The organism is Xanthomonas sp. NCPPB 1062, from assembly GCF_041481705.2.
GTDB classification, from domain to species: Bacteria; Pseudomonadota; Gammaproteobacteria; order Xanthomonadales; family Xanthomonadaceae; genus Xanthomonas; species Xanthomonas euvesicatoria.
On sequence record NZ_CM192987.1, the window covers coordinates 800,134 to 857,804 of the forward strand.

General features: G+C 65.4%; 50 protein-coding genes and 2 other RNA genes (2 of these 52 only partly in view). 37 read left to right on the forward strand and 15 right to left on the reverse strand.

The features are described 5' to 3' along the window. A protein-coding gene (locus ACCQ16_RS03430) for a carboxy terminal-processing peptidase (protein ID WP_008577900.1) crosses the window boundary here: on the forward strand, positions 1-132 show its 3' end. The gene continues 2,028 nt to the left of window position 1, outside the view; only the last 132 of its 2,160 coding nucleotides appear in the window; its start codon lies beyond the left edge, outside the window; its stop codon occupies positions 130-132. Positions 133-216: 84 nt separating this feature from the next. Here ACCQ16_RS03430 and ACCQ16_RS03435 read toward each other — a convergent pair whose 3' ends face one another. After that, positions 217-960: a sulfite exporter TauE/SafE family protein gene (locus ACCQ16_RS03435; protein ID WP_218489904.1), complete on the reverse strand. Its 744-nt coding sequence runs from the start codon at positions 958-960 to the stop codon at positions 217-219. Positions 961-1,047: 87 nt separating this feature from the next. Between ACCQ16_RS03435 and ACCQ16_RS03440 the strand changes: the two genes are divergently transcribed. Continuing rightward, on the forward strand, positions 1,048-1,953 hold the full coding sequence (locus ACCQ16_RS03440) for a LysR family transcriptional regulator (protein ID WP_008577903.1): 906 nt from the start codon (positions 1,048-1,050) through the stop codon (positions 1,951-1,953). Between the two features lie 90 nt (positions 1,954-2,043). Here ACCQ16_RS03440 and ACCQ16_RS03445 read toward each other — a convergent pair whose 3' ends face one another. Next, on the reverse strand, positions 2,044-2,907 hold the full coding sequence (locus ACCQ16_RS03445; RefSeq protein ID WP_071117866.1) for an endonuclease/exonuclease/phosphatase family protein: 864 nt from the start codon (positions 2,905-2,907) through the stop codon (positions 2,044-2,046). Between the two features lie 182 nt (positions 2,908-3,089). Here ACCQ16_RS03445 and ACCQ16_RS03450 point away from each other — a divergent pair, with 182 nt between their 5' ends. From ACCQ16_RS03450 to gnd, 8 genes are all read left to right on the forward strand, one after another. Next, positions 3,090-4,145 carry a bifunctional nicotinamide-nucleotide adenylyltransferase/Nudix hydroxylase gene (locus ACCQ16_RS03450; RefSeq protein ID WP_008577907.1) on the forward strand — a complete coding sequence of 352 codons (1,056 nt, stop codon included), beginning with the start codon at positions 3,090-3,092 and terminating at the stop codon, positions 4,143-4,145. Between the two features lie 122 nt (positions 4,146-4,267). After that, entirely contained in the window at positions 4,268-5,671 is a 1,404-nt protein-coding gene (locus ACCQ16_RS03455) for a nicotinate phosphoribosyltransferase (RefSeq protein ID WP_277573320.1), read from the forward strand. 22 nt (positions 5,672-5,693) lie between these two features. Beyond that, positions 5,694-6,794 carry a hypothetical protein gene (locus tag ACCQ16_RS03460; protein WP_031420997.1) on the forward strand — a complete coding sequence of 367 codons (1,101 nt, stop codon included), beginning with the start codon at positions 5,694-5,696 and terminating at the stop codon, positions 6,792-6,794. Continuing rightward, a complete protein-coding gene (locus ACCQ16_RS03465; RefSeq protein WP_277573321.1) occupies positions 6,787-7,851 on the forward strand; it encodes a DNA methyltransferase in 1,065 nt (354 codons plus the stop codon). Before ACCQ16_RS03460 ends, ACCQ16_RS03465 begins: the two co-directional genes overlap by 8 nt. A 74-nt stretch (positions 7,852-7,925) precedes the next feature. Next, the gene (locus ACCQ16_RS03470) at positions 7,926-8,684 is read left to right on the forward strand and encodes a DUF2242 domain-containing protein (RefSeq protein WP_372380208.1); all 759 of its coding nucleotides are present in this window, start codon (positions 7,926-7,928) and stop codon (positions 8,682-8,684) included. Between the two features lie 124 nt (positions 8,685-8,808). Further along, entirely contained in the window at positions 8,809-9,189 is a 381-nt protein-coding gene (locus ACCQ16_RS03475) for a glycine zipper 2TM domain-containing protein (protein ID WP_008572108.1), read from the forward strand. A gap of 163 nt (positions 9,190-9,352) precedes the next feature. After that, a complete protein-coding gene (locus tag ACCQ16_RS03480; RefSeq protein ID WP_372380344.1) occupies positions 9,353-10,696 on the forward strand; it encodes a hypothetical protein in 1,344 nt (447 codons plus the stop codon). A 20-nt stretch (positions 10,697-10,716) separates the two neighbouring features. Then, positions 10,717-11,658 (forward strand): phosphogluconate dehydrogenase (NAD(+)-dependent, decarboxylating), encoded by a 942-nt coding sequence (gene gnd, locus ACCQ16_RS03485; RefSeq protein WP_011346352.1) that lies wholly within the window; start codon positions 10,717-10,719, stop codon positions 11,656-11,658. A gap of 75 nt (positions 11,659-11,733) precedes the next feature. Here gnd and ACCQ16_RS03490 read toward each other — a convergent pair whose 3' ends face one another. Further along, entirely contained in the window at positions 11,734-12,789 is a 1,056-nt protein-coding gene (locus ACCQ16_RS03490; RefSeq protein WP_055026623.1) for an oxidoreductase, read from the reverse strand. A gap of 150 nt (positions 12,790-12,939) precedes the next feature. On the opposite strand from ACCQ16_RS03490, the gene ACCQ16_RS03495 reads away from it, so the two are divergent. From ACCQ16_RS03495 to folK, 5 genes are all read left to right on the forward strand, one after another. After that, entirely contained in the window at positions 12,940-13,311 is a 372-nt protein-coding gene (locus ACCQ16_RS03495; RefSeq protein ID WP_008572114.1) for a BON domain-containing protein, read from the forward strand. Positions 13,312-13,592: 281 nt separating this feature from the next. Next, a complete protein-coding gene (locus ACCQ16_RS03500; RefSeq protein WP_008572116.1) occupies positions 13,593-15,404 on the forward strand; it encodes a sensor histidine kinase in 1,812 nt (603 codons plus the stop codon). Further along, positions 15,401-15,841: a response regulator gene (locus tag ACCQ16_RS03505; protein WP_003482689.1), complete on the forward strand. Its 441-nt coding sequence runs from the start codon at positions 15,401-15,403 to the stop codon at positions 15,839-15,841. Before ACCQ16_RS03500 ends, ACCQ16_RS03505 begins: the two co-directional genes overlap by 4 nt. Before the next feature lie 3 nt (positions 15,842-15,844). Further along, the gene (locus ACCQ16_RS03510) at positions 15,845-17,347 is read left to right on the forward strand and encodes a response regulator (protein WP_031421007.1); all 1,503 of its coding nucleotides are present in this window, start codon (positions 15,845-15,847) and stop codon (positions 17,345-17,347) included. Positions 17,348-17,439: 92 nt separating this feature from the next. After that, positions 17,440-17,955 carry a 2-amino-4-hydroxy-6-hydroxymethyldihydropteridine diphosphokinase gene (gene folK / locus ACCQ16_RS03515; RefSeq protein WP_057682128.1) on the forward strand — a complete coding sequence of 172 codons (516 nt, stop codon included), beginning with the start codon at positions 17,440-17,442 and terminating at the stop codon, positions 17,953-17,955. A 169-nt stretch (positions 17,956-18,124) separates the two neighbouring features. Here folK and ACCQ16_RS03520 read toward each other — a convergent pair whose 3' ends face one another. Next, entirely contained in the window at positions 18,125-18,862 is a 738-nt protein-coding gene (locus tag ACCQ16_RS03520; protein WP_277573324.1) for a pteridine reductase, read from the reverse strand. Here ACCQ16_RS03520 and ACCQ16_RS03525 point away from each other — a divergent pair. Beyond that, entirely contained in the window at positions 18,861-20,114 is a 1,254-nt protein-coding gene (locus ACCQ16_RS03525) for a class I SAM-dependent methyltransferase (RefSeq protein WP_184420437.1), read from the forward strand. The genes ACCQ16_RS03520 and ACCQ16_RS03525 overlap by 2 nt on opposite strands. After that, the gene (locus ACCQ16_RS03530) at positions 20,102-20,521 is read left to right on the forward strand and encodes a VanZ family protein (protein WP_218488928.1); all 420 of its coding nucleotides are present in this window, start codon (positions 20,102-20,104) and stop codon (positions 20,519-20,521) included. The genes ACCQ16_RS03525 and ACCQ16_RS03530 overlap by 13 nt, the downstream gene beginning before the upstream one ends. A gap of 251 nt (positions 20,522-20,772) precedes the next feature. Here the strand turns inward: ACCQ16_RS03530 and ACCQ16_RS03535 are convergent, their stop codons facing one another. Together ACCQ16_RS03535 and ACCQ16_RS03540 are read right to left on the reverse strand one after the other, a co-directional pair. Then, on the reverse strand, positions 20,773-22,818 hold the full coding sequence (locus ACCQ16_RS03535; RefSeq protein WP_372380209.1) for a TonB-dependent receptor: 2,046 nt from the start codon (positions 22,816-22,818) through the stop codon (positions 20,773-20,775). Between the two features lie 277 nt (positions 22,819-23,095). Beyond that, positions 23,096-23,956 (reverse strand): 2OG-Fe(II) oxygenase, encoded by an 861-nt coding sequence (locus ACCQ16_RS03540; RefSeq protein WP_065627571.1) that lies wholly within the window; start codon positions 23,954-23,956, stop codon positions 23,096-23,098. 185 nt (positions 23,957-24,141) lie between these two features. Between ACCQ16_RS03540 and ACCQ16_RS03545 the strand changes: the two genes are divergently transcribed. The 20 genes from ACCQ16_RS03545 (at position 24,142) to ACCQ16_RS03640 (ending at position 48,537) form a co-directional block, all read left to right on the forward strand. Continuing rightward, a complete protein-coding gene (locus tag ACCQ16_RS03545; protein ID WP_011346363.1) occupies positions 24,142-25,614 on the forward strand; it encodes a beta-helix domain-containing protein in 1,473 nt (490 codons plus the stop codon). A 77-nt stretch (positions 25,615-25,691) separates the two neighbouring features. Beyond that, the gene (locus ACCQ16_RS03550) at positions 25,692-28,349 is read left to right on the forward strand and encodes a TonB-dependent receptor domain-containing protein (RefSeq protein ID WP_277573326.1); all 2,658 of its coding nucleotides are present in this window, start codon (positions 25,692-25,694) and stop codon (positions 28,347-28,349) included. 159 nt (positions 28,350-28,508) lie between these two features. Next, positions 28,509-29,327: a type II secretion system protein N gene (locus ACCQ16_RS03555; protein WP_008572136.1), complete on the forward strand. Its 819-nt coding sequence runs from the start codon at positions 28,509-28,511 to the stop codon at positions 29,325-29,327. Continuing rightward, on the forward strand, positions 29,324-31,402 hold the full coding sequence (gene gspD, locus ACCQ16_RS03560; RefSeq protein ID WP_122273290.1) for a type II secretion system secretin GspD: 2,079 nt from the start codon (positions 29,324-29,326) through the stop codon (positions 31,400-31,402). The genes ACCQ16_RS03555 and gspD overlap by 4 nt, the downstream gene beginning before the upstream one ends. A gap of 4 nt (positions 31,403-31,406) precedes the next feature. Continuing rightward, entirely contained in the window at positions 31,407-32,894 is a 1,488-nt protein-coding gene (gene gspE, locus ACCQ16_RS03565) for a type II secretion system ATPase GspE (protein ID WP_277573327.1), read from the forward strand. Then, complete coding sequence (gspF, locus tag ACCQ16_RS03570) at positions 32,881-34,083, forward strand: type II secretion system inner membrane protein GspF (RefSeq protein WP_277573328.1); 1,203 nt, start codon at positions 32,881-32,883, stop codon at positions 34,081-34,083. Before gspE ends, gspF begins: the two co-directional genes overlap by 14 nt. 28 nt (positions 34,084-34,111) lie before the next feature. After that, positions 34,112-34,576 carry a type II secretion system major pseudopilin GspG gene (gspG, locus tag ACCQ16_RS03575; protein WP_014089352.1) on the forward strand — a complete coding sequence of 155 codons (465 nt, stop codon included), beginning with the start codon at positions 34,112-34,114 and terminating at the stop codon, positions 34,574-34,576. A gap of 57 nt (positions 34,577-34,633) precedes the next feature. Further along, complete coding sequence (locus ACCQ16_RS03580) at positions 34,634-35,098, forward strand: GspH/FimT family pseudopilin (RefSeq protein WP_218504876.1); 465 nt, start codon at positions 34,634-34,636, stop codon at positions 35,096-35,098. Beyond that, a complete protein-coding gene (gene gspI, locus ACCQ16_RS03585) occupies positions 35,082-35,462 on the forward strand; it encodes a type II secretion system minor pseudopilin GspI (RefSeq protein ID WP_184420427.1) in 381 nt (126 codons plus the stop codon). Before ACCQ16_RS03580 ends, gspI begins: the two co-directional genes overlap by 17 nt. Further along, positions 35,459-36,061 (forward strand): type II secretion system minor pseudopilin GspJ, encoded by a 603-nt coding sequence (gspJ, locus tag ACCQ16_RS03590; RefSeq protein WP_277573329.1) that lies wholly within the window; start codon positions 35,459-35,461, stop codon positions 36,059-36,061. Before gspI ends, gspJ begins: the two co-directional genes overlap by 4 nt. After that, a complete protein-coding gene (gene gspK, locus ACCQ16_RS03595) occupies positions 36,061-37,050 on the forward strand; it encodes a type II secretion system minor pseudopilin GspK (protein WP_057682136.1) in 990 nt (329 codons plus the stop codon). The genes gspJ and gspK overlap by 1 nt, the downstream gene beginning before the upstream one ends. Further along, complete coding sequence (gspL, locus tag ACCQ16_RS03600) at positions 37,047-38,135, forward strand: type II secretion system protein GspL (protein ID WP_218489918.1); 1,089 nt, start codon at positions 37,047-37,049, stop codon at positions 38,133-38,135. The genes gspK and gspL overlap by 4 nt, the downstream gene beginning before the upstream one ends. Continuing rightward, complete coding sequence (locus ACCQ16_RS03605) at positions 38,132-38,608, forward strand: type II secretion system protein M (protein WP_071117851.1); 477 nt, start codon at positions 38,132-38,134, stop codon at positions 38,606-38,608. The genes gspL and ACCQ16_RS03605 overlap by 4 nt, the downstream gene beginning before the upstream one ends. A 5-nt stretch (positions 38,609-38,613) precedes the next feature. Further along, complete coding sequence (gene gspN / locus ACCQ16_RS03610) at positions 38,614-39,324, forward strand: type II secretion system protein N (protein WP_218490015.1); 711 nt, start codon at positions 38,614-38,616, stop codon at positions 39,322-39,324. Positions 39,325-39,721: 397 nt separating this feature from the next. Further along, entirely contained in the window at positions 39,722-40,444 is a 723-nt protein-coding gene (locus ACCQ16_RS03615; protein WP_008576739.1) for a GntR family transcriptional regulator, read from the forward strand. 43 nt (positions 40,445-40,487) lie between these two features. Continuing rightward, positions 40,488-41,765, forward strand: a complete 1,278-nt coding sequence (locus ACCQ16_RS03620) for a sugar MFS transporter (protein WP_008576740.1) — start codon at positions 40,488-40,490, stop codon at positions 41,763-41,765. Between the two features lie 40 nt (positions 41,766-41,805). Beyond that, positions 41,806-42,873 carry a LacI family DNA-binding transcriptional regulator gene (locus ACCQ16_RS03625; protein WP_003482633.1) on the forward strand — a complete coding sequence of 356 codons (1,068 nt, stop codon included), beginning with the start codon at positions 41,806-41,808 and terminating at the stop codon, positions 42,871-42,873. Positions 42,874-42,879: 6 nt separating this feature from the next. After that, entirely contained in the window at positions 42,880-43,908 is a 1,029-nt protein-coding gene (locus ACCQ16_RS03630; protein WP_014089359.1) for an SIS domain-containing protein, read from the forward strand. 2 nt (positions 43,909-43,910) lie between these two features. Then, complete coding sequence (nagA, locus tag ACCQ16_RS03635) at positions 43,911-45,065, forward strand: N-acetylglucosamine-6-phosphate deacetylase (RefSeq protein WP_011346379.1); 1,155 nt, start codon at positions 43,911-43,913, stop codon at positions 45,063-45,065. An 802-nt stretch (positions 45,066-45,867) separates the two neighbouring features. Next, positions 45,868-48,537: a TonB-dependent receptor gene (locus ACCQ16_RS03640; protein ID WP_277573330.1), complete on the forward strand. Its 2,670-nt coding sequence runs from the start codon at positions 45,868-45,870 to the stop codon at positions 48,535-48,537. A gap of 47 nt (positions 48,538-48,584) precedes the next feature. On the opposite strand, the gene ACCQ16_RS03645 is transcribed toward ACCQ16_RS03640, so the two are convergent. The 9 genes from ACCQ16_RS03645 to ACCQ16_RS03685 form a co-directional block, all read right to left on the reverse strand. Beyond that, positions 48,585-48,660: non-coding RNA, sX9 sRNA (locus ACCQ16_RS03645), on the reverse strand. Positions 48,661-48,856: 196 nt separating this feature from the next. Beyond that, positions 48,857-50,089, reverse strand: a complete 1,233-nt coding sequence (locus ACCQ16_RS03650) for a multifunctional CCA addition/repair protein (RefSeq protein ID WP_218501622.1) — start codon at positions 50,087-50,089, stop codon at positions 48,857-48,859. A gap of 157 nt (positions 50,090-50,246) precedes the next feature. Continuing rightward, a complete protein-coding gene (gene betA / locus ACCQ16_RS03655) occupies positions 50,247-51,917 on the reverse strand; it encodes a choline dehydrogenase (RefSeq protein ID WP_277573331.1) in 1,671 nt (556 codons plus the stop codon). A gap of 126 nt (positions 51,918-52,043) precedes the next feature. Continuing rightward, positions 52,044-53,516 (reverse strand): betaine-aldehyde dehydrogenase, encoded by a 1,473-nt coding sequence (gene betB, locus ACCQ16_RS03660; RefSeq protein ID WP_277573332.1) that lies wholly within the window; start codon positions 53,514-53,516, stop codon positions 52,044-52,046. 40 nt (positions 53,517-53,556) lie between these two features. After that, on the reverse strand, positions 53,557-55,536 hold the full coding sequence (gene betT, locus ACCQ16_RS03665) for a choline BCCT transporter BetT (RefSeq protein WP_029818650.1): 1,980 nt from the start codon (positions 55,534-55,536) through the stop codon (positions 53,557-53,559). Positions 55,537-55,679: 143 nt separating this feature from the next. Further along, positions 55,680-55,756, reverse strand: a non-coding RNA gene (locus tag ACCQ16_RS03670) — sX9 sRNA. A gap of 61 nt (positions 55,757-55,817) precedes the next feature. Beyond that, complete coding sequence (locus ACCQ16_RS03675) at positions 55,818-56,555, reverse strand: endonuclease/exonuclease/phosphatase family protein (RefSeq protein ID WP_014089365.1); 738 nt, start codon at positions 56,553-56,555, stop codon at positions 55,818-55,820. Positions 56,556-56,604: 49 nt separating this feature from the next. Continuing rightward, positions 56,605-57,420, reverse strand: a complete 816-nt coding sequence (locus ACCQ16_RS03680) for a thiol:disulfide interchange protein DsbA/DsbL (RefSeq protein WP_008576756.1) — start codon at positions 57,418-57,420, stop codon at positions 56,605-56,607. Positions 57,421-57,511: 91 nt separating this feature from the next. After that, positions 57,512-57,671, reverse strand: the end of a protein-coding gene (locus ACCQ16_RS03685; RefSeq protein ID WP_008576757.1) for a thiol:disulfide interchange protein DsbA/DsbL. 491 nt of this gene lie beyond the right edge of the window; only the last 160 of its 651 coding nucleotides appear in the window; the start codon falls outside the window, past its right edge; it ends in the stop codon at positions 57,512-57,514.

The following is a 57,671-nucleotide window of genomic DNA, read 5'->3' on the forward strand; positions in this document are numbered from 1 at the left end:
AAGCGTCCGGATCCGCTGCTGCATGAGTCGGCGGCCATCCTGGCCGATGCGCTGGGCTTGCTGTCGCAGGACAAGCCGTTGTCGGCGCAGGTGCTGCCGAAGTCGACCGCACCGGGACGTTGGGCAGACTGAGCCAGACTGCCGATTCAATGCATGGGCGCCACCGCTTGCCGGTGGCGTTTTCATTTGGACAGTAGTGTTGCCGCTGGCAGCGTCTTAGGCGATGGCCTGCCAGCAGGCCTGCAGGCCGAGCAGCAGCAAGGTGCCGAAAAATATCCGGCGGAATGCCTCGGCAGAGATGCGGCGTCGCAGCTTCGTACCGGCCCACACTCCCAGCGCGGTGGGCAGCAACGCCAGCAGCGATGGCAGGCCGGCCGAGAGCGGCACGCCACCGTGCCAGACCAGTGCGATGGCCAGCGCAAGCGTTGCCGTGCCGAAGCACGCGGCCAGTGCGCGGATCAACACCTCGCGTGGCAGGCCCAGTGCAGAGAGGTACGGCACCACCGGGAGGACCAGCACGCCGGTGGCGCCATTGAGCAGGCCACCGACCAGGCCGATCAGCGGGCTGCCCCAGCGCTCGTGACGTGGCGGCAGGGTCCATTGCCGGCGGGCAAGCCCCTGCAGGGCATAGGCAACCAGCAGGGCCCCAAGCGCGCCTCGCAGGTAACGCGGATGACCGCCAATCATCAACCCGGCGCTCAACCAGGTGCCCGCCACCACCATCACCAACACTGGCCACAGACGCCGCAACAGCTCGGTCGCGGCTGGCCCCCAGGCCTGCTGCAGATTCGTCACCAACGAAGGCAGCACCAGCAGCGCGGCGGCCTGGCTGGGCGGCAGCCACAGCCCCAGCAACCCCATTGCCACCGTTGGCAGCCCCATGCCGGCCACGCCTTTGACCGCGCCAGCGAGCAGGAATACCGCGGCAACCATGACCAGCTGCGAGACGTCTTCATTCATGGGGAGCAGCATCGGCGCGGTGGCGGTGCCCGGCAAGCTGTCTTTGTTTGAGGCAGACTTCGGCCACACCGAAGGCTGGAGGTGCAGATGCAGGTGGAATTCACCGACTTGCGGATCTTTGTTGCGGTGGCCGATACCGGCAGCATCACCGCCGGCGCCGACCGCGTGGCGCTGTCGCTGGCGGCCACCAGTGCGCGTATTCGCGCGCTGGAGCTGCAGGTCGGCGCGGCCCTGTTCGAGCGTGGCCGGCGGGGCGTGACGCTCACCGCCGCCGGCCAGGTCCTGCTGCGTCATGCACGGGTGCTGGCACGGCAGGAACAGGCGATGCGCAGCGAGCTTGGCGATTACGGGCTCGGTGGACAGGTCACCCTGCGGTTGGCCGCGAATACCGCCGCACTCTCCGAATGGCTGCCCGAGTGCGTCGCGGATTTTCTGCTGGCCCATCCGCGGGTGGACCTGACCCTGGCCGAATGGGGCAGCGAGGAGGCGGCCGATGCCGTGCGCGACGAACGTGCCGACCTGGCCGTGGTGGCCGGGCATGCCGACTTCACCGGCCTGCAACGGCGCCCGTTTCGGCAGGATCGCCTGGTAGTCGCGGTGGCCGCCGGCCATCGGCTTGCCGGCGCCGACAGCCTGCGCCTGGCCGATATCGCGCCGATGCAGTTGCTGGCGCTATCGGCCGACAACGCCTTGCAGCGCCACCTGCGGACGCACCTGGCCCGTGCCGGCGTGCAGCTGCGCATCCGCGCACGCGTGCCGGGCATCGAAACGCTGTGCCGCATGCTGGCACGCGGCGTGGGTGTGGCCATCGTGCCGCACGCGGCGCTGGCTTGCTCCAGTGTCAGGCAGCAGCTGGCGGCGGTACCGCTGGAGGAGACCTGGGCGCGGCGCGAGCTGTCCATCATCTGGCGCGACGCCCCCTCGGCCACCCTGCAGGCCTTGCTGGAATGGCTGCAGGCCAGCGCCGCGAACGCCGGCATTCACCCGGCTTGATCACCGCAGCGCTGCGTGCATCGGCTGGGACCGTGTCACCGCCGGCGCGCGCGCCGGCTGCCGGCCGCTGGCTCTTGCGCGCTCTTGTCCTCAGCGTGGCCAGTCGAACTCGGCCATCACCGGGTAATGGTCCGACGGCAGAATGCCGCCGGGACGATCGTCCAGGGTCGCGAAGCGGGTAGGACGCAATCCGCGATACAGGATCCAGTCGATGCGCCGAGTCGGGTGCGTGGTGAAGTCCTGGAAGGTGTTTTCCGGCCCGCTGCGCTTGCTGGCCTGTGCACGTGCATCGCGAAGTACCGCGGTCAGCGTGGGGTAGGTGATTTTGTCCGGATCGCTGTTGAAGTCGCCGGTCAGCACCACCGGGACAGTGGCGGGCAACTGCGCGATGCGCGACAGGATCAGGCGCGCGCTGCGCTCGCGGGCGGGCTCGTCCTCATCGCGATACGGAAAGTGCGTGTTGAACAGATAAAAGCGGCGTTTGTCGCTGCGTCGCTCGAACAGCGCCCAGGTGGCCATGCGTGGCAGCACATTGCCCCAGGTAATGCTGCCGGCGCGTTCGGGCGTGTCGGACAGCCAGAAGTTGCCCGACTCCACCACCTTCAGTACACGCGCGTCGTAGAACACGCCCATGTGCTCGTCGCTGTCATCGCCGCGCCGGCCCTGGCCGAACCAGCGGTAGTCGGGCAACTGTTCGGCCAGAAAGGCAGCCTGTTCGCTCACCAGTTCCTGCGTGCCGAACACGTCCGGATGCGTCTGTTTGATCAACGCGACCATGGCAGCGCGACGCACCTGCCAGCGTTTGTCGCCATCGGTATCGGCCGGCACGCGCACGTTGAACGACATGACCCGCAGTGGCGCGGCCGGCGTGACAGCCAGCGCGGGTAAGGCGATACACAACAGTGCACCGATTGCGAGAAGGCGGCGCAGCACCTGCGCGATGGAGCGTGGCATGCAGGGAAATTCCTTGAAGAACAAGAGCGCCGAGTCTAGCCAGAGATGATGACCGCTGCGTCACGGCGACGACCACCGATGCAGAGGCAAGTGGCCGCTTGACGCCATCGTGCATCGGCGTAGCATTTGCACTAGGCAGGCGGACAGACCGCCAGCCCACCACTCAACCGTGAGGGATTCTCATGGCAACACCGTACGATTATCTTGTGTTCATCGGGCGTTTCGAGCCCTTTCATAACGGCCACGCCGCCGTCGCCCGCCATGCGCTGGGCAAGGCGAAAAAGCTCATCGTGCTGATCGGCTCGGCCGACACGCCGCGCACCATTCGCAATCCTTGGACCGTCGCCGAACGTGCGGTGATGATCGAATCCGCGTTGCCGGACGAAACTGCGCGGCTGATCGTGCGCCCGCTACGCGACCATCTCTACAACGAAAGCCTGTGGATTGCCGAAGTGCAGCGGCAGGTTGCCGAAGCGGTGCAAGCCGATGGCGGCTCGCTGGATGCGAACATCGGCCTGATCGGCATGGACAAGGATGCCAGCAGTTATTACCTGCGTGAGTTTCCGCAGTGGCCGCTGGAAGATGTGCAACACACCGCAACGCTGTCTGCCACCGAATTGCGCCGCTACCTGTTCGAAGCTGGCGACATCGGTTTTCACGGCGGCCTGTTGATGCTGCGCGGCAATGTGCCGGCGCCCGTCTACGACATGCTGGAAGCGTTCCGGCGCAATTCCCCCAGCTACGCGCAGCTGGTGGCCGAATACCGCTTCATCGAGCAATACCGTGCTGCATGGAAAGACGCGCCATATCCGCCGACGTTCGTGACCACCGATGCGGTGGTGGTGCATTCGGGCCACGTGCTGCTGGTGCGGCGTCGCGCCGAACCGGGCAAGGGCTTGTGGGCATTGCCCGGCGGTTTCGTCGGCCAGGAGGAAGGACTGCTGGACTGCTGCCTGCGCGAGCTGCGCGAGGAAACCCGGCTCAAGCTGCCGGTGCCGGTGCTCAAGGGCTCGTTGCGTGGCAAGCAGGTCTTCGATCATCCCGAACGCAGTCAGCGCGGACGCACCATTACCCATGCGTTCCATTTCGAGTTTCCGGCCGGCGAGTTGCCTGCGGTGCGCGGCGGCGACGATGCCGACAAGGCGCGCTGGATTCCGATCGCCGAAGTGATGGCGATGGGCCCGCGCCTGTACGAAGACCACCTGCATATTCTTGAATTCTTCCTGGGCCGTGGCTGACGCGCGCAACGACGACGTGCTGCCGCGATACCACCAGGGCCGCACATGCCGTGACCGCTTGAACCGTGACCTCCCGCCGGCGGACAGACCGCCGGTTCATTCGACGCGAAGGAGCTTCCGTCATGCATTACCTCGATAACCTGCTGCTCAACACCGATAGCTACAAGGCCAGCCACTGGCTGCAATATCCGCCCGGCACCGACGCGTCGTTTTTCTATGTCGAATCACGCGGCGGACTTTACGAGCAGACCGTGTTCTTCGGCCTGCAGTCGATCCTGAAGGAAGCGATCAACCGGCCGGTGACGCACGCCGACATCGACGATGCAAAAGCGTTGCTGGCCGCGCATGGCGAGCCGTTCAACGAAGCCGGCTGGCGCGATATCGTCGACCGGCTTGGCGGTCAGTTGCCGATCCGCATCCGCGCGGTGCCCGAGGGCGCCGTGGTGCCAACGCACAACGTGTTGATGACCATCGAGTCCACCGACGCCAAGGCGTTCTGGGTGCCGTCGTATCTGGAAACCTTGTTGCTGCGCGTGTGGTACCCGGTGACGGTGGCCACGGTGAGCTGGCAGGTGAAGCAGATCGTGCGCGGCTACCTGGAGCGCACCAGCAACGATCCGGAAGGGCAGTTGCCTTTCAAGCTGCACGATTTTGGCGCGCGTGGCGTGTCCAGTCTTGGCTCGGCCGCGTTGGGCGGTGCCGCGCATCTGGTGAACTTTCTCGGCACCGACACCTTGTCGGCGTTGCTGCTGGCGCGTGCGCATTACCACACGCCGGTGGCCGGGTATTCGATTCCCGCTGCCGAGCACAGCACCATCACCAGCTGGGGCCGCGAGCGCGAGGTGGATGCGTATCGCAACATGCTGAGGCAGTTCGCGCGTCCGGGTTCGATCGTGGCGGTGGTGTCGGACAGCTACGACATCTACCGCGCCATTGCCGAGCATTGGGGTACCACCTTGCGCGAGGAAGTGATCGCCTCCGGCGCAACGGTGGTGATTCGTCCGGATTCGGGCGACCCGGTGGATGTGGTCGAGCAGTGCCTGCTGTTGCTGGACGAAGCGTTCGGCCATCAGGTCAATGGCAAGGGCTACAAGGTGCTCAACCATGTGCGGGTGATCCAGGGCGATGGCATCAATCCCACCTCGCTGCGCGCGATTTTGGAGCGCATCACCGCCGCCGGATACGCCGCCGACAATGTCGCCTTCGGTATGGGCGGTGCGTTGCTGCAGAAGGTGGACCGGGACACGCAGAAGTTTGCGTTGAAGTGCTCGGCGGTGCGCGTGGACGGGCAGTGGGTCGATGTCTACAAGGACCCGATCACCGACCAAGGCAAGCAGAGCAAGCGCGGCCGCCTGACCTTGCTGCGCAACCGCAACGATGGCAGCTACCGCAGCGCCTTGCTCGATGAGATGGACGCCTACCCCGACAGCGAAGACGCGCTGGTGACGGTGTGGGAAAACGGCGTGTCGCAACAGGAGTGGACGCTGGAGCAGGTGCGCGCGCGTGCCAACGCCGCACGTCGCTGACGCGCGGCGCGCAGGGTTCGCCATGCACGCTTCCATCGACGACATCTCCTTGTTGCCTGCTTCGGCGCTGTTGGCGCGCCTGCGCGCCGCAGCACCCCACCTGCAGCGGCGCGTGCCGCTGCAGGACGAGGCCAGCCGCTGGCATGCGCTGCGCATCGGCGCGCGCAGCTATCGCGCAGCGTTGCCGATCACCTTTACCCCGTATGCCTCGGTGCGGCCGTGTTCGGCGCGCTGCGGGTTCTGTTCGGAAAATCTGCGGCAGCACGGCGGCGGTCGTGCGGCAGCGACATTGCGACCCGGGCCTGCGTATTTCCAGCAGTTGAGCGCTGTCTTGCAGCTGCTGCGCGATGTGCCGTTGTCGTATTCGCTGTCCGGTCTGGAAATGACCGACGATGCAGCGTGGTTGCAGACCTTGCTGCAGACCCTGGCAACCACGCCCAACGGCCCGCGCGTCGAGCAGCGCGTGCTCTACAGCAATGGCGCCGGGCTGGCGCGTGCGCACGGTGCGCGCTTGATCGAGGCGCTGGTCGCGTTTGGGCTGTCGTGGGTCGAGCTGTCGCGTCACCATCGGTTGCAGGAGCGCAACGACGCGATCATGCGTTTCCGCCCCGACGAGCCGATCGCCGATGTGGCGACTTTTGTGCAGACGGCACGGCGGCTGGCAGCACGGCTGCCGCTGCGACTGGTCTGCATCGTGCAGCGCGGTGGCGTGGACAATGCCGACGCCATTGCGCAGTACATCGCGTGGGCACGCAGCTGCGGCGCCAGCCAGGTGATTTTTCGGGAATTGTCGCGGTTGGACGATGCCTATCGCAGCAACGGCACGCTGCGCTACATCGGCGAGCACCGCGTGGGCGTGGACACACTGCTGGAGGAGTGCATGCAGCAGCCCTGGTGGTCGCGCTGGCAACCCGATGGCCTGACCGAAGGCTATTACTTCTGGAATGTGCGGCTGCGCGATCAGACGGGCTTGCAGATGGTCTTCGAAAGCGCCGACTACGCCGCGATGCATGCGCGCCACGCGACCGGCGATCTGTACAAGCTGGTGTTCTTCGCCAACGGCCGTCTCTGTGCGGGCTGGGATCCGGATGCCGATGTGCTGTGGGAGCCCACCGATGGATGAGTTCGATCGGCGCAGCTGGTGGATGCCGGCCCCGGACGAGGCCGCTTGGGCGCTGCCCGACGATCTGCGCGCGGTCGACCCGCTGAGCGGGCGCGATTGTGGCTGGGTCAATCAGATGCGCCCGTTTGTGCGCCATTTCAGCCGGCCGGGCGAGCAGGTGTTCGACCCGTTCTGCGGCTTTGGCAGCACCTTGCTGGCGGCCGCGCTGGAAGGCCGCAACGCGCATGGCATGGAAATCGATGCGGCACGTGCGCAGTTGGCACGAACGCGTCTGGCGCGGCATGCGGTGGCGGCGCCGGTGGTGGTCGGCAGCCTGGCCGATATCGCGCCTGCGGCCCCGATCGACCTGTGTCTGACCAACGTGCCGTATTTCGGCTGCCACTGGCATGGCGACGTGCTGCCCGGGCAGCTTTATGCGAGCAGCGATTACGCCAGCTATCTGACCGGCATGCGCGCGGTCTTCCATGCGCTGCGCAAGCAGATGCGGCCGGACGGCGTGGGCGTGGCGATGGTGCAGAACGTGGTGGTCGGCGGCCGCGTGATTCCGCAGGCCTGGGATCTGGGCCGCATCCTGGCCAGCCTGTTCACCCTGCGCGAAGAGCGGGTGCTGTGCTATCGGCGTCCGGCCGCAACGCTGGCGCATGCCAAGACACAGAGCGATCGCAGCCACGAATACGCACTGATTTTTCAGCGTTGTCGTGCCCGGCTGGATCTGCAGCAGGCTGCGCAATTGCTGCAGGCGGTGCAGGCACAGGGCCTGCCGGTCGTGGTGCATGGCAGCTACGCGCGCTGGCTGGCGTCGCCGACCTCGGTGCCCGAAGGCCCGGCCGATCTGGACCTGATGCTGCGTGGCGAACAAGCGCTGTGGGACCGCCTCACCCTCTGGCTGCAGCAGCAGGGCTTCGCGTTGAGCCTGTGGGGCGAACCGTGCCGGGCGCCGGTGGCACTGGCGGTGGTGCGTGCGCACCACTACCTGCGTGCCGAGCGCATCGGCGCCGATGGCCGCCGCCTGCAGGTAGACCTGCAATTGCCAGTGGATGAACCGCCGTTGCCCTGACCCGGCAGCGCGACGCCGCGCGCACACGGGTTGCCGCTATGCTCTGTGCCGGTTTTGGATGCCGGAATCTCCCTATGTCTTGTTCTTCCCTGATCGCGCGCGGCGCACTGCTTGGCGCGCTGGCAACCCTGGCTGGCTGCGGCGGCAGCAAGGGCGACACGATGCTGATGCACGAGTCGTTCAATTCCGATGACACCTATTCGCGCAGCGTGGCGGCCAGTTCGCCGCAAGCCTGCGAGGCGGCGCGGCGTGTGCTGTTGAGTCAGGGCTACGCCGTCACGCGCGCAGATGCCGCCGCGGTGGAAGGCAGCAAGAACTTTCAGCTCAAGGAAGCAGACCAGAGCGAACAACTCAATCTGCGCATTTCCTGCGCCAGCCAGGACGGCGACAAGGCGCAGGTGTTCGTCAGTGCGTTGCAGGACCGTTACGCACTGAAAAAGAGCTCCACCTCGGCCAGCGTGGGCGTCGGCGTGCTGGGCTCGTTATCGTTGCCGGTCGGCAGCAGCGGCGATTCGCTGGTGCGCGTATCCAGCACCACGGTGCAGGATGCGGCTTTCTACAAGCGCTTTTTCGAACGCCTGAATTCGTATCTTCCCAAGGTCACCGAAGCGGCACCTGCTGCGGTGAGTGCACCGCCTGCGCCTGCAGCCACACCAGCGCCGGCAGCTGCGGCTCCGGCCGCGCCTGCCGCAACCACCACGACGTCGGCAGCTCCTGCTGCGGCTCCTACCACGGTTGCACAGCCTCCGGTTGCGCCATTGCCCGTCGAAGCGCAAGACCCCCCACCGGCACCGGCGAAGGTGCCGCAAACCGAGCCTGCCACGCAGCCGTGACGGCGCGGTTCACGCTCCGCTCCAAAGCCTGAATAGCGACTGCGCGCTTCACGTTGTGTTCTCGACCCAGCGGCCAGAGTGCGCCCATGCCTCGCCGAGCGAGCGAGAAACGTGGAGAACAACGATGAAAATGCGCACCTCCCTGCTGGGTATGTCCCTGATCGGCCTGATGGCGACGAGCACTTTCGCACAGGCTCAAAACTACGCGCATCAGCAGCGCTATACGGAAGCGGACGAAGGTCGCAGGTTCAATGACGGCACCCGCGTGCGCTGCCGCAATGTCGAAGTGCAAAAGAACTCGACCGACCCGAACCGCATCGGCGGTACGCTGGCCGGCGCTGCAATCGGTGGCCTGTTGGGCAACCAGGTTGGCGGCGGTAACGGCAAGAAGCTGGCGACCGTGGCAGGTGCCGTGGCGGGTGGCGCGGCAGGCCGCACCATTCAGGGCAATCGCCAGCAGGCCAACGGCAATCGCCAAGTTGAGCGCGTCTGCGAACGTCGCTGAAGTTCGGTGCGGCGATTGGTCTAAGTTGAGTCCTGCAAGCCCCGGCCATGCCGGGGCTTGCTACGTTTGAGGGTGGCGTCGTGCCGACGATTCATTGCGTATGCCATCGATGAGTGTTGTCCACGCGCATGGCAGTTCGTCATCGCGCGCACCATCGGCGCCGATGCCGCCGCGGTATGCGCGCCTGCGCCGGCTTGCTGCGCTGGCATGTGCAAGCGGTTTGCTGGCGGGGCAACTGCTGCAGGTCGCCGATGCTGCACCGAGCCAGACCGCACGTGCTGCCAGCGCAGCGTGCCTGGAAGCGCTGCTGCGACGGCTGGGCTGGACCATCCAACGCGCCGCAGTGAGCGAACCGGTACTAAAGCGTGGTGAACCGTGTACGCGCGGCACGCTTGCGCAGGCGCAGGCCTCCGGCGATCTGCACCTGACGCTTCCAGCCGATTGGAACACGCACCAGCGCGGCGCAGCGCTCACCGCTGTGCTGGACGATGCAGCCACGCACTGCGCCTACGCGTTCGAACTCGGTGCAGCCACCCGCCGCGCGGTCACGCAATTGCAGAACAACCCGCGCTACCGCTTCTCGGCGCTGCAGCTGGGTTGGGTCGGATTCGGCTGGCGTGGCGCAGCGGCGCAGGGCTGGAGCGGTTTTCGCAGTTTCGGTCGCGGATATCAGCCGCGCGGCAGCAATGCGCGGGCGCTGGATGCGTTCTACCGCGGCCAGGTGCGTTCCGAGTGCGGCGTGGGCCGACAAGTGGCTCAGCTCGCCACCCAGCGCGAATTGTTCGGCGATGCCGGGTTCGATGACGTATTTACGCCTGGCGAATTGTCGATCGGCACGTTCCTGACCTTGCACGACACCGACAGCATCCTGCTCGGTGCGCATGCCGGCGACTTCTTTGCCGACGGCAAGGCAGTGAAAACCTCACAGCTCGGGCGGCAGGCGTTCGTGGGCGCACCAGGCTTCATCGCGCATGTGTTCGATAAGTCCTATCTGGATGACATCCACAATCAGGCCGAGAATTTCGTGGTGGTGGATGTCAGCGATGCAGCCGCGCAGGCGCTGGCGCAGCACGGTGGCTTTGCCTACTACGACGCGCGCAACCGGCAGATCTGGGAGCTGGCCAAACAGTTGCGCGGGCCAGGCAAGCGCCGCTTCGAGCGCCTGCTTTACGAGCGTGATGCAGCCCTGCGCGCCACGCTCGACCCGCAGCAGCAGACCCAGCTGCAGCAGTTGCAGGCGCTGCTGGACGACCCGTTCTACCAAGGCTTTTGGGTTTATGTGCACCCCAAGGGCACCAAGCCGATGGGCTACCACGTGGCACGCCTGCTCGACCGTAACCCGCGCACGCCGTATGCCATCGACCTGACCTTGCACAATCTGCGCACCACCTTGTACTGGCGATGGATCGACTGGCAGCTGCAGCAGTGCAGCGCCGCCACCGTCGCGGAACAATCCATTGAGAATTCCGCCACGCCAGCGTACGCCGAGCGTGGCACCCTGCACTGATCAGGTCATGAGGAGCGATTATGGAACTGGGTATGGTGGGACTGGGCCGCATGGGCGCCAACATGGCCGAGCGCCTGGTCAATGGTGGGCATCGCGTGCATGGCTACGATCCGGGCGCGAACGCGCGCACCAGCGCGCAAGCCAAGGGCATCGTCACCGCCGATGCGCTGGCGGCGCTGGTGTCCGCATTGCCGAGCCCGCGCGTGGTGTGGCTGATGGTCCCGGCCGGCAAGATCGTCGATGACACGCTGGCGCAGCTGCTGCCCCTGCTGCAGGCCGGCGACATCGTCATCGATGGCGGCAATTCGTACTACAAGGATTCGCAGCGGCGCGCGGCGTTGCTGCAGGACAGTGGCATTGCATTTGTCGATTGCGGCACCAGCGGCGGCATCTGGGGTCTGCAGGAAGGCTACAGCTTGATGGTGGGTGGCGACGAAGCGGCGGTGACGGCCTTGCATCCGATCCTGGCAACGCTCGCGCCGGCGCCGGACAAGGGCTGGGGGCGGGTTGGCCCGAGCGGTGCAGGCCACTTCACCAAGATGGTCCACAACGGCATCGAATACGGAATGATGCAGGCCTATGCGGAAGGCTTCGCGCTGATGCAGCACAAGGCCGACTTTGCGCTGGATCTGCACCAGGTTGCCGAAATCTGGCGCGATGGCAGCGTGGTGCGTTCGTGGTTGCTGGACCTGACGGCCGATGCGTTGACGCATAACCCGACCATGGCCGGCATCGCGCCGTTCGTGGCCGATTCGGGCGAGGGCCGCTGGACGGTTGCCGAAGCGATCGATCTGGAAGTCTCGGCACCGGTCATCACGTTGTCGCTGATGGAACGACTGCGCTCGCGCGACAAGGATTCGTTTACCGACAAACTGCTCGCAGCGATGCGCAACCAATTCGGCGGCCACGCGGTGATGACCACCACCCCGGCAGCGCCGACCATCGGTAGCAAGGACGCGTAAGGACTTGGATGCAACCACGGTGCGCGCCGGGACTACGGCGCGCGCTGTTGGAAGTGCAAAACCGTTGCAGCGTGATCAGCCGCGCGCGGCATCCAGCCACTGCACTCGGCCGTCCGCAGCGCTGCGTTGCGCAAGGTCCACCAACCGCATCAGTTGCACCGCATCGCTGCTGCTGACCGGCGCTGTGCCGGTGCCTGCCAGCGCGTCGCGAAAGGCGGCGTAGTACTGCCGATAGTCGCCCGGCAGGTTGTCGGGCTGATGGGTGTGGACGCGGCCTTCGTCATCGACGCGGGTGAGCGTGCCCGGTAACGGGTCCACGCCCCAGCCGACCGTACCGGGGCGACGGCCGGCGCGCAGCTGGTCTTCCTGCGTATCCAGGCCGTGCTTGAGATAACTGCCGCGCGTGCCATGCACGGCGAAGCGCAGGCGGCCATCGGCCACCAGCGACCCCGCGTGCAGAATCACGCGCAGCCGAGGGTAGTGCAGGGTGACGTGGAAATAATCCACGCTGCGCGCCTGGTCGCGCTGACGTTGCAGATCCGCTCCAATGCCCTGCGGCATACCGAACAACTGCATTGCCTGATCGAGCAGATGCGGGCCCAGGTCGTACCACAGTCCGGCACCGGGGCTGTCGCTCTCGCGCCAACGGTCGCGCACCTGCGGGCGATAGCGGTCGAAGTGCGAATGAAATTCCACCACCTCGCCCAGCTGGCCTTCTTCGATCAGCCGGCGCACGGTGAGAAAGTCCGCATCCCAGCGGCGATTCTGGAACACGCTGATGATGCATCCCGCCGCATCGGCGGCATCGACCATCTGCTGCGCTTGCGCCGCATCCAATGCAAATGGCTTGTCCACCAGCACATGCTTGCCGGCGGCCAGGGCCTTCAGCGCGAAGGGTGCGTGGGTGTGGTTCGGGGTGGCCAGCACCACGGCATCCAGTGCCGGATCGGCCAGCGCACTGTCCAGATCGGCCACCACGGTGACGCCGGGAAAGTCGGCCTGTGGCTGTTGCGGCTTGGACGACACCACGCTGTGCAACTGCAGGCCGGGGGTGCTTGCGATCAGCGGTGCATGAAAGGTGCGGCCGACATAGCCATAGCCGACGACGGCCAGATTGAACAGTTTAGGCATTGAAAACGGTTCATCGCAACGACGGAGGGAGCCCGCATGGTATTGCACCTGCCCGTGTGCGCAGGGTTCACAACCTCTGCATGCAACGGTCACGTCTGCTCGACGAGCGCCACCGCAAGCTGCGCCCACATTCAACAGGAGGTGCTTGGTATGAAGAACATGACGCATGCACGCAAGCTGCTGGCTCTGTCGCTGTCGCTCGGTCTGACCCTCGGCGCGTCGCAGGCATTTGCGGCACCGCAGGAACATGCCGACCACAAGGACCACGCTGCCGGCATGAACGAGTCCAAGAAGCCGGTCACCGACACCTGGATCACCACCAAGGTCAAGGCCGACCTGCTGGCGACCGACAATGTCTCGGGTACCGACGTGAAGGTCGAGACCAAGAACGGCATCGTGACCCTGACCGGCGCGGTTGCCACCCAGGCCGAGCATGACAAGGCCGTTGCCGTTGCCAAGGGCATCGAGGGCGTCAAGAGCGTCAAGTCGACCGGCCTGAAGGTCACCGCTGCGAAGAAGTAAGCGCAGCTGCTGCGAATGCCGGGCCGCCGAGGCGAGGCGGCGACCCGAGCACCAGGCGCACTCCACGGAGTGCGCCTTTTTTGTTTTTGATGAACCGGCCGGCAAGCCGACAGCTGGCAGGGCGCTCGCGCCATTTTCACGCATGCTGCACGTATGCTATGCCCATTCAGCTATGTCACAGACTGACCTGATTTCTCTGAATCATTAATCTGGCAAGCTGCGTGATCGGAGACAATGCCGGTCAGCCCTTGGCCCTGCAGCGAGTGCAATTCGGTCCAGCAATGCAAACAACGGTCCAAGCAGACAAGTGGGATCGCTGGCGCCTGCCTCTGTTGGCGGCCGCCGTGTTCCTGATTGTGGTGGTGCCCTCCTTGTTGCTGCAGCAGATGGCCCGCAACGCCAACCAGGCCGCGTCCTGGGTGTCGCATAGCCAGGAAGTGCAGGAGACCGCGCAGCGCCTGGAGGCGGCGATGCGCGATACCGAATCGGCGGCGCTGATGCGCTCGCATGGCGTGGAGCGCGAGGCGCTGAACGAGCGTATGCGCCGCGGCCGGCGCGAATCGCTGGCCGCCGTGCAGCGACTGATCGAACTGACCAAGGACAACCCCGCCCAGCAAGTACGCATGGGGCGCATCCAGAGCACCATCGAACGGCGTCTGCTGTTGGCCGAGCGCATTGCGGTGACCACTGCGCCGGAGCAGATACGCGCGCTGATCAACGACATGACCCTGAACAACCCGATCCGTGTGCTGATCGACGACCTGCAGAGCGCCGAAGGCCGGTTGCTGGCGCTGCGCAATGCGCGCGCCGCAACCGAGCGCATGCATTACGCGGTGCTGAGCTGGGCGGCGCTGGCGGTGCAGTTGCTGTTGCTGGGCACGGTGACCTGGCTGCTGCAGCGGCAGATCCGCCGCCGGCTGGCGGCCGAGCAGGAATACCTGCGCGCCAACGGGCGCGCCAGCTCGGTGCTGCAAACCGTGCGCGAGCCGATCGTGCTGCTGGATGCCAGCCAGCGCATCGTGCTGCATAACCCGGCCTTCGCCGACCTGTATGGCCTGGAAGAGCGCGGCAACGAATTGATGCCGCTGGAAGAGGTGGGCGATGGCGTCTGGCGCGATGCGCAGATCCATCAACGGCTGGCGGACGTGTTGTTGCGTGGACGCGAGTTGTGGGATTTCGAACACGAGCAGCGCGCCGCCGACGGCGTGCTGCGCACCATGTTGATCAATGCACGCCGCATGCCGCTGCCCGACAGCACAGACGAAGACGTGGTGCTGATGACGGTGAGCGACATCAGCCTGCAGAAGGCCGCGCAGTTGCGTATCCAGGAGCTCAACCGGCAGATGGAAGGCAAGGTGGAGCAGGTCTCGGAAGTCAATCGCGAGCTGGAAGCCTTCAGCTACTCGGTCTCGCACGATCTGCGCGCACCGCTGCGGCACGTGGCCGGGTTCTCCGACAAGCTGGCGCGCCATCTGGGCGATGCGGCCGACGAGAAGTCGCGCCATTACATGGAGGTGATCAGCAGCTCGGCGCGGCGCATGGCCTCGCTGATCGACGATCTGCTGGTGTATTCGCGCCTGGGCCGCGGTGCGCTGCGCCTGCAGGCGGTGGACATGCAATCGCTGGTGGCCGAAACGCGTGCGATCCTGGATTCCAACGTGCAGAGCGAGAACACCGGCCACCGGGTGGAATGGCATATCGCGCCGCTGCCGGTGCTGGTTGCCGACGAAAACATGATGCGCCAGCTGTGGATGAACCTGCTCGGCAATGCGGTCAAGTACAGCGCCAAGCGCGAGGTGGCCAAAATCGAGGTCAGCTATACGCCGATGTCCGACGGCGGCCACCAGTTCAGCGTGCGCGACAACGGCGCCGGTTTCGATATGGAATACAGCGGAAAATTGTTCGGTGTGTTCCAACGTTTGCACAAGGCCAGCGAATACGCTGGTACCGGCATCGGCCTGGCCAGCGTGCGGCGCGTGTTGACGCGTCACGGCGGCCGGGTGTGGGCCGAAGGCGTCGTCGACGAGGGCGCCACGTTTTATTTCGTGTTACCTCCTGCGCTTGAAGCGCCCAACCAAGAGTTCATTGCATGACCGCCATCCGTACCATTCTTCTGGCAGAAGACAGCCCGGCCGATGCGGAGATGGCGGTCGACGCCTTGCGCGAAGCCCGCCTTGCCAATCCCATCGTGCACGTCGAAGACGGCGTGGAAGCCATGGACTACCTGTTGCGCCGTGGCATGTTCGCCGACCGCGAGGAAGGCCTGCCGGCCGTGCTGCTGCTGGACATCAAGATGCCGCGCCTGGACGGGCTGGAAGTGCTCAAGCAGGTGCGCAGCGACGAAACGCTCAAGCGCCTGCCGGTGGTGATCCTGTCGTCCTCGCGCGAAGAAAGCGATCTGGCCCGCAGCTGGGACCTGGGCGTGAATGCCTATGTGGTCAAGCCGGTGGACGTGGATCAGTTCTTCAACGCAGTCAAGACGCTCGGTACCTTCTGGGCGGTCATCAACCAGGCACCGGAGCTGGACTGAACCATGCCGCATGAGGGGGGCAACCTGGAGCAGCTGAAGATCCTTCTGGTGGAAGATTCACCGGAAGACGCCGAGCTGTTGTCCGATCAGTTGCTCGAGGCCGGACTGGATGCGGCATTCGAGCGCGTGGACAGCGAGCCGTCGCTGCGCGCCGCGCTGGATGACTTCCAGCCGGACATCGTGCTGTCGGACCTGAGCATGCCGGGCTTTTCCGGCCACCAGGCGCTGCGCCTGGTGCGCCAGAACGGCGCCACGCCCTTCATCTTCGTCTCCGGCACCATGGGTGAGGAGACCGCGGTCAAGGCGCTGCAGGATGGTGCCAACGACTACATCATCAAGCACAACCCGACGCGCTTGCCGAGCGCGGTGATCCGCGCGATCCGCGAAGCACGCGCGGATCTGGAACGTCAGCGTGTGGAAAGCGAACTGATGCGCGCGCAGCGCCTGGAAAGCCTGGCGATGCTGGCGGCCGGTCTGAGCCACGACCTGCGCAATATCCTGCAACCGTTGTTGATCGTGCCTGACCTGCTGGCCGGGCGCACCGACGACCCGCAGCTGCGTCAGCTGGCCAACGTGGTGGCCGAATGCGGCCGGCGCGGGCATGAGATGGCCGAGTCGATGCTGTCGTTCGTGCGTGGTTCCAACAAGCCACGCGAGCAGGTGTCCATCGCCAACCTGTTCCAGGCCGTGCAGATGCTGCTCAAGAGCAGCCTGCCCGATGGGGTACACCTGCAGATGGACACCATCGCTGCGGATCTGACCATCGAGGCCAACTACACCGAATTGCAGCAATGCCTGCTCAACCTTGGCTTGAACGCGATCCAGGCGATGCCCGAGGGCGGCAGACTGATCCTGGCAGCCGATCGCTACGATGCCTCGCGCGTGCGCATGAGCGTGGCCGACACCGGCGTGGGCATGAGCGATGAAACCCGCGCGCGCCTGTTCAGTCCTTTCTTCACCACCAAGGCCGATGGCACCGGGTTGGGACTGATTTCGTGCAAGCGCATCATCGAAAGCTATGGTGGCAGCATCGTGGTCGATAGCCGGCTGGGCGAAGGGACGCGCTTTGACATGATCGTGCCGATGCGTGCGGTGTCGGCGGCGGTGACCGAAGCCGAACTGCCGCTTCCGCTTGGCCATGGGCAGCGCATTTTGCTGGTGGATGGCGAGGCAACGCGCCTATCGCTGCTGGGCAATGCGCTCTCCAGCCAGGGCTATCAGCCGCAGCTGGCCAGCGATGGCGCCGCGGCGCTGCAGCTGGTGCAGCAGCACGCGATGCCGGACCTGGTGATCATCGACAGCGACATCATCCTGCTCTCGGCCGTGAGCGTGCTGCTGAGCATGCAGGAGCTGGGGTACCAGGGCCCGGCGATCGTGCTGGAAGATGTCGGTGCGCCGTTGCAGCGTGCGCATTTCCCGTCGGATCTGCCGGTGCATGTGCTGCGCAAGCCGCTGGAAATGCGCCGGGTGTTCCGCGCCGTTTCGCATGCGCTGGAAGTGGCCTGACACCACGTCTGCGCACACCCGGCGCATGCGTCGATGGGTGCAACGCGATTGCAACAGTTGACGTCCGTGCCGGCCGCATGCGCGAATAACGTATGACCACCGTGCTTCTCAGCCTCGGCAGCAACGTCCAGCCGACCCACTACCTGCGCCTGGCTGTCGCCGCCCTGCGCGCACGCTTTGGCCAGATCGTCGTGTCACCCGCGTACCGCACGCCTGCGGTGGGCTTCGAAGGGCCGGACTTCGTCAACAACGCGGTGGTCTTGCAGACCGATCTGGAGCTGGACGCGCTGGATCACTGGCTGCATGCACTGGAAGATGCGCATGGGCGCGATCGCAGCGGCCCGCGTTTCAGCGACCGCACCCTGGATCTGGACGTGGTGTTCTTTGGCGACCGTATCGTCGAAGGCCCCGGGCATCTGCGCATCCCGCGGCCCGAGCTCAAGCACGCATTCGTGCTCAAACCGCTGGCCGACATCGCGCCGGACTTCGTCGACCCGCTGAGCGGGCAGACGTTGGCAGCCCTGTGGCATGCGCACCCGCAGTACGGCAGCGCGTTTGCCACGGTGGAGCTGGATGCGGCTGCGCCGCAGTTGAGCGTCACGCAATAGTGCTGTTCTGGCAGCACGGTTGAGCGCGGCCGAGCACGCGCGCACGTAGCGCACGGACGTGTGCAACCGTCCGGCAATGCCGCACGCGGCGAGGTGGCAACCGGGCGCACGTGCATGACACGGGGGGCGTCCCTTTGCAGCGAAAGTGCGCAGGCCCCGGAAGCGTCGTTCAACTGAGCTGGCGGCCGCCATCGACGTGCAGGGTATGGCCGGTGACGAAGCTGGCCTCGTCCAGCAACCAGCGCACCGCTTCGGCAATTTCCTCCGGCGTGCCGATGCGCGCCAGCGGCGTACGCGCGAGCAACGCCTGCTTGGCATCGGCGGACTTGCCTTCTTCCGGCCACAGGATGGCGCCAGGCGCGACCGCGTTGACACGCACGTGCGGCGCCAGTTCCAGCGCCAGCGAACGGGTCAGCATTTCCAGCGCGCTCTTGGAGGCGCCGTACAGCGGGTGGTTGCGCATCGGCGCCTGCGCGTGCAGATCGGTGAGGTTGACGATGGCCCCGCGGCGCTGGCGCAACTGTGCGGCGGCCGCTTGCGCGATGAAGAACGGCGCGCGTGCATTGACCGCAAACAACTCGTCCCATTGCGCTGCAGTGGCCTCGCCAATGGCGGTGGAGTAGAACGCCGAGGCGTTGTTGACCACCCCATCCAGGCGACCAAACGCGGCGACGCAGTCGGCCACCAACTGCGCAGGTGCGTCGGGCAACCGCAGATCGGCGTGCAAGGCCTGTGCGCTGCCGGCACGCTGGGCGCACAGTTCGGCCACGCGAGCGTCCAGCACCTCGGCGGAACGGTGTGCGTGCAGTGCAACGCGGTAGCCGGCAGCGTGCAGCGTGGCGGCGATCTGCGCGCCGATGCGGCGGGCGGCACCGGTGATCAACACCACCTTGGAACTGTCTGTCATGGCGTACTCGCTCGGCGTTGCGGAGGGCTCGGCTATCCTGTGCATTGTCCCCGCAACCGGTGCCCGCATGCACGCCGACCTTCCCACACCCGATCCGGACGCGCTGGCCCACAGCGACCGGCTGGCTGCGCATGTGCGCGCCGAAATCCAGGCCGCCGGCGGTGCGATCCCGTTCTCGCGCTTCATGGAGCTGGCGCTGTATGCGCCTGGCCTGGGCTATTACAGCGCCGGCGCCAGCAAGTTCGGCGAGGCCGGCGATTTCGTCACTGCCCCGGAATTGGGGCCGTTGTTTGCGGCCACCGTCTCCGGCGCGTTGGCGCCGGTATTGCAACAGCTCGGTCCGCAGGCGCGAGTGCTGGAAGTGGGCGGCGGCAGCGGCGCGTTTGCCGAAGTCACGCTCAAGCGGCTGCTGGAACTGGACGCGTTGCCCGAGCGCTACGCGATCCTGGAGCCCAGCGCCGACCTGCGCGAACGTCAACGCGAGCGGTTGGGGCGCAGCCTGATTCCGCCGGTGTTCGATCTGGTGGAATGGCTGGATGCGCCGTTCCCGGACGATTGGGATGGCGTGCTGTTTGCCAACGAAGTCATCGACGCCTTGCCCACGCCGCGTTTCGCACTGCGCGATGGGCAGGTGTATGAAGAAACCGTGGTGCTGGATGCCCAGCAGCACTTCGCGCGCGGCGAGCAACCGGCCGATGCGTTGCTGAGCGCGGCCGTGCGTCACCTGGAGCGTTATCTGGAGCAGCCGTTCGCCGATGGCTATCGCTCCGAGTTGCTGCCGCAGTTGCCGTACTGGATCCAGGCGGTAGCCGGCGGTTTGAAGCGTGGCGCGATGTTGTTCGTCGACTACGGTTACCCGCGCGGCGAGTTCTATCGTGCGCAGCGCGAGGACGGCACGTTGCGCGCGTTTTACCGGCATCGCATGCACGAAGATCTCTACCGTTGGCCGGGCCTGCAGGATCTGACCGCATCGGTGGACTTCACCGCGTTGGCCGAGGCAGGCACCGGCGCAGGTTTCGAGTTGGCCGGGTATTGCACGCAAGCAAGCTTCCTGCTCGGCAATGGGCTGGACGCATTGTTGGCGCAGGCCGATCCGCGCACCGATGAAGTGGGGCGCATGCGTCTGCGTGAACAGATCAAGCGGCTGACGCTGCCCAGCGAGATGGGCGAGCGCTTCCAGGTGATGGGCTTCTCGCGCGATGTCGATTTTGCCCCGGCATTCCTGTCCGGCGATCTCACATGGCGGTTGTGAGTTCGGCACTCCGGCCGTTTCACCGGCCGCGGTTGTGGGTGGGCGTGTGGATCGCCGCAATCGTCGTGGTCATTGCCGTGTGCCTGGGGCCGCCGCCGGAGTTTCCGGAGTTGCCGTCCAACAGCGACAAGGCCGAGCACTTCATCACGTTCGCGTTGTTGTGCTGGGGAGCGGTGCAGTTGTTTGCGACCCGGCGCGCGCTGGCGTTCGCTGCGTTCGGATTGGTGTTGCTGGGCATCGGCATCGAAATCGCGCAAGGCGCGCTGACCACCAATCGCAGCGCCGACCCGTACGATGCATTGGCCGATACCTTGGGCATTCTCGCCGGGCTCTGTCTGGCATGGACGCCGTTGCGATGTGTGATGTTGCGGATCGATCGGCGCCTGTTTGGACAGCGGCGACGGTGACTGAACGATGCTCGGCAGGCCAGGCGCCTGCCCGCTGCCGTAAACGGAGCCAGGCGGCGACGCGATCCTGATCAACCTGGCAGCGTATATCCGCAGCGATCTGAAGCATCGTACGCCAGGACCGCTTGCGCCAAGCAGCGTGCCGAAGCCGCGGCGGGGCGCCAGGTGCCGGCTTGGCGATGACGGCTTGTGCAGCCGCTACGCTGCATCGCGGACCCGTGGTTCGCACCTCGCCACCGCTGCCGCGGCCGTTACAGCTTCATTCTCAGCCCGAGATACAGCTGCCGTCCGGCCGCTGGCGAGAACATGGGCTGTGCCTGTGCCCAGAAGAAGCTGTCGTACCACACGTAGGCATACTCGCGACCGGTGGCATTGCGGACCTGCACGTCCACGCTCCAGTTCGGGTTGATCGTATAGCGCGCGGTGAGGTCGAGCGTTGCAAAGCCGCCGTACTTGCCCGCCACGTTGCGCTCTTCGAGGTAGTAGTTGCCCTGGGCGCGTCCCTGCAGGCCCAGTTGCAACGCCTCTGTCGCGCGGTAATCCACGCCGATGTTGCTGATGTAGCGGGGCGTGGCGATGACTTCGTTGCCTTGCAGCGAAAGCGGGGCGACGCGGTCGTCGCGGGTGATCTTGGCTTCCTGGTAGGCATGCGATGCCCAGAGCGTCCAGCGATCGCCCAGCTGTGCGCTGATCTGCGCATCCACGCCGCGGCGACGCGTCTTGCCCAAGGTGACGGTGGTGCCGGTGGCCGGCATGTTCGACACCTCGTTTTCCGCATCCTGTTGCCAGACGGCGATACGCGCCTGGCTGCCTGCAAATGGGCTGAATTTCATACCCACCTCGACGCCGGTGTTGGTGGAAGGGCGGATGCCGGCTTGCCCCGGGGTGAGATAGGCCGGGGCGGTGGAGCCGGTCAACACCTGGAAGGTACGGCCCCAGTTGGCGTACACGTTGATGCTGGGCGTCAGGGCGTACATCACGCTGAGTTTGGGTTGCCCGATACTGCCGTAACGCTGCAGCGGTGCGCGCACCGCACCCGGTAGCTGTGTGTCGCCGTCGAAGCGGTCCACGCGATAGGCCGGCACCAGCTTCAGGGCCTCGACCGGCTGATAGATGGCCTGTACGTAGGCGCCCCAATTGTCGAAGGTATAGCGGTCGTCGTTCTGGATGCGCGCTGGCACTGCGGCAAAGTCGGTGGGCTCGGCATAGTTGAAGCGTTCGCGCCGGTACGCATTGTCCTGATGTTCGTAGTTGATGCCGCCTTCCAAGGTCAGCAGGTCGTTGGCGCGCCAGGTCAGGGTGTTGAGCATGCCCACCTGCGTTTCGTTCCAGCGCCGACGCTGGCGCGGGGCATTGCCGGTGGGCAGGTCGCTGAAGGTCACCCGGCGGTCGTCCTCGTAGCGGTTGTAGTAAAGCTTGCTGCCCAGGAACAGGGTATCGGTCAGTTTCAGGTCCAGATGCACGCCGAGCTGCTGCATGTCGCGGTCGTCGCCATCGTTGCGGTTGCGGCGGTCCGAGTTGCGACGATCCTCCTGCAACTCTGCTGCGGTCATGAAGCCCGGCTCGTCGGCCTGGGTGCGGTACGCGCGTGCCGTCAGGCCGATGCGCATGCCGTCGTCGAGACTGCCGTAGAACCATTTGCCGCCCAGCACATGCTTGCTGGAGCGATCGTGCGCACGATAGCCATTCGATGCCTGTGCGCCGATGAAGTAGTTCTGCGCGAATCCGTCGCGTTCGCGCCCTATCGCGATCTGCGCATCGCGGCTGGCGTAACTGCCGTAGGCCACGCGGGCATCGGTGTAACTGCCGCCCTGGCGGGTGCCGAAGTTGATGTTGCCGCCGATGTTGTGCAGCCCATAGCGCGGATCGTTGGTGCCACGCACCACCTCGATGTAGCTGATCTCCAGCGGAAACAGCATGTCGATGAAGCGCTGATTGCCGCTGTTGACGTTGCTGGGAATACCGTCGATCAAGGTCTTGATCGCATTGAGATAGCCCTCGCCGTTGAAGGCGCGGAAGCTGACCTTGCCCGATTCGGCGCCCTGGCGGGTTTCGGTCAACTGGATACCCGGCATCTGCCCGAGCAGTTCCCAGCTATAGGACACGTTCTTGTCCTCGATCTGGTCGGCGCCCAGGACATCCACCGACGTCAGCACCTGATGCGCACTGAGCTGGCCTTCGTGATGCTGGTGGACGTCGACCTTGCCGAGCGTCAGCGCCGAATCGGAGGACTGCGCGCGTGCGTCGGCAGCAAACAACAGAGCGGCGACAGTCGCCACGAGGGGATGGATCTTCATGAAGCGGGCAATACCTGCGGGCCAATGGAATCGTGTCAGTAATGACATGTTATAACATATTCTGACAAATTCAATTCGCGTCGCGCTGCTGCCGCCTTTGGGGACGATCAGCAAGTGATCGTGTTGCAACGCCTGATGGGCCGCTTGCGTGTCGGCGATGCGCCGCTCGCAGCGTGGGGAACTGCCAACAGCCACAGCACTGCAGGCGATGCAGGTGCCGTGTCGCTCCGCGCTGGCGGCGGACGGGGTCGATCCCGCCGGCGCGTTGTTGCGGTGCTTATCCGGGCATGCGCACTGCGCGCTCGCGCAGCCACTTGGTGGCTACCCACTTGTCGCCGGCCAATACCGGCGCACCGGCGTGCAGGCTGCGTGTCATCGGGTGCGGGCGGTCGTAGCTGAAAAACACTGCATTGCCCTTGACCGCAGCGACATCCAGATGCGCATCAGGAAAACGCGTCGCACCGCCGCGTTCTGGCGTGTTGAGGTACATCACAAGCGAGGCGACGCGTTGCCCGCCGGCCTGCACCAACACCGGGGTGCCGGCTGCGTCCGGATCGAAGTAATCGTAATGCGGCCGGTATTCCGCACCGGTGGCGTAGCGCAGCACCTGCAACCCTTCGCCGTGATCGACCGGCCAGTCGAGCAGGCGCGCGATGCGCGCTTCGATACGTTGACACAGCGCATCCTGGCCAAGGCGCAGGCACATGCTGTCGCTGGTGCGCGCGGCATGCACCACGTGCTCTCCGTTTGCATTGTCCACGGTGCGCGAGCGCGCCAGATGCGGCTGGGCCAAGGCGATCAATGCATCGCATTCCTCGTCGGAAAGAAAGCCGCCGAGTACCACCACGCGCGGCAGCAACAGGCTGACCAACACGCGCACATCGCGGTCGCCCAACGCAAGCAGCGAGGCATCGGCGTCTTGTTGCAACGCGGGCACGCGCACCGGCATCGGCAAGCCGTTCGCTTGCGCGTGTTGCCGGATGTGGGCACGGACCAGTGCCTCGACCGCATCGATGGCGTCCTGTTCGTTCCAGCCCTGATCCAGTAGCGGCTGTAGCGCTTGCTCGGGCGGATGGCCGGCCACGGCCTGCGCCACGATCCAGTCGGCCAGCGGGGTCGGGATATCGGTGTGTGTCATCGCTCTACAGTGCATGTCGGCATGTGGCATTCGTATGTCAATTGTGTCGTGGTAAGACAAATGAAACAGATGCCCTCTATAAAAGTGACGGGGATCTTGAACGTGCTCGCCACTGCAGTGCGCGGAACGCCACCAATTCTTGACGACTCCTCTTCATACCGACCTTTGACCTGGAGATCAGCCGCATGGCCGTTCGCAACAGCAGCAAGACACTTCTCATGACCTTTGGTACCGCACTGGCGCTGTCGGCCTGTGGTGGCGGAGCCGACCGTGTCGCCTCGCCAGGTGAAGGCGCATTCCCGCCGGCACCGGCCCCCACACCGACGCCGGCGCCCACGCCTGCACCAACGCCGGCACCCGCACCGAGCGGCCCGGCCGCCGATTGCCCGAGCGGTTTTTCCAACGTCGGCACCATCGCCAACAACACGCTACGCGCCTGCCAGTTGCCGGAAACCATCAATGGCAACCTGGTGGTGCCGGCGCGCGCGGGCACCGTTTACTCGATCAGCGGCCGCGTCAATGTCGGCACCGACCGCGGCGGCAACGCCACCGCACCGGCCGCCGGCAGCACGCAGGGTGTCTTGACCATCGAGCCGGGCGTGACCCTGTTCGGGTCGGCCGGTAGCGACTACATCGTGGTCAATCGCGGTTCGCAGATCTTTGCCGAAGGCAGTGCGACTGCGCCGATCGTCTTCACCGCACGTCAGGCGCTGGAGAGCACGGTCAGTGCCAATACCATCGGCCTGTGGGGCGGCATCGTGGTGCTGGGGCGCGCGGCGATCAACAACTGCCCGGGCACCACGGTGTCGGGGACGCCGGAATGTCAGGCGCAGGTCGAGGGGACCAACGCGTTCTATGGCGGCAACAACGCTACCGACAACAGCGGGTCGATGCGCTACCTGCGCGTGATGTATTCGGGCTTCGAAATTTCGCCCAACAACGAATTGCAGGGCATCACCCTGGCGGGCGTGGGAAGCGGCACCAAGCTGGATTATGTGCAGATCCACAACAGCTCCGACGACGGCATCGAATGGTTCGGCGGGACGGTCAACGGCAGCCACCTGGTCATCACCGGTGCCGACGACGATTCGCTGGATACCGATGCTGGCTGGAGCGGTGCACTGCAGTTCGGCATCGTGGTGCAGCGCGCCGGTGGTGGCGACCGCATGAACGAGTGGAGCAGCCTGCGTCGCCAGCCGTATTCGCGCCCGAAAGTGGCCAACTTCACCTACGTGGGCAACGCGCGCGCCGGTGCGGCGATCATGCTCAACCAGGGCACCCAGGCCGCGTTCTACAACTCGGTGGTCACCCGCCCAGCCGGCGGCACCGGTGATGGCCTGGTGTGCTTCAACCTGGCCGATACCGACACGCTCGGCACCTTCAACTCGGTGTTCTTCGCCTGCCCGACGGCCTTCGGCAGCGACGCGCGTGCGGCCAGCCAGTTCGCAGCCGGCACCAACAATGTCGCCAACGGCGTGTCCACCTTGCAGAACACCTTCGTCAATGGCGCCAATGAATCGGCAGTACCGGCGTTCCAGGGCCTGAACGGGGTGAGCAGCTTCTTCCAGCAGGTGAACTACATCGGTGGCGTGCGCGATGCCAACGATACGTGGTGGCAGGGCTGGACCTGCGGGCTGACCGCCGACCGTCCCTGCTGAGGCATGGCATCGCACGGCGGCCATCGGTCGCCGTGCGATGCGTCCAGCTTCATCTTTCTGTTGCCAGGGCTCCCACGATGCGAACTTCTGCTGTTGCCCGTCTCTCGCGGACGGGCCTGTCTCTTTCCATTTCCACCTTGCTGATGTCCGGCGCCGCCATGGCGCAGTCGACCACCAGCGACGCCGATGCCGGCAGCAGTACGTCCAGCGCGGCCAGTACCAGTGTGCCCAAGCAGCTCGACCAGGTCGTGGTGCGTGGCGAGTACATTCCCGAGCCGATGCTGCAAACCTCCGAAGTGGCCTCGTTCGTGACGCGCGAAGACATGGAGCGCACCGGCGACAGCAGCGCCGCGGTGGCGCTGACGCGTGTCACCGGGCTGAGCCTGTCGCGCGGCAAGTATGTGTATGTGCGCGGTCTGGGCGAGCGCTATTCGTCTGCGTTGTTCAACGGTTCGCCGCTGCCCAGCCCAGAGCCGATGCAGCGCGTGGTGCCGCTGGACCTGTTCCCCAGCGATGTGCTGGCCAGCGTGACCGTGCAAAAGACCTATTCGGCCGATTATCCGGGCGAATTCGGCGGCGGTGTGATCGATCTGCAATCGATGGAGATCCCCGACAAGCCGTTCCTGTCGTTGACCGTGGGTGGCGGCGCCAACAGCGTCAGCACCGGCGAAAAAGGCCTGACCTATTACGGCTCAGACGATGACGAGTGGGGCGTTGATGATGGCACCCGCAAGCAGCCTGCCGCCTTGCGCGATGCGATCAGGACCGGTCGTCGGGTCGACCTGGGCAGCTTTTCGCGCGAGGACATCCGTCGCATTGGGCGCAGCTTGAACGATGCCAACCTGTATGTGCTGCAGGAAAAGGACAGCATCGCTCCGGACGTCAATGTCGGCGGCAGCGCCGGCTACAGCATGGATGTGGGCGAGGCCAAGCTGGGCATCATCGCGGTGGCCAGCTACGACAACGAATGGCGCACGCGCACCGGCAAGCAGCAGGACGGCATCTTCGTCGGCGACAGCGTCGAGTTCAATTCCAACTACGACTTCGCCACCACCCGCAACAACGTGCGCAGCAACGGCATGCTGGGGCTAGGGTGGGAATATGGCCGGCATACCATCGGCTGGACCACGCTCTACGTGCACGACACCTTGAAGGTGGCGCGCAGCCGCGCCGGTCGCGACGAACTGGCAGGTTTCGACGTGCGCGACGACAACACCGAGTGGTACGCGCGGCAGTTGATCAACAACCAACTGCGCGGCACGCACGCCTTCGGCGAATACGACGACCTGAAGATCGAATGGCGCGCGGCAGTGGCCAACGCCAGCCGCGATGTGCCTTACGAAACCGGGATTCGTTACGAGCGGCTGGACGGCTACTGGGCGCACGATGCCTCACGCGTGCAGAACTACACGCGTTTCAGCAAGGTCGACGACAAGGTGGCCAGCGGTGGCGTGGATGTCACCTGGCGCTTGCCGATGGAGCACGACCTCACCGTCAAGGGCGGGCTGGCCTATCTGGACAACGACCGCAGCGCGTGGAGCCGCGAATTCCGTTTCCTGGCGCTGGACGGGCCGCTGCCGTTCCTGAACCAGTACCAGCGCGTGGATTATCTGTTCTCCGATTACAACCTCAGCAACGATCTGCTGCGTCTGCGCGAAACCACCGGTAGTTTCGGTGCGGCTGCCTACGACGCGAACTTGAAGGTCAAGGCGGCGTATCTGCAGGCAGAGGGCGAGATCATGCCGACGCTGCGCGCCACGGCGGGCGTGCGTTACGAAGACGCCACCCAGGCGGTGCATCCGTACGACATCTTCAGCGGCACGCGCCAGGACGGTGTGGCACCGTTGCACAACAGCTATGCGCTGCCGTCGGCCACGGTCACCTGGAATTTTGCCGAGAACCAGCAGCTGCGCTTTGGCGCTTCCAAGACCATCGCACGCCCGCAGTTTCGCGAAATGGCGCCACAGCAGTATCTGGACCCGGACATCGACCGCCAGTTCTTCGGCAACCCGTTTTTGGTCGACAGCGAGCTGGTCAATCTGGACGCACGCTACGAATGGTTCTTCGAACCGGGCCAATACGTCACCGTCGGCGCGTTCTACAAGAACATCGACAAGCCGATCGAAGCCATCGTCAACGACGCCCCCGGCGGCGGCATCGTGCAGAGCTTCATCAATGCGCCCAAGGCGACGCTGTACGGCGTGGAGCTGGAGGCCAAGAAGTATCTGGAGTTGCCGATCGCTGCCGACTGGTGGGGCGACAAACGCATGTTCGTGTCCGGCAATTACACCCGAACCACGTCCGAGGTTAGTGCCAGCGATGGCGATACGGTGCAGCCGTTCGGCTTCAGCGCACCGGTGCAGGCGACCTTGTTCATCCGCGATGGTTCGGCATTGCAAGGCCAGTCCGATGACATCGCCAACCTGCAGATCGGGGTGGAAAGCGAGCGCACGCTCAGCCAGGCGACGTTGATCGCCAACTACGTGGGCAAGCGGGTGTCCGCGCGTGGTCGCCCCGGGCAGCCGGATTACATCGACAAGCCGGGCACCTCGCTGGATCTGGTGATCAAGCAGGGCCTGACGTGGTCCGGCGAGACGGTGTCGGTGAATTTTGCCGCGCGTAACCTGCTCAAGACCAAGTACCAGGAGTACCAGAAGGTAGGGAGCAACCGGGTGGACCTGTACACCTACCAGCCTGGCATCAGCTATGACATCAGTGTGACAGCGCGCTTCTGATCTGAGGTGCAGTTGCCAGTGTCGCAAGCGCCCGCTGTGCGTTGCATGGCGGGCGTTTGCGTTTAGTCGTATGGCGCCGTGTGTCGGTCTGTGTCATCGGTTTCTTCGAACTGACACATTGCAGCCGCATTCTGTCATCCAATCGAAATCCTGAGACGGATGTCCGCTTTGCAGCGCGCCTGGCCCTCGTTGAATTCCTTGTTGCTGGCGCCAGGCGTTCGCACGGCGGTGGCGTGTTGCGTGGTTGCGTTGCTGGTGCTGCAAGGTGTGCGCCTGTTGTGGCTGGTGCTCACGCCGATCGGGCCGTTGGGCACTGCGCAGCGCGGTCGCGTCACTACTCTCGACGTGTCCGCATTGCGTCGCGATGTGTTCCATCGCAGCGCCTCCGACACCAATCGCGATGGCATGGTGCTGCATGGCGTGCGTGCTGGCGGCACCCAGGCGGCCGCCTATCTCAGCGGTAGCGATGGCCGGCAAGGCGTCTACCGCGTCGGCGACACGGTTGCGCCCGGCGTGGTGGTGCAGGCGATCGCGGCCGATCAAGTGCTGCTGCGCGCTGGCGCCAGTGTGCGTCGCATTGCATTGGGCGAGGCATCTGCTGCGGGTGCATCGCTCCGGCCTGCAGCAACGAGCGCAACCGCGCCGACCGTTGCTCCGGCAGCCGTGCAATCGAATGTCACCACGGCAGCAGGCGCGAGCGCAGCCACCGCCGTCGATGCGCAGCAGCTGCTCGCCAGTGCCGGCTTGCGCGCCAGCGCCGATGGTGGCGGTTTCACCATCATGCCGCGCGGCGATGGCGCACTGCTGCGTCAGGCCGGTCTGGCGCCGGGCGATGTGCTGACCCAGATCAACGGCCGCACGCTCGATGCAGAACATCTGCGCGAGCTGCAGGACGAATTGCGCGATGGCCAGAGCGCCACGCTGACCTACCGCCGCGACGGCCAGACCCACACCATGACCTTGAAGCGCCCGCAATGACTGCTGTTCGCCCGCTCTGGCTGCTCTCGGCCACGTTGTTGCTCGCGCTGCCCGCGGTGCCGATGACTGCGTTGCACGCTGCCGATGCGCCGGCCGTGCGCCTGCAGGACGTGGACCTGCGCGCTTTCATCCAGGACGTCTCGCGTGCCACCGGCATTACCTTCATCGTGGACACGCGCGTGCAGGGCTCGGTCAACGTGGCGCGCGCGCAGGCGATGTCCGAAGCCGATCTGCTGGGCATGCTGCTGGCCGTGTTGCGCGCCAATGGATTGATTGCGGTGTCCAGCGGGCCATCGACCTATCGCATCATTCCCGACGACACCGCCGCGCAGCAGCCGGGTAGCGCCGCCAACGGCAACCTGGGATTTGCAACGCAGGTCTTCACCCTGCAGCGCGTGGACGCACGCAGCGCGGCAGAAATCCTCAAGCCGCTGATCGGGCGCGGTGGTGTGATCATGGCGATGCCGCAAGGCAACAGCCTGTTGATTGCCGACTACGCCGACAACCTGCGACGCATTCGCACGTTGGTGGCGCAGATCGACACCGACCGTGCGGCCATCGACACGGTGACGCTGCGCAACAGCTCGGCGCAGGAACTGGCGCGCACCCTGACCTCGCTGTTCGGGCAAGGCGGCGAGCGCAGCAATGTGTTGTCGGTGTTACCGGTGGAAAGCAGCAATTCCTTGATCGTGCGTGGCGACCCGGCACTGGTGCAGCGCGTGGTACGCACCGCAGTCGATCTGGACGGGCGCGCCGAGCGCCGCGGCGACGTCAGCGTGGTGCGCCTGCAGCACGCCAGTGCCGAGCAATTGCTGCCGGTGCTGCAGCAGCTGGTCGGGCAGACGCCCGGCAACGAGGCGCAGGCCGGGCAGGACACACGTTCCACTGCGCTGGACGTGGCTGCGGCGAGCGGCGCGGCGCAGACGCAGGTGATCGCGCCGGCAGCAGGCAAGCGCCCGGTGATCGTGCGCTACCCGGGCTCCAATGCATTGATCATCAATGCCGATCCGGAAACCCAGCGCGCTTTGATGGATGTGATCCGGCAGCTGGATGTGCATCGCGAGCAGGTATTGGTCGAAGCGATCGTGGTGGAGATCTCAGACACCGCTGCCAAGCGCCTGGGCGTGCAGCTGCTGCTGGCTGGCCGCAATGGCACGGTGCCGCTGATCGCCACGCAATACGGCGGCGCCTCGCCAGGCATCGTGCCGCTGGCTGCGGCGGCGGCTGGCACGCGCAGCGGCAATGCCGACGACGATTCGGTGCTGGAACAGGCACGCAACGTGGCTGCGCAATCGCTGCTGGGCCTGAGCGGTGGCCTGATCGGCCTGGCCGGGCAAAGCAACGACGCGGTGTTCGGCATGATCATCGACGCAGTCAAGAGCGACACCGGCTCCAACCTGTTGTCCACGCCGTCGATCATGACCCTGGACAACGAGCAGGCGCGCATCCTGGTAGGCCAGGAAGTGCCGATCACCACCGGCGAAGTGCTCGGTGCGGCCAACGACAACCCATTCCGCACCATCCAGCGCCAGGACGTGGGCGTGGAGCTGGAAGTGCGCCCGCAGATCAACACGGCCGGCGGCATCACGCTGGCGATCAAGCAGGAAGTCTCGGCCATTGCCGGGCCGGTTAGCGCGCAATCCTCGGAGCTGGTGTTCAACAAGCGCCAGATCGAAACGCGCGTGGTGGTGGAGAACGGTGCCATCGTGGCGCTTGGCGGCCTGCTCGATCAGAACGACCGCCAGACCGTGGAGAAAGTGCCGCTACTTGGCGATGTACCCGGCCTGGGCGCGTTGTTCCGGCACAAGTCGCGCAACCGCGACAAGACCAATCTGATGGTGTTCATTCGCCCTACCATCATTCGCGATGCAGCCGATGCCCAGCGCATGACCGCGCCACGCTATAACTACCTGCGCGAGCGCCAGCTGGCCGATGGCGATCCGGAAGCGGCGCTGGATGCGCTGGTGCGCGACTACTTGCGTGCGCAGCCGCCGCAGCTGCCGGCCGGTCCATCGTCGGTTGCGCCGGCACCGGCAACACCACCTGCGCCCGGCGCACGTCCCGTGCAGCGTTGATGCCATGAGCAGCGCCCGCGCCAGCATTTCCTATGCATTCGCCAAGCGTCACGGCGTAGTGCTGCTTGGCAGCGACACCACCGCGCAGATCGGTTTGCGCGAAGGTGGCGATGTGCAGGCCCTGATCGAGTTGCGCCGCGCGTTGGGCATGCCATTGCAGGTGCGCACGCTGGCGCCGTCGGTGTTCGACCGGCATGTATCGGAGATCTACGCCGATGCCGGGCTGGAGCAAGGTGTGCAGGTGGAAGCGCTGGATCTGCGTGGCAGCCTGGATTCGTTGATCGACGACATTCCCACCGCCGATCTGCTCGACAGCCAGGACGATGCGCCGATCATTCGTTTGATCAACGGCATCATCGCCGAGGCCGCGCGGCTGGGTGCATCCGACGTGCATCTGGAATCCTACGAGTCGCGCCTGCGCGTGCGCCTGCGCGTGGATGGCGTGATGCGCGAGGCAGCCACGCTGCCCGGACGCATCGCACCGCTGCTGGTGTCGCGCGTCAAGGTGATGGCGCGGCTGGATATCGCCGAAAAACGCATCCCGCAGGATGGGCGCGTGTCGCTGGTGATGGGGGCCAAGGCACTGGATGTGCGTGTGTCCACGTTGCCCACGCGCGGCAGCGAGCGGGTGGTGTTGCGTATCTTGGATAAGGAGCAGGGCACGCTGTCGCTGGCGCAGCTGGGCATGCCACCTGCGGTGATGCACACCGTGCAGCGCGCATTGCAGGTGCCCAATGGCATCGTGCTGGTCACCGGGCCCACCGGTTCGGGCAAGACCACGACCTTGTACGCGGCGCTGCGCCTGCTCAACGATGGCTCGCGCAACATCCTCACCGTGGAAGATCCGGTGGAATACGCCATCGATGGCGTCGGCCAGACCCAGGTCAACGCACGTGTCGGCATGACCTTCGCCGCCGGCCTGCGCGCGATCCTGCGCCAGGACCCGGACGTGGTGATGATCGGCGAGATCCGCGATACCGAGACCGCGCAGATTGCGGTGCAGGCCAGCCTCACCGGCCATCTGGTGCTCTCCACCGTGCACACCAACGATGCGGTGGGCGCGGTCACGCGGTTGCGCGATATGGGGATCGAGCCGTTCTTGCTGGCTTCCAGTCTGCGACTGATCCTGGCGCAGCGGCTGGTGCGGCGCTTGTGCCCGCAATGCCGTAGCGAGCGTTCGATCGATACCGGCACGCGTCAACTGCTGGATGCGCCGGCCGATGCAGTGATCTACACCGCCGTGGGCTGCAACGCTTGCCACCACAGCGGCTACGCCGGCCGCGTAGGTATCTACGAGGCGATTGCGGTAGACGATGCGATGCGCCGTTTGATCGGCGACAACGCCGACGAAGACGCGCTGGCTGCTGTGGCCTTCGCACGCGCGCCGCGGCTGGGCGATGCCGCACGCGCTGCCGTGCTGCAAGGCCTGACTACGCTGGAAGAAGCGCTGCGTGTGACCCGCCAACAGGACGACGCGCATGCCGCAATTTGATTACACCGTGCTCGATCTGCATGGGCGCAACCGGCACGGCGTCATCAGTGCCGACAGCGTGCACGGCGCACGTGCGCTGCTGGAACAGCGGCAATGGGTGCCGGTGCGCCTGGAAGTTGCGGCCGCGGCCGGCAGCACGGCCGGCCGCGCAGCGCGCTTCAGCGGCAAGGATCTGGTGCTGTTCACCCGCCAGCTTGCCACGCTGGTGGAGACCGCGCCGCTGGAAGAGGCCTTGCGCACCATCGGCACCCAGTCCGAACGCCGCGGCGTGCGTCGGGTCACCAGCCAGACGCATGCATTGGTGGTCGAAGGATTCCGCCTGTCCGATGCGATGGCACGCCAGGGCAAGGCGTTCCCTGCGTTGTATCGGGCGATGGTGGCCGCCGGCGAAAGCGCGGGTGCGTTGCCGCAGGTGCTGGAACGACTGGCCGATCTGCTCGAACGCCAGGCACAGGTGCGCAGCAAGTTGCAGTCTGCATTGGTCTATCCGGCGGCGCTGGCAGCGACGGCCGGTGCGGTGGTGATCGTGCTGATGACCTTCGTGGTGCCCAAGGTGGTGGACCAGTTCGATTCGATGGGCCGTGCCCTGCCGTGGCTGACACGCGCGGTGATCGGCGTGTCGCATTTTCTGCTGCATGCCGGTATCCCGCTGCTGATCGCGCTGGTGATTGCGGTGGTTGCGGCGTTGCAGCTGCTCAAACGCCCGGCACTGCGCCTGACGGCGGACCGCGCGTTACTGCGTGCGCCACTGCTGGGCCGGTTGCTCCGCGATCTGCACGCCGCGCGCATGGCGCGCACCCTGGCCATCATGGTCAACAGCGGCTTGCCGTTGATGGAGGGGCTGATGATTGCCGCACGCACCGTGGACAACCGCGCGTTACGCCTGGCCACCGACGGCATGGTCACCGCGATCCGCGAAGGCGGCAGCCTGGCCGCGGCCATGAAGCGCGGGGGGGTGTTTCCGCCAACGCTGCTGTACATGGCCTCCAGCGGCGAAAACAGCGGACGCCTGGCGCCGATGCTGGAGCGTGCCGCCGACTACCTGGAGCGCGAATTCGAGACCTTTACCGCCGCCGCGATGAGCCTGTTGGAGCCGGCCATCATCGTGCTGCTCGGCGGCGTGGTGGCGGTGATCGTGTTGTCGATCCTGCTGCCCATCTTGCAATTCAACACCCTCGCGCTTGGTTGAGCGCGTCCGCTTATCCATGGAGATCGTCATGCAGTCCATCCACCCTCGTGCACGCCTTGGCTCGCTGACGGCACATCGACGCAGCCGTGGTTTCACCCTGGTCGAACTGATGGTGGTCATCGTCATCATCGGCCTGCTCGCCACGGTGGTGATGATCAACGTGATGCCCAGCCAGGATCGCGCGATGGTGGAAAAAGCCCGCGCCGACGTTGCGGTATTGGAGCAGGCGCTGGAAACCTATCGCCTGGACAACCTCAGCTACCCAAGCACCGAACAAGGGCTGCAAGCCTTGCTCAACCCGCCGGTCGGATTGACGCGGCCGGAGCGCTATCGGCAGGGCGGTTACATCCGCCGGTTGCCGGAAGACCCATGGGGCCATGCATACCAATACCGGCGCCCCGGCCGCCATGGCGGCTTTGACGTGTACTCGTTTGGCGCAGACGGTGCCGAAGGTGGCGATGCCGACAATGCCGATATCGGCAACTGGCGCTGAGTGACGGCCGTGTCTGCAATGCTGGGCCCTCCAAGGCCGTGTTCATCGCGCATGCCGATGCGCGTGGCGAACCGATGCGCGCGTGGCTTCACCTTGCTCGAGGTGCTTGCCGTGTTGGTCATTGCCGCGCTGGCTAGCACGTTGGCGGTGATGACCTTGCCGGATACGCGGCGCGATCTCCACGATCATGCCGACACCCTGGCCAGCGCGCTGATGCATGCACGCGACGAGGCGATCATGAGTTTGCGCATGGTGGAGGTCAGCATCGATGCCGGCGGCTATGGTTTCCGTCGTCAGGCCCAGCAGCAGTGGGTTGCCTTGGATCAGGCGCCATTTGCCGCGGTCCGCTGGCCGCAGGGCATCCAGGCGCAGCTGCCTGCCGACAGCAGACACGTAAGTGTGCGCTTCGACCCCACCGGTGCGGCCACACCGCAGCGCATCGCGTTGGGCGATGGCCGGCAACAGATGCAGGTCGTGGTAGATGCCGCAGGCGTGGTGCAGGTCGATGCGCCATCTCGCTAACGCACGCGCATCAAGTGGATTTTCGCTGCTCGAACTGATCGTCGCGCTGGCGATCTTCGGCATGGCGGTGGTCGGCCTGTTGAACCTTTCCAGCGAGAGTACCCGCACCGCCGTGGTGCTGGAGGAGCGCGCGTTGGCCGCGGTGGTGGCGGAAAATCAGGCGATCGAGGCGACGCTGGCGCCAGCTGCCGCGATCCGCGCGCCGGCGAACGGGCAGGTGGTGCTCGGCGGGCGCAGCTGGGAGTGGCAGCGCCAGTCGATGCCGGCCGGCGCGGCAGGTTTGGTGCAAATCGAGGTGCGCGTGCGCCCTGCAGGCCAGGCGCAGGAAGTTGCCGGTCTGAATGTCTTGCGGAGCGCCGAATGATCGGCAAGCAACGCGCGCGTGGCTTCACCTTGATCGAATTGCTGGTGGCCCTGGCGGTGTTCGCGTTGGTGGCCGCAGCTGCGGTGGTGGTGATGCGGCAGAGCATCGACCAGCGCGATGCCGTGCGCGCGCGGCTGCAACAGATTCGCGACTTTCAACTGGCCCATGGCCTGCTGCGCAGCGACCTGCAGCAGGCGGCCGTGCGCCGCACCCGCAACAGCGAGGGCAGCGCCGCACGCAGTGCATTTGTCGCCAGTGCACCCGGAACGTACGGGCCCTTGTTCGGGTTTGTGCGACGTGGCTGGAGCAATCCGGACCAGGCACCGCGTGCGTCGCTGCAATACGTGGAATACCGCGTCGTGGATGGGCGGCTGGAGCGCAGCGCACGCTCTGCGCTCGACGGCGCGGCAGCTGGCACGCCGCAGGTACTGTTGCGCGGCGTGCGTTCGGCGGCGGTGGCATTCCATTACCGGGCGCAGTGGAGCGATGGCTGGAGCGGCGGGCTTGAAGCATTGCCGGACGCGGTCGCACTGGAGCTGGACCTGGAGCACTGGGGGCGCGTGCGCCAACTGTTCCTGTTGCCGGAAGGGCGCACGTGATGGCACTGCACGTACCTGCCAGGCAACGCGGCGTGGCCTTGCTCACGGTATTGCTGCTGGTTGCCGTGATGACCTTGCTGATGGCGGCCGTGCTGGAAGACCTGCGCTTTGGTCTGCGTCGCAGCGGCAATGGCCAGGCGATGACGCAGGCGCAGTGGTACGCCCTGGGCAGCGAGGCCGTTGCGCGGCAGCGCTTGCAGGCGCTGTCCCAGCGGGATCCGCTGCGCACCACGCTGGACGGCGGCTGGAACGACCAGCCGGTCCGCTTTCCGCTGGACGACGGTGCGGTGAGCGTGCGCCTGCGCGATCGCGGCGGCTGCTTCAATCTCAACAGCGTGGTCGTTGGTGCGCCCGAACAATGGCAGCGTAGCGATGAGGGAGCACGCCAATATCGCGCATTGCTCGAGGTGTTGGGCATCGCCCCGCAACAGGCGTATGCGCTGACCGACGCATTGGTGGACTGGATCGACTCCGACACACAGCCGGGCGTGCACGGCGCCGAAGACGACCGCTACCTGCAGGTCGCCGCGCCGCGGCGTACCGGTGCAACCTTGCTGGCAGGCGTCAGCGAACTGCGCGCCATCGCCGGTTACACGCCGCAATTGATCGCGCAACTGCAGCCGTATGTCTGCGCATTGCCGGAGGGGCGCTTGTCGCCGATCAATATCAACACGCTGCGCCTGGACGATGCACCGGTGCTGGTGGCGTTGACCGGAGGAGCGCTGGAGCTGCCGGCCGCGCGACGCGTTATCGCTGCACGGCCGGCTGGAGGATGGCGCGATGTCAGGATGTTTCTCAGCCAGCCGGCGCTGATGCAGGCCGAGCTGTCCAATGCGGTATTGGAACAGCTCGAACTACGCACCCGCTACTTCTCTCTCTACAGCCAGGTCGACCATGCCGGCGCGCAGGTCATGCTGGAAGCGTTGCTGCAACAGGAAACGGCCGGCCGGGTCCGACTGGTCGCGCGCCAATGGAGTTCTGACCAATGACCACCACGTTGTTGTTGCTGCCAGCCGATGCAGCCGCCCAAGCCACTGCAGTGCGTGTGGATGCGCAGGGGCAAGTGCAATCGATGGGTCAGGCCGCCACGCCGCCTGGGCCCTCCGCGCGCAACCTCCTGGTGGTGCCGGGTGTGGATGTCCATCTGCGCTGGTTGAGTTTGCCTGGCCGCAGCATTGCGCAATCGCGGGCCGCTGCGCGCCTGCAATTGGCCGAGCATCTGGCTGTCGACGCGCAGGCCTTGCATGTGGTGATCGCCGCTGGCGCTGAGGCCGATGGCACGCGCCTGGTCGCCGCAGTGGACAGCGTGGTGATGCAGCACTGGCTGGCGCGCGCAACGCAACTGGGCTTCGTTCCCGATGCGGTGGTGCCGGATTGCCTGCTGCTGGAGCCCGGTGCCGATGCGACGGCCGCAGTGATGCACTGGGACGGCCGATGGCTGATCCGCGGCGCACAGCTGGCCTGCAGCCTGGAGCCAGAGGCGGCGCGTCTGCTGTTGGGCGATCGTGTGCCGGCCGTGCCGCCGGTGCCCGACCCGACGCAGTCCATTGCCTGCTTTGCGCGCAATGCTGCCCACGTGCCGATCGATCTCCTGCAGCACCCGTTCGCGAACAAGGCCGCTGCTGAGCAACGGCGCGCTCCGCGCCGTCTGGCGGTGTTGGCCGCATTGGTGCTGCTATCGCCGGGGGTGCTGTTGCTGGCGCAGACCTTGCGCTACGAGATCGGTGCGCGTGTACTGCAGGCCCGCGCCGCCACGCAGTTGGGTGTGCGCGATGCAGCGGCGGTACCGGCCGCACTGCAGGCGCGTCGGCAGGCCGGCACGGCGACCGATCGCCTGGCGGTGCAACTGAGCACCTTGTTCGGCGCAGTCGATACCCTTCCAGCGGCAGAACTGGATCAGCTGGACTACAACGCCGCACAGCCGTTGCGCGCGACCTTGCTGCACACCGATGACGCCAGCCTGCAGCAGCTCTCGGCGCGGCTTGCGGATGACGGCTGGCACGTGGATCCGGGCAGCAGCCAGGTCGAAGACGGTCGCATGCGGACACCGTTGGCGCTGGAGCCATTGCGATGAAGACATCCGTGCAACGCGGCACGTACTGGTGGCAGACACGGGCGCCGCGTGAGCGGCGCATGCTGGGTGTGATGTGCGCCGCACTGGCGGCATTCGTGGGCTGGTATGCGCTTTACATGCCATTGCGGCACTGGCATGACCGGGCTTGGGCGCGCTATGCCCACGCTGCGCAGCTGGTGCTCGATGCATCTGCACAGGCGGCATCGACCAGACGCACCGCCGCACCGGGACCAGCGGCTCTGGCCGAGATCATCGCAAGCAGCGCACGCGATGCCGGCGTCAACATCACCTCGCAACAGCGCAGCGCCGCGGGCGGGGTGGAGGTGCAGATCGAGGCCGTCAGTGCCGCCACGCTGTTCGGCTGGCTTGAGCGGTTGCGACAGGCGCACGGCCTGGCGCCGACCCAACTGCACGTGGCACGCGAGCAGGGCCAACTCCGCGTACGCTGCGGGTTTGCGGAATCGGAACCGTGACACGCATGCGCTGGGCCTTGCTCTTGGTGTCGATGGTGGGGGTCGCGCTGCTGGCGTTTGTCCCGTTGCGCCTGGTGCTGCCGCGCGAGGGACTGCCGTTCTCGGTGCTGGATGTGGAGGGCCCGATCTGGGCCGGCACGTTGCGGCAGGTGCAATGGCAAGGCATCGCCTTCGGCGATGTGGCGGTGCGGCCGCGGCTCTGGCCGTTGGTGCGTGGCGAACGCCAGGTGCAGTTGCAGTCCACACAGCTGCACCTGCGGTTGGTGGATGGGGCGCAACGCGGCATACGCAATGCACGGGGCCAATTGCTGGTGCGCCAGCCCGGTGGCGTGGCGCTGATCGATCTGGCGTTGCAGCTGCAGCAGGTGGATCTGCTCTTCGATGCCACCGGTTGCGTGCAGGCGCATGGGCGGGTCAGCCTGCAAGTGCTGGCAAGCGGTGCGGGCGAGCTGCCCGGTCTGCCGCCGCTGCGCTTGTCCGGGCAGCCGGCGTGCGTGGATCACACCGCCGTGCTGACCTTGCTGCCCGACACCGCATTGCCCGCCGGCGTGCAGGCCGAAGCACAGCTGCAACTGTGGCCCGACGGACGCTGGCAGCTACAGTCGCGTGTCGATCCGGCGCAGGACGCGGTGTTGGGCGTCGGCCTGCAATTGCTGGGCTTCGCCGCCACGCCGGAGCGCGGGATGGTGCGCAACGACCACGGTCAATTGCGCTAGTGGCGATGTGGCTGGCTGCGCGCCGTAGTGCCGGTTTTCTGCACCATGCACGTGCGCGCGGCACCGCTGGCGCATCCATCGCGGCCGATTAAGCGACACGCCGGGGCATCCGTCGACAAACCTGTCGTCATGGTGCGGTGGCGAGTGGTTACGGCATTCGTCAGCGCGCACGCAACCTACGCAGCAGCTACCGAACGCCTGCACGGTGCCGGCCGAACGAGTGCAGCCGGTCTGCCGCGGCCGGATGCGTCGCCGATCCGGCGCTTTCGCGATTGCACGCGGTCTGATGCGCGCGGGGCAAATTGGTACTATATTGGACCTAACAAATCCAAGTCGGTCCGGAGGACAGGCAGTGGCCAAACCGAGAACCAATGCCAGGACGGACGACGACCCCAGGATGGATGCGCTGGCGCTGGAGGCTTCCGCGCCGACGCCGCTGTATCTGCAATTGGCCGCCAAGCTCAGCGACGCCATCCGTGGCGGGCAGTGGAAGGCCGGCGAGGCGCTGCCGGCCGAGCGCCAGCTGTGCGAACGCCTGCAGATCTCGCGGGTAACCCTGCGCCAGGCGGTGGATGTGCTGGTCGAACAAGGCCTGGTCTCGCGCCGGCAGGGCGCCGGCACCTTTGTCACCACCCAGATCCAGCATCAGCTCAGCGGCCTGACCAGTTTCAGCGAGACGCTGCGCATCAAGGGCTATGAACCCGGGACGCGCTGGCTGGAACGGCGGCTGCGCCCGGCGCATGGCGAAGAAATCCTGCGGCTGGGCTTGTCGCCGGATGCGGCGGTGGCCTCGCTGACGCGTCTGCGCAGCGCCGACGACCGCGTGATGGCCTATGAGCACGCGGTGTTGCCGCAGCGCATCGTCACCGACCCGCAGCAGATCGGCGATTCGCTCTACAGCTATCTCGATGCCCAGGGCACGCCGGTGGTGCGCGCGCTGCAGTACTTCCGCGCCATCAATCTGCCCGCGCGGCTGGCCGAGCATCTGCGCATGAAAACCGGCGAGGCGATCCTGCACGTGGTGCGCGTGGGCTACGCCCGCGACGGCAGCGCGATCGAATTGACCGACACCTATTGCCATAACGATTTCTACGATTTCGTCGCCGAACTGCGCCGCTGACGCCAACGGCATTCCTTACGACAACCTCAGAGCCAGCCGATCCATGACTACCGCCAGGCCCGCAAATCCCGTTGTCTCGATCGCCATCGTCGGCGTGCTGTTTTTCATCATCGGCTTTTTTACCTGGATCAACGGGCCGCTGATCACGTTCGTGCGGCTGGCGTTCGACCTCAACGAGGTCAATGCGTTCCTGGTGCTGATGGTGTTCTACCTGTCGTACTTCTTCCTGGCGCTGCCCTCGTCGTGGATTCTCAAGCGCACCGGCATGAAGAAAGGCCTGGCGCTGAGCCTGGTGGTGATGGCCGTGGGCGCAGCAGGCTTTGGCCAGTTCGCCACGCAGCGCTGGTATCCGGGCGCACTCGGCGGCTTGTTTGTCATCGGCAGCGGCCTGGCCTTGCTGCAGACGGCGATCAACCCGTACATCAGCATTCTCGGGCCGATCGAAAGTGCCGCGCGCCGCATTGCCTTGATGGGCATCTGCAACAAGATCGCCGGCATCCTGGCGCCGATCCTGATCGGCTCGCTGGTGCTGCACGGTATCGGCGACCTGTCCGCTCAGGTGGCCAGCGCCGATGCGGCGACCAAGGAAGCCTTGCTCACCGCCTTCGCCGCCAAGATTCACGCGCCATATCTGGTGATGTCCGGCGTCCTGCTGCTGCTGGCCATCGGCGTGCTGTTCTCGCCGTTGCCCGAGCTCAAGCCCTCCGAGGCCAACGCCACGCCGGGCGCGACCGGTGGCGTGCAGAAATCCAGCATCTTCCAGTTCCCGCACCTGTGGCTGGGCGTGCTGTGCCTGTTCGTCTATGTGGGCGTGGAAGTGATGGCCGGCGATGCCATCGGCACCTACGGGCACGGCTTCAATCTCCCGTTGGACAGCACCAAGATCTTCACCTCCTACACATTGGGCGCGATGTTGCTGGGCTACATCGCCGGCCTGGTACTGATTCCGCGCGTGATCTCGCAGGCGCGTTACCTGAGCGTGTCGGCGGTGCTGGGCGTGCTGTTCTCGCTCGGTGCCTTGTTCACCCACAACTACGTGTCGGTGGGCTTCGTCGCCGCGCTTGGCTTTGCCAACGCCATGATGTGGCCGGCGATCTTTCCGCTGGCCATTCGCGGACTGGGCCGGTTCACCGAAATCGGCTCGGCACTGCTGGTGATGGGCATCGCCGGCGGCGCGATCATTCCGCAGCTGTTCGCCATCCTCAAGCAGCATTACGACTTCCAGGTCGTGTTCGCTGCGCTGATGGTGCCGTGCTATCTGTACATTCTGTTCTATTCGCTGCGCGGTCATCGCGTGGGCCTGCCGGCCCAGGCCAAGTGATCGCGGCGGCATGATGCGTTCCGACGGACAAGGTACCTCCATGCGCAGGCCCACCATCAAAGATGTCGCCGAACGCGCCAAGGTCTCGTTGAAGACCGTGTCGCGGGTGATCAACAACGAGCCGTCGGTGATGCAGGCCACGCGCGCGCGCGTGCTGCGCGCCATCGCCGACCTGGATTACGAACCCGACCCGTCCGCGCGCAATCTGCGCAGCGGCACGCCGTTCGTGATCGGCCTGGTGTACGACAACCCCAACCCGTACCACATCATCGGCATCCAGAACGGCGTGCTGGCCGCGTGCCGGGAAACCGGCTTTGGCCTGCAGATCCATCCCTGCGATTCCACCTCGCCGTTGCTGGCCGAAGAACTGGCCGAATGGGTGCAGCGCTCGCGCCTGGCCGGGGTGGTGTTGACCGCGCCGATGTCCGAACGCCCGGAATTGCTGGCCGGTCTGGCCGCGCGCGGCATCAAGAGCGTGCGCATCATCGCCTCCACCGACGACCCCGGCGACGGCCCGTGCGTGTACATCGACGACCGCGATGCCGCCTATGAAATCACCGAGCACCTGATCCAGCTCGGCCATCAACGCATCGGCTTCCTGTGGGGCGGCCCGCAACATCGCTCCAGCGGCGAGCGTTACGCCGGCTATGAAGCGGCATTGAAGGATTACGGCATCAGCCTGGACAAGCACCTGGTGATTCCCGGCGACTACACCTTCGACGATGGCTTCCGCGGCGCACGCCGGCTGTTGTCGCTGCGCGAACCGCCCACCGCCATTTTCGGCAGTAACGACGAGATCGCTGCAGGCGTGCTGGCCGCAGCCAAGTCCACCGGCATGAACGTGCCGTATCAATTGTCGATCGCCGGTTTCGAAGACAGCCCGTTCTCGCGCCAGTCGTGGCCGGCATTGACCACCGCCAAACAGGCCACCGATGACATCGCGCGGCACGCCGCACGCTTGTTGATCAGCCAGCTGCGCAGCGACGCCTACGACGACCAACCGGCGCAATTGCAGAGCCGTGGTTTCGTGCCGCAGTTGGTGGTGCGCGGCTCCACCGCGCCGGCGCCCGCGTCCACCGGCAAACCCCTTCCTCCTGAATCTGCCTGAGCCACGATGAGCCTTCCCTCCGAAACCGAGACCTTGATGTTCCGCGAAGCGGCGCAGACCGCCGATGTGGTGGCTGCACAGTTCGCGCGTAATGCCGACACCATCGCCGCGCTCGCGCAGTCGCTGCGCCAGACGCCGCCGCCGTTCGTGGTGACCTGCGCGCGCGGTAGCTCCGATCATGCGGCCACCTATGCCAAGTACCTGTTCGAAACCCAGCTCGGCATCGTCACCGCATCTGCGTCGCCATCGGTGGGCTCGGTCTATGCAGCGCCGCTGCAGCTGCGTGGCGCGCTGTACATCGTGATTTCGCAATCGGGCAAGAGCCCGGACCTGCTGCGCAATGCCGAAGCGGCCAAGGCGGCCGGCGCGCGCGTGGTCGCACTGGTCAACGTGGAAGATTCGCCGCTGGCGCAACTGGCAGAGGTGGTGATTCCGCTGGGCGCAGGCCCGGAAAAGAGTGTGGCCGCCACCAAGAGTTATCTTGCCTCGCTGGCCGCGGTCCTGCATCTGGGCGCGGTGTGGAAAAACGACCCGGCCCTGCTTGCCGCGCTCGACGCATTGCCGCAACAGTTGCGCAGCGCGTGGCAGGCCGATTGGTCGGCGCTCACCGCCGGCCTGGTGCCTGCGCACAACCTGTTCGTGCTCGGCCGCGGCCTGGGCCTGGGCGCAGCGCAGGAAGCAGCATTGAAGTTCAAGGAAACCTGCGGCCTGCACGCCGAAGCCTACAGTTCGGCCGAGGTCAAGCACGGCCCGATGGCCCTGGTGGGGCCGGGCTTCCCGGTGCTGGTCTTCGCACAGCCCGACGAAACCGGTGCCGGCACCCGCGCACTGGCCGAAGAATTCCGCGCGCGTGGCGCGCAAGTGTGGCTGGCCGCGCCCGGTGGCGATCTGCCGCTGGCAGAGGCCGCGCATCCGGCTTGCGCGCCGCTGCTGACCGTGCAGAGCTTCTATCGCGCGATCAATGCGCTGGCGCTGCAGCGCGGCAACAATCCCGATCTTCCGCCGCATCTGAACAAGGTCACGGAAACCGTCTGATCATGCACGCTCTCGCGACTCAGGCACTGTGTAATGCACGCGTGCTCACCGACAACGGATTGCAGGACGGCCTGGTCGTGGTACTGGCTGGCACGCAGATCCAGGCGATCGTGCCGGCCGACGATGCGCGCGTTGCGCAGGCGCACACGCGCGTGGATCTGGGCGGCGCCACCTTGTTGCCGGGCTTTATCGACATCCAGGTCAACGGCGGCGGCGGCGTGTTGTTCAACAACGCACGCGACCCGCAGGCGCTGGCCACCATTGCGGCCGCACATCGCCGCTTCGGTACCACCGGCATGCTGCCGACCTTGATCAGCGATACCGCGCAGGTGATGGCCGAGGCGATCGATGCCACGCGCCAGGCCATCGCACAAGGCGTGCCCGGAGTGCTCGGCATCCATCTGGAGGGCCCGTACCTGAGTCCTGCGCGCAAGGGCACGCACGACGCAGGCAAATTCCGCGTGCCGGACGCGCACGAGATTGCCGTCGATACCTCATTGGACAACGGCGTCACCCTGATCACGCTCGCACCCGAGCGCGTGCCGCTGGACGATATCCGTGCCTTCGTTGCCGGTGGCGCGATCGTGTTCGCCGGCCACACTGCGGCCACCTACGAGCAGGCGTGCGAGGGCATTGCCGCCGGCGTCAGCGGCTTCACGCACGTGTACAACGCGATGTCCCAGCTGGCTGGCCGCGAACCCAATGCAGTCGGCGCAGCGCTGGAAGACCCCAACGTGTGGTGCGGCGTCATCGTCGACGGCGTGCACGTGCATCCGGCCAGCCTGCGCGTGGCGCTGGCGGCCAAGCCACGCGGTAAATTGCTGCTGGTCACCGACGCCATGCCGATGGTCGGCAGCGACAGCGCCAGCTTCGATCTCTACGGCGAAACCATCACCGCCGTGGACGGCGTGGTACGCAACGCCGACGGCGCGCTCGCCGGCTCTGCATTGGACATGGCCACCGCCGTGCGCAACAGCGTGCGCTGGCTGGGTGTGGACCTGGCCGAAGCTGCGCGCATGGCTTCCACCTATCCCGCGCAATGCATTGGCCTGGGCGAACGCCTGGGACGCATCGCACCTGGCTACCAAGCCGACCTGGTACTGGTGGATGACGATGTGCAGGTGTTGAGCACGTGGGTGGCTGGGCAGCGCGATTAGGTGCCACTGACAACATGACTTGGCCAATCTACGCATTGTGCGCGCCGCATTGCGTGATGCGGCGCGCGTGTTGTGTTTGATCTGGGAAATACAGGGTCGTGCAGCGGCCCATGCACCGAATCGGCGCATGCCGCATGCTTCGCCTTGCTCACCTGACAAATGCGCTCGTTGCCGCCAGCACATAAGGTGCAAGTGCTGTTGCCGGGCCAAGGGAACTGCGCCGGACGCTGGCACCGTGCACGCTCCGCGGCAGCGATGAAACCAGTCCTACGGTGGGCAGGCTGTCGTCTGACCCGACACGCGTGCAGCTGGCGATCGGCTTTCCGACGACAGCGCAGCGTTCCATGCTGCGAAAGTTTTCTCATCGTCTCCGTTCGCGTGCGCAGACGCTTTGCGTCGCAACACTCGGGTGGTGCGGCCTTATGCGAACAGGCCGCAAGGCGCACTGGTCTGCATCGACGCCGAGGGCAGTGAGACAGCGATCACGCCATCATCCCGATATCTGCAGGGAAGCCGGTGTTTAGCGCATAAAAATAGACGTATGCGGCAGCGGGTTGACACTGCAACCCACCGAAGGCACCTTCGTTGGTAACGTTCTCAGCGAAGAAGCGTCTGCTCCACGTTTGAGAGGACGACAACCGGCCGTTGTTCCAGCGGTCCGGCGTTTACCCGCATGTGGTCATGCAATGCGGGCAGTTGTTCGTATCCGGCACAGGGGACGGATCACGGGCATGGCACGCGCGTCGCGCGCCGTTGTGCAACCAGGCGGTTGCCATCCGACATCAGTGATGAGGTCCACGCAATGCTGTTTTCCCGTCTGTTCGCGTCATCCCCTTGTGTTTCGGTATCTGTGTCCGTCAACCCACTGCGCCGCTCATCATTGAGCGCCGCTGTCAGGCGCCTGCTCATGGGTGGCGCCAGCCTGGCCTGCGTCGCAAGCCTTCCCGCATTTGCGCAGGAGCAGCCCGCACCCGCGCAACAACAGACACCACCACAAACCAGTCCCTCGGTCTCCACCCTGGACGAAATCAAGGTGGTGGGTTACCAAGCCAGCCTGGGCAAGGCGCTCAACGTCAAACGCAACGCCGATGCGATTGTCGATGCGATCAGCGCCGAGGATATCGGCAAGTTTCCCGATACCAATGTTGCCGAATCGCTGTCGCGGTTGTCCGGCATCACCGTGGACAGGCAATTCGGCGAGGGCGAAAAAGTCAGCATCCTCGGTACCGATCCGGCGCTCAATCGCGTGCTGCTCAATGGTCAGACCATTGCATCGACCAGCTGGGGCGGAGACCCCAACGACCCGGACAGCCGCTCGTTCAACTACAGCACGCTGGCACCGGAAGTGGTCGGCCTGATGGAGGTCTATAAAACGCCCGAAGCGCGCATCGACGAAGGCTCCATCGGCGGCACCGTGATCGTGCATACGCGCAAACCGCTCGATCTGGATCGCAATACGCTCACCGGCACGGTGAGTTATGGCTACAACGATCGTTCCGACGAAGGCAAGCCGAACGCATCGGCGCTGTATAGCTGGAAGAATCAGGACCAAACGTTGGGCGCGCTTGCCTCGGTGATGCATTCGCAGCGCGTTCTGCGCCGCGACGGCGTGGAAATTTTCGGCTACGACAATGTGCAGGGCGCCGGGTTTCCGCCCGGTGTGGTTGGCAACAACACCGGCGTGTTTCCGACGTCGATCAACACGGCGTTATTCCAGCAGACGCGCAAGCGCGACGGTGTCAGCGCGGCGCTGCAATGGAAGCCGGACAGCGATTTCGAGCTCAACCTGACCGGTTTGTACGTCAAGGAAAGCTTCGACAACTACAACCAGAGCCGCTACGGCTACTGGGGCTCGACGCCCGGCGATGCGCAGGCCTTGGGCTTCGAAAACGGTATCGCCACTTCGGGTACCTTTGGCGATCAGTCCAACACCTATCTCGACGGCTATCTGCGCAATAGCCAGGTCAGCACCGGCAGCATCCACTTGCGCACCGACTGGCATGGCGAGGGTTGGAACGCCTCCAGCCAGGTGGGCTACACCAGTTCGCAAGGCGGCGCCGAGCGTATCTACGGCATCCAGTTCCGCAATCTGGCTGGCTACAGCTACGCCATCGACGGGCGCCGGACCGCGATGGACTACAGCACCGATCCCACCAATGCGGCGGCGATGCAGCTCAACAACGCCTCGGCCAGCCATAGCCCGCAATACGACAAGGAGCGCTATCTGCAGCTGGATTTCGATCATGCGGTGGAGTGGGGGCCATTCACGCAGATCCTCACCGGCATCAAGCTCACCAATCACGCCACCGGGCAATCGTCCTATAGCCGTACCTGGACCCCGAACGATGGCAGCACGCTGGCGGCATTCTCGCCGGGTACCACGCCGTCGGGCTATCTGGATGGGCTGTCGACCAGCACCGACATGCAACGCTGGTCGACCATCAACAGCGGTGCGATCGGTCGGTATATCGGCGAATTGGAAGGCGATGATGGGTTGCCCATCAGCTATGCGGGCAACTACAGCATCCAGGAGCAGAACCGTGCGTGGTTCCTGCAAGGCAATTTCTCCGGCGAGCGGTATCGCGGCAACATCGGCGTGCGCTATGTGCACTCACGCGATTCCACCGATGGCTACAGCTATGCGCCGGGCGGCGGCTACACACCGGTCAACTTTCTCAGCAGCTACGGCAAATGGCTGCCTTCGTTCAATATTGCCTACGACCTGCGCGACGATCTGATGCTGCGGTTTGCCGCCTCCAAAGTGATCGCGCGGCCGCGCTACACCAACATGACGCCGTACGTGGCCACCGACGACACCACGCTGACGGCCTCGACGGGGAACCCAGGACTGAGTCCATACGAGTCGACCAATCTCGGTGCATCGCTGGAGTGGTATTTCTCCGACAGCAGCTTGCTCAGTGGCGAATTCTTCTCGCGCGATATCTCCAACTACATCCTCACTACCGTGCAGGACCGTGTGTTCTTCAACAACGCTACCGGCGGCTCGAGCACCTACCAGACATCCGTGCCCACCAACGCCGGCGATGCCACGGTGCGCGGTGTGGCGCTCAATCTGCAGCACAATTTCGGCAATGGCTTCGGCGTGGTGGCCAACTACACCTATTCCGATTCCAACACCGACGGCGACTACAGCCTGCCGTACAACTCGCGCAATGCCTACAACATCAGCCCGTACTACGAGCAGGGCAAGTGGAGCGCACGGGTAAACCTGGGCTGGCGCTCGGAATACTTCACCCAGATTGGCCGGCTCAACGGGCAGCAGATGACCGACGCGTTTACGCAGGTAGATGCCTCATTCGGCTACCAGGCCACCGAGCGGCTGCGCGTGGCGCTGGAAGCCACCAACCTGCTGGATGAAACCTATTTCAGCTACATCGGCAACAAGAACCAGCCGTACTACATCTACAAGAATGGTCGTTCTTTCATGTTGAGCCTGAATTTCAAGCTGTGATGCCCGGCCGGGGCGGCTGCTCATGTGTAGCCGCCTTGGTTTAGAGCGGCTAACAAAACGTCGCGAGCAGTCGTCAGGCGGGTGCGGACGGCGCACAGGAACCGCAGTGTACGAGTGGTACATGAGGATTCCGAGCACCGGCCGCGCCCGCCTGGCGGCTGCGCAGTAGTTTTGTTAGCTGCTCTTAACGGCGGAAATCAGATCTCCAATACATCACTGAATTCGAATGGGCAGGTTTCGGTCCATGGGGTGCTGCAATTCCGTCCTTGCTCGCGTCCCCACATCGCGTCGCACCTGGACACAGGTGCGCGACATGCAGCTATGCACCGATCCTTCGCGCTGCCGCAATCGCGGCAATGCGCGCCTTTGTCAGTGCCTCGCCGATCTGCGGCCCCTGCAGACCTTCGGCCGCCAGATCCCGCGCATTGATCGCCAGTGCGGCGGCATGTAGTCGTTTGAGTGCTTCGCCCTGCGGGTACGCGGCTTCTTCACTGCCTAGACGGCCACGCTTGTCGGCTTCGCAGACCAGTGCCAGCTGCGCGATACGCTCCGGTCGGCGAAACGCATCGCAGCGCACCAGCAGCTCGTGCAGGGTGCGGTCGCGCAGTTCGGCCAGGCGATGCACGTTCAAGTGTTCGCGGCAGGTGATGATGGCAAGTTGCCGAAAGTCCTGCGGCACCTTGAGCCGCTCGCACAGCGCCTGCAATGGCGCAACCCCGCGTTGTTCGTGCATGACGTGGCGCGGCCATTCCTCAGGTGGTGTGAGTGCCTTGCCCAGATCGTGGGTCAGTGCGGCAAAGCCCACCAGCGCATCGCCGGGCGCGAGACGTGCCGCCATATCGCTGACCATTTCCTGGTGAATGCCCGTGTCGACCTCCGGATGGAATTCGGCGCGCTGTGGCACGCCGTACAGCGCATCGACTTCCGGCAGGATGACCCGCAGCGCATCGGTGTCGTGCAGCGTGCGCAGGAACGCCGAGGGCTGCGCGCAGCTCAATGCGCGCCGCAGCTCCTGCCACACGCGCTCCGGCACCAGGCTATCGAGTTCGCCGCTGGCGGCCATGTCCCGCATCAATGCCGCAGTTTCAGCAGCGACAGTGAAGCCCAGCGGTGCCAGCCGCGCCATGAAGCGCGCGGCACGCAACACGCGCACGGGATCTTCGACAAACGCCGGACCGACATGCCGCAAGACGCGCGCCTGCAGATCACGCGCACCGTTGTACGGGTCGAACAACTCACCCGTCTCCTCATCGCGCGCGATCGCGTTGATGGTGAAGTCGCGGCGTAGCAGGTCTTCTTCCAGGGTCACCGATGGGTCGGCGTCCACCACGAAGCCGCGATATCCGCGGCCGGATTTGCGCTCGGTACGCGCCAATGCGTATTCCTCGCCACTGCGCGGGTGCAGGAACACCGGGAAATCCTTGCCGACCGGCTTGAACCCCTGCGCTTCCATCTGCGCCTGATCGGCGCCAACCACCACCCAGTCGCGGTCGCCAGCCGGCTGCTCAAGCAATGCATCGCGGACTGCGCCGCCAACGAGATAGATCTTCATCAGCGCATGATGCCCGAGCAATCATGCGCCTGTCTGTGCGGTGTCCCGGCTGCTTGCGGGACCACTGGCGGCGTGGACGCCGCCAACGCGCTCATGGAAGGGTTCACGGTACATGCAAAAAGGGTTAGGGCATCGCACGCTCGACCCGGAGAAAAGGTCACCCGCGCACAGGTGCATCTCCAGCGATGTAGTAATCGGCGGTGCTGCGCGGCAATGGGGTACGACCACGCATGCGGTCGGCGATTTTCTCGGCAATCATGATGGTGGTGGCGTTGAGGTTGCCGGTGATGATGCGCGGCATGATCGAGGCGTCGATCACGCGCAGGCCCTCCATGCCGTGCACGCGGCCCTGGCCGTCCACCACCGCCATGTCGTCGGTGCCCATCGCGCAGGAGCAGGAGGGGTGATAGGCGGTTTCAGCGCGAGCGCGGACGAATGCGTCCAGCTCCGCATCGGTCTTGCAGTCCGCACTGGGGCTGATCTCGCGGCCGCGGTAGGGGTCTAGCGCCGGTTGCGCGATGATCTCGCGGGTGATGCGGATCGCGTCGCGGAATTCCTGCCAGTCCTGGTCGGTGGATTGGTAGTTGAACAGGATCGAAGGATGCTGGCGCGGGTCGCGCGATTTGGCGTGCACACGCCCGCGGCTGGGTGTGCGCATCGAGCCGACGTGCGCTTGGAAGCCGTGCTCCTTGACGGCATTGCTGCCGTTGTAATTGATGGCCACCGGGAGGAAGTGGTACTGGATGTTGGGCCAGTCAAATTCCTCGCGCGTGCGGATGAAGCCGCCGGCTTCGAACTGATTGCTGGCGCCGGTGCCGGTACCGGCAAACAACCATTCCGCGCCGATCGCAGGCTGGTTCCACCACTGCAATGCCGGATACAAGGACACCGGCTTGGTGCATGCGTACTGGATATACACCTCCAGGTGGTCCTGCAGGTTCTGGCCGACGCCGGGCAGGTCGTGCACCAGTTGCACATCGAGTGCGCGCAGCAGATCGGGTGCGCCTACGCCGGAGCGTTGCAGCAGCTGCGGCGAGGCGATCGCACCCGCGCACACCAGCACTTCGCGGCGTGCATGCGCATCGATTCCTTCGCTGCTGTTGCCCACCAGGTAATGCACGCCGATGGCACGCTTGCCTGCAAACAAAATGCGGTCGGTGGTGGCATGGGTGACGATATGCAGGCCATCGCGCGGCTTGGCCATGTCCAGGTAACCGCGCGCGGTGCTGGCGCGGCGCCCGCGTGGCGTCACCGTGCGGTCCATCGGTCCGAAGCCTTCCTGCTGGTAGCCATTGAGATCGTCGGTACGCGGGTAGCCTGCCTGTACGCCTGCCTCGACCATGGCATGGAACAACACGTTGTTGTCGTTCTTCGGCGTTGCCACGCTCACTGGACCGTCGCCGCCGTGATAGTCGTTGGCGCCGATGTCGCGCGTCTCTGCCTTGCGGAAGTACGGCAGGACATCGCGGTAGCTCCAGTCCTCCAGGCCGGGGCGCTTGGCCCAATGATCGAAGTCCAGTGCATTGCCGCGGATGTAGCACATGCCGTTGATCAGCGACGAACCGCCCAGGCCCTTGCCGCGACCGCATTCCATGCGCCGGTTGTCCATATAGGGTTCCGGCTCGGTTTCATAGGCCCAGTTGTAGCGACGTCCCTGCAACGGAAAAGCCAGTGCTGCCGGCATCTGCGTGCGGAAATCCATGCGGTAATCCGGCCCGCCCGCTTCGAGCAGCAGCACGGTCACGCCGGGATCTTCGGTCAGGCGTGCCGCCAGCACGTTGCCTGCCGAGCCGGCGCCGATGATGATGTAGTCGTATTCGCGTTGCATGGTGTTCTCCTGATGCGGTAACGGTGCGGTGGCGATCAAGGCATATGGCACAGACCCAAGCGTGCTCCCGGGGAGCGATAGCGGCGCGTTATTGCTACCGCGCTTGCGTGCGCTGGCTCTCTGCCCTCAGAACACCGACGCGTAACGTTCCAGTTCGATCTGGACGGATTTGGTGCGCGTGTAGGCCTGCAAGGTCGCCAGGCCGTTTTCGCGCCCCACGCCCGACTGCTTGTAGCCGCCCACCGGCATCGGTGCCGGCGACTCGCCCCAGGTGTTGACCCAGCAAATGCCCGCTTCCAGGCGATGGATCAGCCGATGTGCACGCGCCAGATCCGGCGTGACCACGCCTGCAGCCAGCCCATACGTGGTGGCGTTGGCGCGCGTCACCGCTTCGTCTTCGTCGTCGTAGGTGAGCAGGCTCAGGACCGGCCCGAAGATTTCCTCGCGCACGATGGTCATTACATCGGTGCAATCGCTGAAGATGGTCGGCGCCACGTAATAGCCCTGCGCCAGTGCGCCGTCTTGCATGCGCTCGCCGCCGCACAGCAGACGTGCGCCTTCGGCCTTGCCCTGTTCGATATGCTCCAGCACGCGCTGCATATGCGCGGCGCTGACCAGCGGACCGAAGGTGGTGCGCTCATCGAGCGGATCGCCGATATGGATCCGTTGCACGCGGGCCAGCAGGCGCGCTTCGAATGCATGACGCAAGGCGCGCGGCACGAACACGCGGGTACCGTTGGTGCACACCTGCCCGGAGCTGTAGAAGTTGGCCATCATGGCGATGTCGGCCGCCAGGTCCAGGTCGGCATCGGCGCAGACGATCAGCGGCGACTTGCCGCCCAGCTCCATGGTCACCTCCTTCAGCGACGAACTCGATGCGCTGGCCATCACCTTGCGGCCGGTGGCGGTGCCGCCGGTGAAGCTGATCTTTTCGATCTGCGGATGTTCGGTGAGCGCCGTGCCCACGCTGGAGCCATCGCCGGGCAACACGTTGAACACGCCATCGGGCAGGCCGGCCTCGGTAAAGATTTCGGCCAGTTTCAACGCGGTGAGCGGGGTAACTTCGCTGGGTTTGAAGATCATCGCGTTCCCGGCGGCCAGGGCGGGCGCGGCTTTCCACAGCGCGATCTGGATGGGGTAATTCCACGCGCCGATTGCACCCACAACGCCCAGCGGTTCGTGGCGCGTGTAGAAAAAGCTGCCTTCGCGCAAGGGCACCTGCGCACCCTGCAGCGCCTGCGCAACGCCAGCGTAATACTCCAGCACGTCGGCTCCGGTGACCACATCCACGCTACGCGTTTCGCTCAGCGGCTTGCCGGTGTTGAGCGTTTCCAATTCCGCCAGCGCATCGTTGCGCTCGCGCAGCAACGCCACCGCACGCAGCAAAATGCGCGAGCGCTCCACTGTCGTCAGGGCCGCCCATTGTCGCTGGCCTGCCTGCGCGCTATCGACCGCGGCGTCCAGATCGTCGGCACCGGCATTGTGCACGTTGGCCAGCACCTCGCCGGTGGCGGGGTTGACCACTTGGAACGTGTGGCCGCCGCGGGCGGGAACATAACGGCCGCCGATATACAGCAACTGGTCGGAAAAACGTGGCATGACAAACCTCCTGTGGGACGGTCGCCGCAGCGACGCACCTTCAGCGGGTGAGGTGCAGAAACTGCAGGTGACGTTCGTATTGATCGATGATGTCGTTGATGATCTGTTCGCGGCTGTAGCCCACCAGGTCGTAGTCCTGGCTGCCTTCGTACAGGTAGACCTCGGCGCGGTAGTAGCGCTGGTTGCGGAAGCGCTGCGCGGCAAACGACGGGGTCAGATAGCCGCGCATCACGATTTGATAGCGGAAACCCTGCTGTTCGCCATGATCGACGCTGATTTCCATGTCGCCGTCGTCGATGCGGCTGCTGACCTTCCAGCCTTCCTCCTGCAGCTGTGCGGTGACCGCTTCGATGGCCGGGCGCACCTGGTCGTGCATGAAGCGATACACCTCATCGCGCGCCGGGAAGTGCATCGCCTGGCCCAACCGCTGGCGCCAGCCGCCGTGATGACGCGATTGCCCGATCAACGGGCTGGGGCTGTAAAGCTGCGCGCGTTTGCGCTGCGATTCTTCGCTGAGGGCGCGTGACAGGCCCCAGGCCATCAGCAGCAGCACTGCAGAGAATGGCAGCGACGCCAGCACCACCGCCGATTTCAGTGCGTCCATGCTGCCGGCCAGCAACAAGCCTGCCGTGACCACGGCAGTGAGCACGCCCCAGAACACGCGCAGCCAGCGCGGGCCATCGTCGTGCGGTTCGCCGCCGTGGGAGGAGAGCGTGGACAACACCACCGTGCCGGAATCGGCGGAGGTCACGAAGAACACGAAACTGATCGCCACCGTGACCGTGATCACCGTGCGGCTCCAGGGGTAACTCTGCAGCAGGGAATACAACACCGTTTGCGGTGCATCGATGGCCTGCTGCGCCCATGCTGCCTGGCCGTGATGCAGCAGCTGATCCAGCGCGCTGTTGCCGAAGATCGACAGCCACGCCAGGGTGAACCCGAGCGGGATCAGCAATACCCCCAACACGAATTCGCGAATGGTGCGGCCGCGCGAGATGCGCGCGATGAATAGCCCGACGAACGGCGCCCAGCCGATCCACCAGGCCCAATAGAACACCGTCCAGTTGCCCAGCCAATCGGCGCGGCCACCGTAGGCATACACGTCGAAACTCTTGTTGACCACGCTGCCCAGGTAGTCGCCCAGGTTTTGCATCAGCGCATTGAGCAGGTACTGCGTCGGGCCGGCGAACAGCATGAACAACAGCAGCGCAATGGCCAGCAGCATGTTGATGTCCGACATCCAGCGCACGCCTTTTTCGACGCCGGACACCGCCACCACGATGGCCGCGCCCATCATCGCCACGATCAGCGCCACCTGCACCCAGTGCGTATGCGGCACGTCCATCAAGGTGCTCAGGCCGGCGTTGAGATGCAGCACGCCAAAGCCCATGTCCGCGCCCAGGCCGAACACGGTGGCCACGATGCCCAACGCATCCACGGTATAGCCGATCGGCCCGTTGATGCGTTTGCCGATCAGCGGGTACAACGCCGAGCGTAACGCCAGCGGCAGGTTATGGCGGAAGGCGAAATACGCCAGCGCCATGGCGGCCAGTGCGAACACTCCCCATCCATGCAGGCCCCAATGCAGGAACAGCACCTGCATCGCCTGTCTCGCGGACGCCTCGCCACTGCCGGTACCGCCCTGGGGCGGTTGCAGATAATGCGTGAGCGGCTCGGAGACGCAGAAGAAGAACAGCGTGATGCTGATGCCGGCGGCGAACAGCATGCCGGCCCAGGAGAGATAACTGAATTCCGGCTCGTCGTGATCGGCGCCGAGCTTGATGTTGCCGTAGCTGGACAGGGCCGTGGCCAGCACGAACACCAGATACAGCGTCATCGCCAGCAGGTAATACCAGCCGACATTGCGCGACGCCCAGGTCTGCGCATCCAGCAGCACACGCCCCGATTCCAGCGGAAACAACGACACCAGCAAGGCAAACGTGCACACGACCGTGGCAGCCAGCACGAACACCGGGCGCAGGGTGCGTACCGGCAAGGTGTGCGGCGCTGTCGCACTCATGGCAACGCACTCATACGCTGCGTATCACGTGTTGTGCTCCCAACGAAAAGCCGCCTGCGTTATCGCACAGGCGGTGTCGAGGGGGTGTCAGCGGTCGAGTTCGCCAATGCGAACCCGTTGTCACTTTTCCGGTTGTTTGGAGCGGCCAACACAGCGTGGCGAGCAGTCGTTAGGTGGGCGTAGGCGGCGTGCTCAGAACCGGAGTGTACGAGCGGTACGCGCCGATTCCGAGCACCGGCCGCGCCCGCCTGGCGGCTGCGCAGTCGTTCTGTTGGCTGCTCTTAACGCAGCAATTGCTTTGGCACGCGGATATCCATGCCCACCGCCAGGTGATCTGAAAACGCGGCCGGAATGGCTTCGGTATGTTCGATCACCAGGCTGTCGCTGACCAGGATGTGGTCGATCGCCCGGTCCGGACGCCAGCTGGGAAAGGTGTGCACCTCGCAACTGGGCGGTTGCAGACGGGTATGGCGATAGAGCGACTGCATCTCCGGGCGATCGGCCATGCAATTGAAATCGCCCATCAACATCGCGTTGGGATGGTCGGACAACAGTTCGGCGATGAAGGCCAACTGCGCCATACGCGAATTGGCGCCCAGCGACAGATGCGCCACCGCCACGGCCAGGCCATCGCGGCCCTCACCGAATTTCGCCAGCAGGATGCCGCGCCCACCGATGCGGCCGGGCAGGGCGTGGTCCTGCACTTCCACCGGTTCCAGCTTGCTCAACAAACCGTTGGCGCTGGAGGCCACCCCGCCCATGCGGCGGTTGGGTTGGTGGCTCCAGTAATCGAAACCGGCGCGCTCGGCCAGATAGTGGGTCTGGTTGGTGAAACCCGAGCGCAGGCTGCCGGGGTCGGCCTCCTGCAGGCCGACGATGTCGCGTTCGCCGACCAGCTTGGCGATGCTGTCCAGGCTGGTGCGCTTGCTGCCCAGCGGCAACGCGTGCGACCAGCTACGCGTCACATAGTCGCTGTAACGGCGGGTGCTGGAACCGGCCTGGATATTGGCGGTCAGCACCCGCAGGGTGCGCGAGTCCGAAGCGTTCACGACGTTGCGTTCGCGCGACTCACTTGGCCAGCGTGGCGCGTTCGCGCGCGATCAGGTGATCGGCAATGCGCAGCATGTCCGGGAAGCTCTGGCCCTTGACCAGGTACTTGCCGTTGATGATCAGCGACGGGGTGCCGGTGATCTTGCTGCGGGTGGCGAACTGCTTGGCGCGGTTGGTCTTGGCCGAGACGCCGAAGCTGCTCATGGTGTCGATGAAGGTCTTCTGGTCCACGCCATACTTGGCATAGAACGCGGCGATGTCCTGCACCGAATCCTTGCCGCGCTCGCCCTTGAGGGTCTGGTCGACGTGGATGGCCTTGTACAAGGCTTCGTGGGTCTTTTCCTGCACGCCCAGGGTTTCAGCGGCATAGAAGGCGCGGCCGTAGTCATCCCAGGTGCCACCGAACATGGCCGGCACATAGACAAAATGCACGTCCGACGGCAAACCGGCCTTCCACGGCCCGATCAGCGGCTGGAACGCGTTGCAGGCAGGGCAGACATAGCCGAAGACTTCGGCCACTTCGATCTTGCCGGCGGCCTGTTGGTAGGGCTGGCCAGCGTCGATGTCCAGATAATCGGTGCCGGCGACCGGCTCGGGGCCATTGGGTGCACGCGGGGCAGCGCTGGGCGCGGCGGGCGGTTGAGTGGTGGCGCTTTCGCCGACTGCAGGCGGAGCGGCCGGGTCTGCGGCCGGGGTAGCGGCAGCAGGCGCGGGCGCCGTTTCGGCAGCTGGGGTGGTGGCGGCAGGTGCGGTGTCGGACGAACCGTCCTGCGCCTTGCAGGCGACCAGGATCGGCAACAGCGCCATCAGCGTCAGGGCGAAGCGTGTCTTCATCGGATTGGATCTCCAGCGTGGGGCGAGAAAAGGGCCGGACGGCCGCGGGGCGCATGATGCCACGCGCGGCCGTCGCTGGCGGTTATGCGGTTCAGCGCTTGGCCGGCGCGGCGTGCTCGCGGGCGATCAGGTAGTCGGCAATGCGCAACATGTCCGGGTAATTGCGTGCGCCGATCAGGTAGCGGCCGTTGACGATGATGGCCGGCGTGCCGGGAATCTTGCTGCGCAGCGCGAACTCGCGCGCGGCCTTG

Coding starts and splice junctions, on each gene's coding strand:
- ACCQ16_RS03460 (WP_031420997.1), top strand. CDS start 5,694: ATGCACGCTTCCATCGACGACATCTCCTTGTTGCCTGCTTCGGCGCTG.
- ACCQ16_RS03495 (WP_008572114.1), top strand. CDS start 12,940: ATGAAGAACATGACGCATGCACGCAAGCTGCTGGCTCTGTCGCTGTCG.
- ACCQ16_RS03465 (WP_277573321.1), top strand. CDS start 6,787: ATGGATGAGTTCGATCGGCGCAGCTGGTGGATGCCGGCCCCGGACGAG.
- ACCQ16_RS03555 (WP_008572136.1), top strand. CDS start 28,509: ATGTCCGCTTTGCAGCGCGCCTGGCCCTCGTTGAATTCCTTGTTGCTG.
- gspF (WP_277573328.1), top strand. CDS start 32,881: ATGCCGCAATTTGATTACACCGTGCTCGATCTGCATGGGCGCAACCGG.
- ACCQ16_RS03505 (WP_003482689.1), top strand. CDS start 15,401: ATGACCGCCATCCGTACCATTCTTCTGGCAGAAGACAGCCCGGCCGAT.
- ACCQ16_RS03450 (WP_008577907.1), top strand. CDS start 3,090: ATGGCAACACCGTACGATTATCTTGTGTTCATCGGGCGTTTCGAGCCC.
- ACCQ16_RS03520 (WP_277573324.1), bottom strand. CDS start 18,862: ATGACAGACAGTTCCAAGGTGGTGTTGATCACCGGTGCCGCCCGCCGC.
- ACCQ16_RS03630 (WP_014089359.1), top strand. CDS start 42,880: ATGAGCCTTCCCTCCGAAACCGAGACCTTGATGTTCCGCGAAGCGGCG.
- ACCQ16_RS03445 (WP_071117866.1), bottom strand. CDS start 2,907: ATGCCACGCTCCATCGCGCAGGTGCTGCGCCGCCTTCTCGCAATCGGT.
- gspE (WP_277573327.1), top strand. CDS start 31,407: ATGAGCAGCGCCCGCGCCAGCATTTCCTATGCATTCGCCAAGCGTCAC.
- betB (WP_277573332.1), bottom strand. CDS start 53,516: ATGCCACGTTTTTCCGACCAGTTGCTGTATATCGGCGGCCGTTATGTT.
- gspL (WP_218489918.1), top strand. CDS start 37,047: ATGACCACCACGTTGTTGTTGCTGCCAGCCGATGCAGCCGCCCAAGCC.
- gnd (WP_011346352.1), top strand. CDS start 10,717: ATGGAACTGGGTATGGTGGGACTGGGCCGCATGGGCGCCAACATGGCC.
- ACCQ16_RS03470 (WP_372380208.1), top strand. CDS start 7,926: ATGTCTTGTTCTTCCCTGATCGCGCGCGGCGCACTGCTTGGCGCGCTG.
- ACCQ16_RS03550 (WP_277573326.1), top strand. CDS start 25,692: ATGCGAACTTCTGCTGTTGCCCGTCTCTCGCGGACGGGCCTGTCTCTT.
- ACCQ16_RS03625 (WP_003482633.1), top strand. CDS start 41,806: ATGCGCAGGCCCACCATCAAAGATGTCGCCGAACGCGCCAAGGTCTCG.
- ACCQ16_RS03435 (WP_218489904.1), bottom strand. CDS start 960: ATGAATGAAGACGTCTCGCAGCTGGTCATGGTTGCCGCGGTATTCCTG.
- ACCQ16_RS03530 (WP_218488928.1), top strand. CDS start 20,102: ATGGCGGTTGTGAGTTCGGCACTCCGGCCGTTTCACCGGCCGCGGTTG.
- betT (WP_029818650.1), bottom strand. CDS start 55,536: ATGAGTGCGACAGCGCCGCACACCTTGCCGGTACGCACCCTGCGCCCG.
- gspK (WP_057682136.1), top strand. CDS start 36,061: ATGGCACTGCACGTACCTGCCAGGCAACGCGGCGTGGCCTTGCTCACG.
- ACCQ16_RS03455 (WP_277573320.1), top strand. CDS start 4,268: ATGCATTACCTCGATAACCTGCTGCTCAACACCGATAGCTACAAGGCC.
- nagA (WP_011346379.1), top strand. CDS start 43,911: ATGCACGCTCTCGCGACTCAGGCACTGTGTAATGCACGCGTGCTCACC.
- ACCQ16_RS03440 (WP_008577903.1), top strand. CDS start 1,048: ATGCAGGTGGAATTCACCGACTTGCGGATCTTTGTTGCGGTGGCCGAT.
- gspN (WP_218490015.1), top strand. CDS start 38,614: ATGCGCTGGGCCTTGCTCTTGGTGTCGATGGTGGGGGTCGCGCTGCTG.
- ACCQ16_RS03535 (WP_372380209.1), bottom strand. CDS start 22,818: ATGAAGATCCATCCCCTCGTGGCGACTGTCGCCGCTCTGTTGTTTGCT.
- betA (WP_277573331.1), bottom strand. CDS start 51,917: ATGCAACGCGAATACGACTACATCATCATCGGCGCCGGCTCGGCAGGC.
- ACCQ16_RS03490 (WP_055026623.1), bottom strand. CDS start 12,789: ATGCCTAAACTGTTCAATCTGGCCGTCGTCGGCTATGGCTATGTCGGC.
- ACCQ16_RS03605 (WP_071117851.1), top strand. CDS start 38,132: ATGAAGACATCCGTGCAACGCGGCACGTACTGGTGGCAGACACGGGCG.
- ACCQ16_RS03480 (WP_372380344.1), top strand. CDS start 9,353: ATGCCGCCGCGGTATGCGCGCCTGCGCCGGCTTGCTGCGCTGGCATGT.
- ACCQ16_RS03475 (WP_008572108.1), top strand. CDS start 8,809: ATGAAAATGCGCACCTCCCTGCTGGGTATGTCCCTGATCGGCCTGATG.
- ACCQ16_RS03615 (WP_008576739.1), top strand. CDS start 39,722: ATGGATGCGCTGGCGCTGGAGGCTTCCGCGCCGACGCCGCTGTATCTG.
- ACCQ16_RS03580 (WP_218504876.1), top strand. CDS start 34,634: ATGCGCGTGGCGAACCGATGCGCGCGTGGCTTCACCTTGCTCGAGGTG.
- folK (WP_057682128.1), top strand. CDS start 17,440: ATGACCACCGTGCTTCTCAGCCTCGGCAGCAACGTCCAGCCGACCCAC.
- ACCQ16_RS03640 (WP_277573330.1), top strand. CDS start 45,868: ATGCTGTTTTCCCGTCTGTTCGCGTCATCCCCTTGTGTTTCGGTATCT.
- ACCQ16_RS03540 (WP_065627571.1), bottom strand. CDS start 23,956: ATGACACACACCGATATCCCGACCCCGCTGGCCGACTGGATCGTGGCG.
- ACCQ16_RS03650 (WP_218501622.1), bottom strand. CDS start 50,089: ATGAAGATCTATCTCGTTGGCGGCGCAGTCCGCGATGCATTGCTTGAG.
- ACCQ16_RS03680 (WP_008576756.1), bottom strand. CDS start 57,420: ATGAAGACACGCTTCGCCCTGACGCTGATGGCGCTGTTGCCGATCCTG.
- gspI (WP_184420427.1), top strand. CDS start 35,082: ATGCGCCATCTCGCTAACGCACGCGCATCAAGTGGATTTTCGCTGCTC.
- gspD (WP_122273290.1), top strand. CDS start 29,324: ATGACTGCTGTTCGCCCGCTCTGGCTGCTCTCGGCCACGTTGTTGCTC.
- ACCQ16_RS03545 (WP_011346363.1), top strand. CDS start 24,142: ATGGCCGTTCGCAACAGCAGCAAGACACTTCTCATGACCTTTGGTACC.
- gspJ (WP_277573329.1), top strand. CDS start 35,459: ATGATCGGCAAGCAACGCGCGCGTGGCTTCACCTTGATCGAATTGCTG.
- ACCQ16_RS03510 (WP_031421007.1), top strand. CDS start 15,845: ATGCCGCATGAGGGGGGCAACCTGGAGCAGCTGAAGATCCTTCTGGTG.
- ACCQ16_RS03620 (WP_008576740.1), top strand. CDS start 40,488: ATGACTACCGCCAGGCCCGCAAATCCCGTTGTCTCGATCGCCATCGTC.
- ACCQ16_RS03525 (WP_184420437.1), top strand. CDS start 18,861: ATGGCGTACTCGCTCGGCGTTGCGGAGGGCTCGGCTATCCTGTGCATT.
- gspG (WP_014089352.1), top strand. CDS start 34,112: ATGCAGTCCATCCACCCTCGTGCACGCCTTGGCTCGCTGACGGCACAT.
- ACCQ16_RS03500 (WP_008572116.1), top strand. CDS start 13,593: ATGCAAACAACGGTCCAAGCAGACAAGTGGGATCGCTGGCGCCTGCCT.